The 40,943-nt window shown below is 32.0% G+C and carries 33 protein-coding genes and 1 other annotated feature; of the genes, 9 read left to right on the top strand and 24 right to left on the bottom strand.

Annotated elements, in window-relative coordinates:
• The 6 genes from N4A40_16370 to N4A40_16345 form a co-directional block, all read right to left on the bottom strand.
• Positions 1–804 (bottom strand): class I tRNA ligase family protein (locus tag N4A40_16370; GenBank protein ID MCT4663429.1); only part of this gene is annotated, 804 nt, incomplete at its 3' end.
• A gap of 80 nt (positions 805–884) precedes the next feature.
• Positions 885–1,104: a binding site (T-box leader), on the bottom strand.
• 91 nt (positions 1,105–1,195) lie between these two features.
• Positions 1,196–2,527, bottom strand: a complete 1,332-nt coding sequence (locus N4A40_16365) for a serine protease (GenBank protein ID MCT4663428.1) — start codon at positions 2,525–2,527, stop codon at positions 1,196–1,198.
• Between the two features lie 14 nt (positions 2,528–2,541).
• Complete coding sequence (locus N4A40_16360) at positions 2,542–3,819, bottom strand: SpoIIE family protein phosphatase (protein MCT4663427.1); 1,278 nt, start codon at positions 3,817–3,819, stop codon at positions 2,542–2,544.
• 50 nt (positions 3,820–3,869) lie between these two features.
• The gene (locus tag N4A40_16355) at positions 3,870–5,030 is read right to left on the bottom strand and encodes an NADP-dependent malic enzyme (protein ID MCT4663426.1); all 1,161 of its coding nucleotides are present in this window, start codon (positions 5,028–5,030) and stop codon (positions 3,870–3,872) included.
• A 71-nt stretch (positions 5,031–5,101) separates the two neighbouring features.
• Positions 5,102–6,298 carry an FprA family A-type flavoprotein gene (locus N4A40_16350; GenBank protein MCT4663425.1) on the bottom strand — a complete coding sequence of 399 codons (1,197 nt, stop codon included), beginning with the start codon at positions 6,296–6,298 and terminating at the stop codon, positions 5,102–5,104.
• A 114-nt stretch (positions 6,299–6,412) separates the two neighbouring features.
• Positions 6,413–7,651 carry a 6-phosphofructokinase gene (locus N4A40_16345; protein ID MCT4663424.1) on the bottom strand — a complete coding sequence of 413 codons (1,239 nt, stop codon included), beginning with the start codon at positions 7,649–7,651 and terminating at the stop codon, positions 6,413–6,415.
• Positions 7,652–8,131: 480 nt separating this feature from the next.
• On the opposite strand from N4A40_16345, the gene N4A40_16340 reads away from it, so the two are divergent.
• A complete protein-coding gene (locus N4A40_16340; protein MCT4663423.1) occupies positions 8,132–8,407 on the top strand; it encodes a hypothetical protein in 276 nt (91 codons plus the stop codon).
• On the opposite strand, the gene N4A40_16335 is transcribed toward N4A40_16340, so the two are convergent.
• The 7 genes from N4A40_16335 to N4A40_16305 all read right to left on the bottom strand — a co-directional run bounded on the left by N4A40_16335 (position 8,396) and on the right by N4A40_16305 (position 18,367).
• Positions 8,396–9,496: an AI-2E family transporter gene (locus N4A40_16335; GenBank protein MCT4663422.1), complete on the bottom strand. Its 1,101-nt coding sequence runs from the start codon at positions 9,494–9,496 to the stop codon at positions 8,396–8,398. The two genes, N4A40_16340 and N4A40_16335, sit on opposite strands and share 12 nt — an antisense overlap.
• A 52-nt stretch (positions 9,497–9,548) precedes the next feature.
• A complete protein-coding gene (locus tag N4A40_16330) occupies positions 9,549–10,610 on the bottom strand; it encodes a DNA polymerase IV (GenBank protein ID MCT4663421.1) in 1,062 nt (353 codons plus the stop codon).
• Between the two features lie 121 nt (positions 10,611–10,731).
• Complete coding sequence (locus N4A40_16325; GenBank protein MCT4663420.1) at positions 10,732–12,066, bottom strand: FAD-dependent oxidoreductase; 1,335 nt, start codon at positions 12,064–12,066, stop codon at positions 10,732–10,734.
• 167 nt (positions 12,067–12,233) lie between these two features.
• Positions 12,234–12,875 carry a tRNA (guanosine(46)-N7)-methyltransferase TrmB gene (gene trmB / locus N4A40_16320; GenBank protein MCT4663419.1) on the bottom strand — a complete coding sequence of 214 codons (642 nt, stop codon included), beginning with the start codon at positions 12,873–12,875 and terminating at the stop codon, positions 12,234–12,236.
• Positions 12,876–12,908: 33 nt separating this feature from the next.
• Positions 12,909–13,340, bottom strand: a complete 432-nt coding sequence (locus N4A40_16315) for a hypothetical protein (GenBank protein ID MCT4663418.1) — start codon at positions 13,338–13,340, stop codon at positions 12,909–12,911.
• Between the two features lie 136 nt (positions 13,341–13,476).
• The gene (locus N4A40_16310) at positions 13,477–14,115 is read right to left on the bottom strand and encodes a class I SAM-dependent methyltransferase (GenBank protein MCT4663417.1); all 639 of its coding nucleotides are present in this window, start codon (positions 14,113–14,115) and stop codon (positions 13,477–13,479) included.
• The gene (locus N4A40_16305; GenBank protein ID MCT4663416.1) at positions 14,051–18,367 is read right to left on the bottom strand and encodes a 2-hydroxyacyl-CoA dehydratase; all 4,317 of its coding nucleotides are present in this window, start codon (positions 18,365–18,367) and stop codon (positions 14,051–14,053) included. Before N4A40_16305 ends, N4A40_16310 begins: the two co-directional genes overlap by 65 nt.
• Positions 18,368–18,663: 296 nt before the next feature.
• Between N4A40_16305 and deoD the strand changes: the two genes are divergently transcribed.
• The 4 genes from deoD to N4A40_16285 all read left to right on the top strand — a co-directional run bounded on the left by deoD (position 18,664) and on the right by N4A40_16285 (position 23,904).
• Positions 18,664–19,362, top strand: a complete 699-nt coding sequence (gene deoD, locus N4A40_16300; protein ID MCT4663415.1) for a purine-nucleoside phosphorylase — start codon at positions 18,664–18,666, stop codon at positions 19,360–19,362.
• A 287-nt stretch (positions 19,363–19,649) separates the two neighbouring features.
• Positions 19,650–21,881 carry a formate C-acetyltransferase gene (gene pflB / locus N4A40_16295; protein ID MCT4663414.1) on the top strand — a complete coding sequence of 744 codons (2,232 nt, stop codon included), beginning with the start codon at positions 19,650–19,652 and terminating at the stop codon, positions 21,879–21,881.
• 20 nt (positions 21,882–21,901) lie between these two features.
• A complete protein-coding gene (gene pflA, locus N4A40_16290; GenBank protein ID MCT4663413.1) occupies positions 21,902–22,633 on the top strand; it encodes a pyruvate formate-lyase-activating protein in 732 nt (243 codons plus the stop codon).
• A gap of 155 nt (positions 22,634–22,788) precedes the next feature.
• On the top strand, positions 22,789–23,904 hold the full coding sequence (locus N4A40_16285; GenBank protein MCT4663412.1) for a DEAD/DEAH box helicase: 1,116 nt from the start codon (positions 22,789–22,791) through the stop codon (positions 23,902–23,904).
• Between the two features lie 58 nt (positions 23,905–23,962).
• Here N4A40_16285 and N4A40_16280 read toward each other — a convergent pair whose 3' ends face one another.
• On the bottom strand, positions 23,963–24,997 hold the full coding sequence (locus N4A40_16280) for a M42 family metallopeptidase (protein MCT4663411.1): 1,035 nt from the start codon (positions 24,995–24,997) through the stop codon (positions 23,963–23,965).
• Positions 24,998–25,026: 29 nt separating this feature from the next.
• On the bottom strand, positions 25,027–25,722 hold the full coding sequence (locus tag N4A40_16275) for a Crp/Fnr family transcriptional regulator (GenBank protein MCT4663410.1): 696 nt from the start codon (positions 25,720–25,722) through the stop codon (positions 25,027–25,029).
• Positions 25,723–25,917: 195 nt separating this feature from the next.
• Between N4A40_16275 and N4A40_16270 the strand changes: the two genes are divergently transcribed.
• Positions 25,918–26,727 (top strand): CPBP family intramembrane metalloprotease, encoded by an 810-nt coding sequence (locus N4A40_16270; GenBank protein MCT4663409.1) that lies wholly within the window; start codon positions 25,918–25,920, stop codon positions 26,725–26,727.
• Between the two features lie 28 nt (positions 26,728–26,755).
• On the opposite strand, the gene N4A40_16265 is transcribed toward N4A40_16270, so the two are convergent.
• The 7 genes from N4A40_16265 to N4A40_16235 form a co-directional block, all read right to left on the bottom strand.
• On the bottom strand, positions 26,756–27,232 hold the full coding sequence (locus tag N4A40_16265) for a VanZ family protein (GenBank protein MCT4663408.1): 477 nt from the start codon (positions 27,230–27,232) through the stop codon (positions 26,756–26,758).
• Between the two features lie 19 nt (positions 27,233–27,251).
• Complete coding sequence (locus N4A40_16260; GenBank protein ID MCT4663407.1) at positions 27,252–27,518, bottom strand: DUF3343 domain-containing protein; 267 nt, start codon at positions 27,516–27,518, stop codon at positions 27,252–27,254.
• 10 nt (positions 27,519–27,528) lie between these two features.
• Positions 27,529–28,776: a hypothetical protein gene (locus tag N4A40_16255; protein MCT4663406.1), complete on the bottom strand. Its 1,248-nt coding sequence runs from the start codon at positions 28,774–28,776 to the stop codon at positions 27,529–27,531.
• A gap of 38 nt (positions 28,777–28,814) precedes the next feature.
• Complete coding sequence (locus N4A40_16250; GenBank protein MCT4663405.1) at positions 28,815–30,200, bottom strand: HAMP domain-containing histidine kinase; 1,386 nt, start codon at positions 30,198–30,200, stop codon at positions 28,815–28,817.
• A gap of 1 nt (position 30,201) precedes the next feature.
• Entirely contained in the window at positions 30,202–30,891 is a 690-nt protein-coding gene (locus N4A40_16245) for a response regulator transcription factor (protein MCT4663404.1), read from the bottom strand.
• A gap of 13 nt (positions 30,892–30,904) precedes the next feature.
• Positions 30,905–32,290 (bottom strand): hypothetical protein, encoded by a 1,386-nt coding sequence (locus tag N4A40_16240; protein MCT4663403.1) that lies wholly within the window; start codon positions 32,288–32,290, stop codon positions 30,905–30,907.
• A gap of 185 nt (positions 32,291–32,475) precedes the next feature.
• A complete protein-coding gene (locus tag N4A40_16235) occupies positions 32,476–33,750 on the bottom strand; it encodes a dicarboxylate/amino acid:cation symporter (GenBank protein ID MCT4663402.1) in 1,275 nt (424 codons plus the stop codon).
• Between the two features lie 304 nt (positions 33,751–34,054).
• Between N4A40_16235 and pepT the strand changes: the two genes are divergently transcribed.
• Complete coding sequence (gene pepT / locus N4A40_16230) at positions 34,055–35,275, top strand: peptidase T (GenBank protein MCT4663401.1); 1,221 nt, start codon at positions 34,055–34,057, stop codon at positions 35,273–35,275.
• Between the two features lie 918 nt (positions 35,276–36,193).
• Here pepT and N4A40_16225 read toward each other — a convergent pair.
• Both N4A40_16225 and N4A40_16220 read right to left on the bottom strand, forming a co-directional pair.
• Positions 36,194–36,994, bottom strand: coding sequence for an aminotransferase class IV (locus tag N4A40_16225; protein ID MCT4663400.1), 801 nt, complete (start codon positions 36,992–36,994; stop codon positions 36,194–36,196).
• An 8-nt stretch (positions 36,995–37,002) separates the two neighbouring features.
• Entirely contained in the window at positions 37,003–38,601 is a 1,599-nt protein-coding gene (locus N4A40_16220; protein MCT4663399.1) for a methyl-accepting chemotaxis protein, read from the bottom strand.
• A gap of 228 nt (positions 38,602–38,829) precedes the next feature.
• Between N4A40_16220 and N4A40_16215 the strand changes: the two genes are divergently transcribed.
• Both N4A40_16215 and N4A40_16210 read left to right on the top strand, forming a co-directional pair.
• Positions 38,830–40,434, top strand: coding sequence for a peptide chain release factor 3 (locus tag N4A40_16215; GenBank protein MCT4663398.1), 1,605 nt, complete (start codon positions 38,830–38,832; stop codon positions 40,432–40,434).
• Between the two features lie 173 nt (positions 40,435–40,607).
• Positions 40,608–40,943 (top strand): alanine:cation symporter family protein (locus tag N4A40_16210; GenBank protein ID MCT4663397.1); only part of this gene is annotated, 336 nt, incomplete at its 3' end.

Below are 40,943 nucleotides of genomic sequence, written 5' to 3'. Positions count from 1 at the left end.
GCCTTCTAAAACCTTATCAGCTAATGTTTTTGCTACATAATAAATATTCTCATCTGAAGCCTTAACTTTTACATAGTCTTCTTCTGGATGAACTGCTAATGCAACATTTGCCGCAAGTGTCCATGGAGTCGTTGTCCATACTAAGAAAAACTCTTCTGTATCTTTTTTCTTGAATTTAGCTGTAACTGTATTTGACTTTATTTCCTTATATCCCTGTGCAACTTCGTGTGATGCAAGACCTGTACCACATCGTGGGCAGTAAGGTAATATTTTGTGACCTTCATAAATGTATCCTTCTTCAAAAAATTTATTTAGAATCCACCACTCTGTTTCAATATAGTCATTGTTTAATGTGATATATGGGTTATCTAAATCTACTTCATAAGCCATACGCTTAGTCATATCTCTCCACATACCTTCATAAGTGAATACTGACTCTTTACACTTTTCGTTAAATGCTCCGATTCCATAATTTTCAATTTCTTGTTTGTCGCTAAGACCCAATTGTTTTTCAACTTCGATTTCAACAGGTAAACCGTGAGTATCCCATCCAGCCTTACGTCTTACATGGTATCCTTGCATAGTTTTATAGCGAACAACCGAATCCTTAAGTGTTCTTGAAATAACATGGTGAATACCTGGACGACCATTTGCAGTAGGTGGTCCATCATAAAATACATAATCATCATTATCTTTTCTTGTTTCCATCATTTTATCCAAAATCTTCATATCTTCCCACTTTGAAGATATTGCTTTTTCTGTTTCTTTAACTGTCTTTTGAGACAATTGCTCAAACTTTGCCAAATGACTCACCCTTTCTCTTACTACTTCTACTCATTTTCTATAAAGTTCCTATATGAAATAAAAAAGTCCTAAGTCAAAAGACTTAGGACGATATATTCGCGGTACCACCTAAATTACAGATATAAACTACAATCTGTCACTTAAAAAGCTTAACGCGCTTCGACGAAATCACTTACTAAAATACTTCAGCGATTCTGCTCCGAGATGATCTTCCTAAAACGATTGATTGCAATCTCTCACCAATAAATTGCTTCTCTGTAAATGCCTCAATTTTAGTACTCTTCTCTTCATAGCATTTAATACGATACTCTTTTAAGCACCATTTAAATTTTGTATACTCCTAAAGAATATATCAAAAGCTTATGTTTTGTCAAGATGTTTTTGTTATTATTTATTCTTCTTTTTCTTCATTCGAATAAAGCTCTCCGTATACACTTTGATAATCCTCTTCTGCCTTTTCAACTTCATATGGATTATTGAGCGTACTATTTATAGGCGGCTTTTTCGGCTTAGTAGAATTATCCTCTGAACCTGTTTTCTTCTTCAATTGTTCTGCTTTTTGCTCAGCTACATCATAGGTTTTTGAAAATAAATCTTTTGTATATTCTTTGACTGAAAGCTGGTTTTTTATAGCATATTTATCTATAAACGCTCTTATCTCAATAGTATCTATGGCAAAATTCATTTCTTTTTCTCTGTATTCATCCACCCATCTAAACATATTCATTCCTATAAAATGACCTGAAAAATCAATTATCAAACTACCACTGCCAGAACCATATATTTCTTCTTCAGTATAAAAATACTTTGCTCCATTTATAGTCACTTTGTCGCCAATTCTTCCATCATCAACATCAAAAACTACATCCCTTAGTCTTTCTCTATTTCTTATACTAGCAACTCTATCTCCAACACCAAAAGATTCTCCCATGGCAACAAATGGATACCCCTGACTTGGAGGTAATTTCATAAGAGCTAGATTTAAATCCTTATCATACGTAACTAAACTTAGTGGATAACTTTCTGTCATAGTTTCATTCTGACCATCATAAATATAAAGTTTTCCAGTCGTTCTATCTTCATACCTGCTTATATTCTCATAAGCCGTAATAACATATCCATAGTGATTTATTATAACTCCACTAAATACACCTTTTCTATTTTCTAATAATACAAGCGCTCTTCTAGCCATAGACAATTCTTGTAAACTCATAGAATCGCCCTTATCCTTTACTACATACAAATTATTAGGCTCAGGCTTTCCAACAAAACTTCTATCCCCTAACTGTACTAACGGTTGCTCTATCTTCAAATATCCTTTGAAAAATAAATCTTGTCCAATAACATATTCTAAAATTTCACTCTTGTACTCAGATGAAACATTTAAAAATATAGTTTCATTTTCAGGTGTTATAAGTGTCAATTTAAAATCACCACTTTCTGCATTTTGAACAACATCTTTTATACTTCCTTCTGCCGTTACTTTTACATAAGTGTCTTTCAAATTTTCTTTTTTTAATGAGTTAAAATTTTCTTCGTAATCACTGACAAACGATTCATAAACTTTACTCTCAGAAGGGTCTTCGCCTGTAACGTCTAAGATACTCTCAGCTTTTAGCTCTGGATCGCTCAATCCTTTAATTGTTGAAAATATTACTGTTGTCCAAAATCCAAGAATTCCTAAAATCGCTAATATCAGCAATATCCACTTCATTTTTTTCATAAAAACACCTCAATTTACTTTATTTCAAATCCCAAGCAAGTACAATCATCTTTTCTCTTGTCTCTAGATATGGGTAATGTTCTTTGTAAATAATTCATCCTATTTTCGAGACCATTTTGCCTAAATACTTGAGTAATTAATTCTGTATTTGCAAAAACATTCTCAAGTCCATCTGTGTAAAAGAAATACTGATCTTTAGGTTCTATTTCAGATATAAATACTTCAAAATTGGTATCATCAAACATTCCTAAAAATGCGCCTCTATTAATTTTCTTTGAAATTTGTCCGTCATTTTTAGCTATAACAAATTCGTTTATTCCTGCGCTACTAATCGATACTATATTGTTTTCAAAATTAAATTTGAAGCAAAGTGCTGCGACATAATTATCATCTAGGTACTTTCCTATTTCGCCATTTATATAATTCAATATCTCAGCTGGTTCTTTACTACTTTCTAGACTCTCTTCAAACAAAATCTTCATAGCAGAATTAAATAGTGCAGCTGAAATACCTTTACCCATAACGTCTCCAAGAATTCCGACTACTTGATTCTCTGCAATTTTTTTCAAATAATAAAAATCTCCGCTAACAACATAATATGGAACATAAATTGCTTTTGTCTCCAAATACTTTTTCAATCCAAAAGGTTTTTTTATTTGATTTGTCTGAAACTGGGCCGCTCTTCTAAGTTCTTTTAGCTCTTGAGTTGTCTCTTTTATAAGTATATAATCACAAATATTTTGCTTCCAAAGTATTTTTGAAAGATATGCACTGACTTCAATGACCTCTCCTCTTTGAGTACTAAGCTTCATCTCAAAGTGTGATTTATTTAGCTTATTGTCTTCTTTAGCCCATTTATCAATATATGCTCTAATTTGACCTCTAAAAAATTCTATGCTCGATTCAGCCTCTTCTGAACTATTTGTAATTTTGATTATTATATCTTCAAATGCTTTATTCAAAAAAACAATCTCTTGGTGATTTATTATCATAACAGGCTCTTGCATACGACTAAGTACATCCCTAAATCTGATCTCTTGAGCCTCTATATAGCTTAACTTCTCTTCTAACTCATTTTCTAATAAGTTTTTTTCTCTATTATGCATCGTATAAATTAAAATTATATTTCCAATAAGCAACGGTAGCGCTATAAAACACATTATACCAGATACGATTGCATGATTTTTAGTAGACATTACCCCACTAATAACGCTATATATCAAGAAAATTAACAAACTAATTTGAATACCATAAGACAATCCCATCATCCGTTTCATTTTTTTATCTTTCATTGGTTTTATCAACTCCATTTGCTAATTATATAATATTTCTAATATAAATTTTATTCTTTGTCCAATATAGCTTGATTGTAAACCGCTTCCGAAACTGCTTTTACTACTCTTTCATCAAGCGCATTTGGAAGTATGTGATTTTCATCTAAACAATCTTCTTGTAAATCAGCAATGGCTTTTGCTGCCACCAATTTCATTTTATCGCTTATCTCAGAAGCTCTAGCATCTAGTGCGCCTCTAAATATACCTGGAAATGCAAGGACATTATTTACTTGATTTTCATAATCTGATCGTCCAGTTCCAACAATCTTAGCACCGCCTTTTTTTGCTAATTCTGGCATGATTTCTGGTGTTGGATTGGCCATTGCTAACACAATCGAATCTTTGGCCATATTTTCTATCATTTCCTTAGTCAATAAATTCGGTGCGCTCACCCCTACAAATATATCGGCATTATTAAGTGCTTTCTCTAGACTTCCTTCCAAATTTTCTCTATTTGTAAACGACGTTAATTTTTTTTGATGCTCTGAACCGTCAGTATTTGATGCATTTAATATCCCCTGTAAATCGCAAACTAATATGTTTTCAAACCCATATTTGTATAGCATATTAGTAATAGCTGATCCTGCCGCCCCTGCTCCATTTACAACCACTTTAACATCTTCTTTTTTCTTATTTACCACTCTAAGTGCATTAATCAAAGCTGCCAATACAACAATAGCTGTTCCGTGCTGATCATCGTGAAATACTGGAATACTCAACTCTTTTTTTAAACGTTCTTCAACTTCTACACATCTAGGCGCACTTATATCTTCTAAGTTTATTCCTCCAAATACAGGTTCTATACGTTTAACCGTCTCAACTATTTCATCAACATCTTGCGTATTCAAGCAAATAGGAAACGCATCTACATCAGCAAACTTTTTAAACAATGCAGCCTTTCCCTCCATTACAGGAATCGAAGCTTCTGCTCCTATATTTCCAAGACCTAGTACTGCCGAACCATCAGTTATTACTGCTACCGTATTTTTCTTTAATGTATAATTGTATACCTCTTCTTTATTATCTGCAATTACTCTGCACGGAGCAGCTACTCCTGGCGTGTATACTACACTTAAATCATCTCTAGTTTCAATTGGCATTTTGCTCTCTACACTCAACTTACCACCATATTGCTTATGTCTTTTCAAACTTTCTTCATTAAAATTCATTTTATATCGTCCTTTCTAAATGCGAAAAAATCAAATTATTTAGGATTTCTAAACAATTTGATTTTCTCATTCTAAGCTCTTAACGACTTCAATTTATCGGCCATAGCTCTAGCTATTTCTTTTGCTTCATTTCCGTCTTCTTCTTTCAAAGCACCTTTAAATTCATTAGGCTCATGAACCATTTCCCATTTTATATTTTCTGCAAATTTCTGTAGATTTTTAACTCCTCCACCACTCCAAGCATAAGAGCCAAATATCCCTAATAAATGTTTCTTCACTCCAAACAATTCTATTTCTTTCAATAAGTGTTCTACAGTAGGAAACATTGCAGTATTATACGCACAGCTACCAACTATAAAACCTTTATACTTAAATAAATCACTTATAATATATGACATATGTGTTTTTGACGCATCATAAACCTTGACGTTTTTGATGCCTTGTTCTACCAATTCTCTAGCTATTATATCTGCCATTTTTTCTGTATTGCCATACATAGTTCCATATACTATTACGACACCTTCTTCTGTATCGTATCGACTCCACTTATTATATTTTTCTAATAAGTATCCTAAATTAGATCTCCAAACTGGCCCGTGAGCTGGTGCTACCATTTTTATTTCCACATCACTTAATTTTTTTAGTGCTTTTTGAACCATCGCTCCATATTTTCCAACTATATTAGAATAATATCTTCTCATTTCATTCTCATAATAACTCAAATCTATCTCATCATCGAACAATGCTCCATTAATAGCTCCAAAGCTACCGAATGCATCTGATGAAAACAGTATTTTTTCAGTTTCATCATAAGTCAGCATTGTCTCTGGCCAGTGAACCATAGGTGCTGTATAAAATCTTAATTTGTGATAACCTAAATCTAATAACTCTCCATCCTTCACTTCATGTAGGTTAGACTCTAAAAAATAAAATTGCTTTAACATTTCAAACGTTTTAGCATTTCCTACAATTTTCATGTCAGGGTATTCTCTAACCAATGCAGCTATACCACCTGAATGATCTGGTTCCATATGGTTTACTATTAGGTAATCTACAACTCTATCACCAATAACGCTCTTTATATTTTCTATAAATTCTTCAATCTTGCTACGTTCAACCGTATCTATCAATACAACTTTATCGTCATCTATCATATATGAATTATATGAAACCCCTTTAGGTAGTGGCCACATATTTTCAAATAAAGCCAATCGTCTGTCATTAACTCCTATATAATTGACACGCTCTGACATTTTTATTCTTTGCATGATTTTTCCTCCTTTGGATTCAAATAAATACTCTATTCAATTCCACTTTATTATAACGGTTTTGGATACAAAAATCAATTGATAGAATTTATTTTTGTATTCATTACAAAAAACTTACATATCTAATTTGTCCATCTTCAATTTAGCATATTGAGGTAATCCATTTTTATGTGGTATGTCATTTTCGCCACAAATAAGTGGTCTCATGTACTCTATGCATTCATCAGTTACAAAATTTCCCTCTTCATTAATCCAATGAGTTGGTATCATCTTCTCTTTGTTTGCAACCTTGCTCACATCTACTAAATTCATCTCGCACTTATACTCTGGTTCTCTGCTGCATTTATAAGCAACCATTTTTCCGCTATAACCCTCTAGCGCAAATTTAACACCAGCTCGCCCTGCGTTTTCTGCTTCTTCTATATCCGTTTTTGACGTACAATGAGCTGCCGCTCTTTGAAGAACATCAAATTTTATAACTTTTACTCGCTTCTCTATATTAGTTTGGACAAATTCTTTAAGTATTTCTCCTACTCCTCCTAATTGAACGTGACCAAATTGATCATGTCCTCCAATACCATTTCCTACTGCAGAAATATAGTCGCCATCAGAATTTTTAATTCCCTCTGATGCAACTATTACCACCTTACCTCTTTTTTCTAGCTTAGCTTTAACATCGCTTTTAAATTTATCAAAATCGAAAACGGCTTCTGGTAAATATATTAAATCAGGACAATTATCATAATCTTCACTAGCTAATGCTGCTGATGCAGCAAGCCATCCTGCATTTCTTCCCATAGTTTCAATTATTGTAACAATATTTTTATCATAAATCTCGCCATCATAAAAAGCTTCTATAGTGCTTGTTGCTATATACTTCGCTGCACTACCAAATCCTGGGCAATGATCAGTTTCTGGTAAATCATTGTCTATAGTTTTAGGAATACCTAAAATTCTAATATTCGAATTAATTTCTTTTGCATACTTACTCAATTGATCAACTGTGTCCATTGAATCATTTCCACCAACATAAAAGAAATATCCTATATCTAGTGCTTCAAAAACTTCAAATATTTTATTATAATCACAATCAGTTTCCTCATAGTGATTCAATTTATATCGACATGAGCCCAATGCCGATGCAGGAGAAGTTCTTAATTTCTCTATTTCACAATCCTCTTCGTTTGCAAAGTCAAATATATGATCGTCCAATACCCCTTTTATACCATTTTTCGCACCCATAACTCTATCTATAGAGTCTGCTTTCTGAGCTTCTCTAACCAATCCATATACCGATGCGTTAATTACACTTGTCGGGCCTCCCGATTGAGCTATCAAACAATTTTTTTTCATGATTTCATCTCGTCCTCTCTATTTCTAACTTTGAACCTTTTATATTTTACCACATTCTTGTGACTCAGAGCACATTTTTATCGTTTTTTTAGTTTTCATTTATAAATTTACATAAAAAAACTGCAGATGTCTTCAATCACAAACCCACCCACAGTAAATTCTTATTATATTCAGCCTAAAAAGAGAATAAACCAGATGGGCTAGATCTGGTTTATCATGACGGGAAATATCATGTGTAAGATAGTATTTGCAATTAGCAATTATCTCACAATTAAATTATATAGGTTTTGGTGTCAAATTTCAACTTATTTTAAGATTTTTTTATTTTTTATCATTTTGATCAAATTTAAACATGATTTTTCATCAAATATCAATTTAAAATTATTTACAATTACATTTAATAAAATTTTAGGGTATAATTATATTATATAATTTTCGTAATCTTATCGTATTTACAATGTTTGTTTGAGGTGGGTTGTTATGGACGACATTATTTATTATATTTCAATCGACTATGATCTAGGTTCTGATTTAAGCAAAAAGTTGCTATTATTTAACTTTGAGCATAGCCGTGACTTAGTTCTCGAAAAGATAGATTTATTTTTTACACTCGATGATGATTCAAAGAGGTCAATTCAAAATGTATACAATGATTCAACTGGTGCAAGAATATATCTTAGAAATATAAAATCAGTTATAAAAATAGGAACTCTTTCCTATACTTCAAAAGAAGAATTTAGTGAATTACTCAGCTAGATTCTTCTTTTCTATTTTTTCTTCTAATTCTGCATAATCCGATACTAAATCTATTATCACCGCTGCAATAGGAACCGCAATTAGCATTCCCCATACACCCATAATATTTCCTCCAACTAAAACAGAAACTATAATCCAAAATGGTCCTACCCCTACTTTATCTCCTAATATCTTTGGTCCTATTATTAAACCATCAACCTGCTGTAATATCAATATATATATAGCAACCATGAAAGCTTTCATCGGACTATAAAATAGCGTTACAATTACAACCGGAATAGCACCAATAACAGGTCCAAAATAAGGTATCATATTTGTTATTCCAAGAAGAATCGCAAATAGAATAGCATATGGTACTTTCATAATCCACATTCCTATAAATGCTATAAATGCTATTATACTTGAATCTAAAACTTTACCACCTAAATAACTTAGAAAAACTCTATTTGATTTGCTAAGAAGCGAGGTCACTTTTTTATATTGTTCCTTTTTCATAATTTTTGAAAGTATTTTACCACTATTTTTCAAAAAATCATCCTTTTGCACTAAAAAGTAATATGCTATTATAAGTCCCATAAAAAAGTTCATACTTCCCTTAGAAATCCCTGCTGAATTTTCAACTATACCTTTCAGTACTGCATTTAATAGCTCTAAACTTTTCCCATTACTATCAGTTAAAAATTCCATTATTTTTGACTGTATGTCAAACTCATTTAAAATACTATAGTTTTTACTTAATTTTGTAATAACTTCAATAACTTGATTCTTGAAAGCTGGAGCATCTGATATCAAATTACTTATGCTAGTTGCTAGTGCTGGTAACAATGTAATTATTGACATCACTACAATTAGTACTATTATCAAAAAAACTAAAGCAACTACTTTTTTTCTCTTCCACTTTGTCTTTGATATCATCGATTTTATAATAGGCTCTATAAGATATGCCAGTATCAATCCTATTACTATAGGTGATACAACTTGTAATACGTAGCTAAAGCCCATCTGAATCTGTCCAAAATTAACTATGAAATGATAGCAAATAATTAGCAATATCCCTGTAAGCAACGCTTTTTTATTTATCTTTTCCATCTAAAAAACAATCCTTTCTCTTGCTTAACTTTATTTGATTATATAACAATAACTATTCGAAATCTACAAAAGATAATTGCCTAATACCTAAATCTTCTAAATTTGATACCGAAACACCCAATAAACGCACTCTTTTCTCAAAATTTATTTGCTCAAATATTCTTTTGACCGCATTCAAAATTTCCTTTTCCTCAGCTAACCCGCAAGGAAGTGTTCTACTTCTCGTTTGATTTTCAAAATCTTCATACTTATATTTTATAGTAATTGTTTTTGCAGATAAATTTTTCTTTTTTAAAATTTCTTCCACTTCTATTGTACATTCTTCTAGTTTTGACCATATTTTATTTCTATCCGATAAATTTTCTCTGAGTGTACGCTCTACACCAATTGACTTTCTCTCATACTTTGTTTTTATTTTCCTACAATCAATTCCTCTAATTTTATTATAAATTTCCAAACCATAATTTTCTCCTAATATAAATATTATTTCCCTTTTAGACAACTTATACAAGTCTTCAACTACCCCAATGTTCATTTTATATAATTTCTCAGCAGTCTTTTTTCCTAAGCCATGTATTTTAGATATTTTCATTGGAAATAGTAATTCAGGAATCATATCAGGTGTTATCATAAATGTTCCATTTGGTTTATTCCATTCTGATGCCAATTTAGCTAAAAATTTATTGTATGAAATCCCTATCGAGAGTGTCAAACCGGTATTCTCAAACACATCTTCTTTTATCTTTTTAGCAATTAGTATTGATGACTCAGCATTTTCATCTAATTCTAGGTAAGCTTCATCTATAGACACTTTTTCCATTGATTTTGCATATCTGCTTAATATTTTAAATACCCTTCTCGAATAATCGCTATATAATTTGTGATTTCCGTTCAAGCATATTGCATCTTTGCACAATTCTTTAGCCTTATACATTGGCATCGCTGAATGTACACCGAATAATCTAGCTTCATAGCTACATGTAGCTACGACGCCTCTGTCAGACTGACCACCAATTATAACAGGTTTCCCCTTCAATAGTGGATTTTCATTCTGTTCAACAGATGCAAAAAAAGCATCTAAATCAACATGCAATATCCTTCTGTATCTTCCCATAATCACATCTCCCCAAAATCACTTAATTCAATTATACTATAAAAACAGTAATCGAACAAGCGTTCTGTTCGGTTTCAAAAAAGATACAAGGATTAGATATCCTTGTACCCTAAAATAAAAATTATCCTTGTAATGTCTTAAGACCTGCTACATTTAATAAATTCCATGGCTTACTATAATGTGGCTGGAAGAAGAAATCTACAAAAGCAAGTTCTTGCATTGTCATTTCATTCTGGATACAAACTGAAACAGTATTCATCATTTGAGTCAAATCCGCATGTGATACAATCTGCGCTCCCTTTATTTTACCTGAACCTTTTTCATAAACCATTTTAAGTCTAGCCATTTCATGTGTAGGCATAAATTCTGGTCTGTAGTGATCTTCCACTACAACTGTTTCATATGCTACATTAGCTTCTTTAGCCGCATCTTCAGTAAGTCCTGTCGATGAAATATTCAAATTGTATATCTTTATTCCCGAAGTTCCTTGTGTGCCTAAATACCTCACCTTATTATCAACCAAATTATATGCTGCTAGTGTACCCATCCTTATAGCATTAGTCGCAAGAGGTATATATCTATTTTCCCCAGTAGGATTGTATATTACAGAACAAGCATCTCCGGCTGCAACTACGTCTGGATGACTGGTTTTCATGTACTCATCTATTATTATTGCACCATTTGGCAATTGATTTAATTGACCCTTGAATAAATCAGTATTTGGTCTAAAACCTATGCAAAGTACTACCAATTCAGCTTCATGAGTTTCTTTATTTGTAACTACATGTGTAACTTTTCCCTCTTTGCCTTCAAACCTCTGCACAAGTTCTCCAAGTGCAAGTTTCACACCATGTTCTCTAAATGTTCCTTCAGCCATATCAGTATACATTTCATCTAGATACCTACTTAATATTCTTTCTTGAGCATCTATCAACGTAACGTTTTTCCCATTTTGTTCAAACGCCTCTGCTAATTCAACACCAATATATCCCCCTCCAACAACTACTACATTATCTATCCCCTTTGATTTCTCTATAATCGCCTTCGCATGATTATAATTTTTGCACAATTGGATATTTTCTAGATTAATATTTTCAATTGGAGGAACTACTGGCCAAGACCCAGTAGTTATTATCAATTTATCAAAAACCTCCTTGCTTACTTTTCCATTATCTAAATTTTTAACTTCAAGATATTTTTCATCTAAATTCGCTTCCACTACATCGTGTTTCATCTTTGTTTCAACACCTAATTTTGCAAGTTCTTCTGGTGAACTGTAAAACAAACCCTTTGAATCTTTTATAACGCCTCCTACGTAAAGTGCTATTCCACACGACAAAAATGATATATTATCATTTCTTTCATACACTGTAATTTTTGCATCTGGATAAAGCTCTGCCGCATTTAATATAGCTGCCGTTCCTGCATGAGTACAACCTATAACTGCTATTTTCATAGAATCCACCTCTTCTTTTTTGTAATGGTTTTATTTTTGATATCATTATATACTTATCATCTTTTCTTTTCAAGCCTATTTTACCCCAAACTATTGTTTTTAAAACAAAAAAAGCAGAGCATTTAAGCTCTACTTTTAAATTACATATTCATAAATTTTCCAATTTTCTATTTTGTCGCAATTAGTTTGTTTATATTTTTCCCTCTTTCAGAAAACTTCTTTTCATATTCAGTCATGATATTATCTTTGCTAAACTCACTAGAATGTAAATCGCGAGTAACAAGTTTCATATTCCAGCCATTATATTGCAACTCTTCTAGTGAAAATTGAAACAAATCATCATTATCCGTTTTAAAATGAAGTTCTCCTCCTTCTTTTAAAAGTTTCTCATATTTTCGCAAAAAAGTATGATAAGTAAGCCTTCGCTTTGCATGTTTTTTCTTTGGCCATGGATCAGAAAAATTCAAATAAATTCTGTCTAAACTATGCTGCTCAAATAAATCTATTGCCTTTCCTGCATCTGAATGCACAAATCTAAAATTATCTAGCTCTTCAATCTCGTCATCTAATAATTTCATACCTCTAACTATAACTTTAGAATTCCACTCAAATGCCAAATAATTATTTTCTTTATGCTTCTTAGCCATTGAAGAAAAATATCCACCGTAACCTGAACCAAATTCTACATGTACTGGCTTATCATTTCCAAATATTCTTGTAATATCTTTTTCATACTCTGCTAATTCCTTTATAACTAAAGGATGTTCCCTCATCATATCATGAGATGAACCCACATGTCTAAGTCTCATACATTGCCTCCCTACTTCTGTTACAAACAAAAATCATAAATCTATCGAATTTTCTATTGCCTGTCTAATACTCCAAATATGCGCCTCGTAATTCAATTGTATCATAGCTTCTGACGGTGACAACCACATCAGATCACTTTCTTTAATATCCTCATCTGATACCTCACTCATGTAGAAATAACTTTTGAGTTTTAAACTTTCTGGCTCATTAAAAAACGTAACAGCCTTTTCTATATATTCTAAATCACTTATCTTAATCTTATAGTCCCTAATAAACTGCTCTTGACATTTTCCAACCTGACTATCTAAATCTGATGAATCTATCGGATAACTAGGTAATATACAGTCTCCATCTTCACTATTTCTAAGAACCGCAATACAACCTCTTCTATTAAACAATACTAAACTTAATTCTTTTTCGACTTCATAAATCTGATTTTCTATTTTGATGCCAAAAGTTCTCATAATTTACTCCTCCCAAATATATAAGTCACTACTGTATATTTATCCTAAATTCTACAAATTATTCGCTTTTGTTTAATTAGTACTAATTTATTAATCGTAAATACTCAATATTAAAATCTAAAATGAATAGTTTATATTAATTTTTCTTTTGATTTACTATCACCACTTCTCGGACTCCATTTTTAGAAATTGTAAAATGAATTATATTATAATCACTCAGCAAAATACGTATTTCCTCATTGGTATAAAATCTCCATATCATACCAGATCTATTTCCCTCATTGTATTTCAAACTGCCATCATCTAAAACATCATGTTCTATCGACAAATTCTGATTATTTATTCCATCAAAACTGATATAGATAAGTCCGCCCATTTCAACAGTTCTAGATATTTCATCCAATGCTCTTTTTGCCTCTGCTACTTTTAGATAATTCAAAACCGATCTTACAATCATTCCCTCAAACATATTTTCTTCAAAACTCAAATTACATATATCCTCTTCGACATATTCTTTATGTGTTAAACCCATTTTCCCCAAAATATTTTCTGTCAATTCTATTGCACTATTTGATATATCAAATCCAGATATTTCAAAACCATTCAATGCTAAAATAATACTATATTGTCCAAATCCACACCCTGCATCACATACTCTTTTTATGTTGTACTTTTTGAAATAATCAATAAAAATGCACTCGATGTCTAATCTAATAATTGAATCTAGCTCTTTGCTTTCCATCCTCTGCCACATTTTTTCCCAAAACTTCTTCATTTTGCGCCCCCATTGCAATTTGATTTCTTTTATTCATTTTATGAGCTGTTGACATCATCAATTTCAGTCTATTTAGCTGATTAACCTCACTTGCTCCCGGATCATAGTCAATAGGAGCAATATTAGAATTTGGATATGCTTTCTTTAAACACTTTATCATACCTTTTCCTGTCACATGATTTGGTAAACACGCAAACGGCTGAATACAAGCTATATTTTCTACCCCCGACTCAATCAGCTCTATCATTTCCGCTGTTAAAAACCATCCCTCTCCCATTTTGTTACCTGTTGACAAATATTTAGTGGCTTTTTGAGCCATATATTTTATATAATGTGGCATTTCAAATCTCTTACTGTTTTTAAGAGCACTTCTAAGAGGCTTTCTATACCTTTCAATAAATCTAATTAACAGCTCTGCCGTCATCATTCCCTTAAAGCTTCCCCCTAAAAGTTCATAGTTAACATGACTGCTATAGGCTGTGTATAATACAAAATCTATTAAATCCGGTACCACTACTTCTGCTCCTTCTGATTCTAAAACATCTACTATGTCATTATTAGCTGTTGGATGATATTTAACCAAAATCTCTCCAACTACTCCAACTTTAGGTTTACTTTCAAACTCAGTTACTTCTAATTTGTCAAAGTCTGCGACCATATCATAAACATTTTTAACATACTCACTCCATTTACCTCCACGCTCTAAATGATCTAGGCACTTATCTACCCAGTACTGATAAAGCTCATTTGTGCTGTCTTTTACCTTCTCATAAGGTCTGACTTTATACAATAATCTCATAAGCAAATCACCATATAATGTTCCCATAAGCATATTTCTAATCATTTTGTACGTAAGATTAAATCCTGGATTTGGTTCTAGTCCAATTGCATTTATAGATATTACTGGTATATGTTCTAACCCTGCATCTTTCAATGCTTTCCTTATAAATGCTATATAATTTGTAGCACGGCATCCACCACCAGTCTGACTTATAACTAGTGACGTATTTTCCAAATCATACTTACCCGATTGAAGAGCCTGCATCATTTGACCTGCAACTATTATCGATGGATAACAAGCATCGTTGTTTACATACTTTAAGCCAGTTTCTATAGCCTCTTTATCAACCGCTGGAAGTATTTCTACTTTATATCCTCCAATATCAAAGCCTGGTTTTAAAAATTGAAAATGTATCGGAGACATTTGAGGTACCAATATAGTGTGTCTTTGTTTCATATCAGCTGTAAATAATTTTCTTTCAGTGTTTTCATATATTTTTTTGGGTTCAAAACCTTTTTCATCTCTTTCATTCATGGCTGCAAGAAGTGACCTAAGTCTTATCTTGACCGCTCCTAAATTACTAATTTCATCTATCTTTACTACTGTATAAATCTTATCATACTTCTCCAATAAATCTTGTACTTGATCTATTGTAACTGCATCTAATCCACATCCAAAAGAATTTAGCTGAATAAGTTCTATTTCTTTTTGCCTTGAAACATACTCAGCTGCCGAATACAATCTAGTATGATACGTCCATTGATCAACCACTCTAATCGGCCTTTCTATACTTCCTAAGTGTGCTATTGAATCTTCAGAGAGAACTGCTACATCAAAAGAAGTTATTAGTTCTGAAATACCATGATTTATCTCCGGGTCAACGTGGTATGGTCTACCAGCTAGAACTATTCCCTTCATTTTATTATTTTTTATAAACTCTAACGCTTTTTCCCCTTCATGCTTTATATCTTGTTTATACCTATCGTATTCGTCATATGCACTTTCCAATGCAGCATCCATTTCTTTTGAGCCAATATTATACTCTGATAATACGTCCATCAATCTTTTTTTAAGTATTTTTTTATCAAATATCGGTAAAAAATCTTTATAAAATTTAATGCTTTCATCTAGGTTTTCCATATTTGCTTTTAGTGTCTCTGGATATGACGATACTATAGGACAATTGTAGTGGTTACCTGCATTACTATCCTCTATATGATTGTATGGTATACAAGGATACCATATAGTATTAATTCCTCTTTCTATAAGATTTTCCAAATGCCCATGTGCTAGTTTTGCTGGATAGCATACTGATTCTGATGGTATGGATTCCATGCCATTCTCATAAATTTTCTTACTAGATCTAGACGATAAAATCACTCTAAATCCAAGTTCTGTAAAGAAAGAAAACCAGAAAGGATAATCCTCATACATATTTAGTACCCTAGGCATCCCAATTTCGCCTCTTCGAGCAGCATCCTTAGATAGTGGTTTATAGTAGTTAAACAATCTATCATTCTTGTATTTGTATAAATTTGGAATTTCTTTACTTTTTATCTTTTCTATTCCAAGTCCTCTCTCACAGCGATTTCCTGTTATATAATTACTCCCATCAGAGAAATTATTTATAGTCAACAGACAATTGTTTCCACAAAGTCCACAGCGTTTCATCTCTGTGTTAACCGTGAAACTTTCTAACTGTCTCGAATCAAGCAAACTAGATTTTGATAATTTAGCCCTCTCTTTTGCAATAATTGCAGCTCCAAAAGCACCCATAAGCCCAGCAATATCCGGTCTTACAACTTCTCTACGAGTAATTTTCTCAAAACTTCTAAGTACAGCATCATTGTAAAATGTCCCGCCTTGTACTACTATATGCTTGCCAAGTTCTTTTGGGTCTCTTATCCTTATTACTTTATAGAGCGCATTCTTAATAACCGACATAGCTATCCCCGCCGATATATCATTTACATTAGCTCCTTCTTTTTGCGCCTGCTTCACTCTAGAATTCATAAATACAGTGCATCGTGATCCTAAATCTACCGGTGATTTAGCTTTTACACCCATTGATGCAAACTTTTCTATATCTATTTTGAGTGATTTTGCAAATGTCTCTATAAAAGATCCACAGCCCGAAGAACAAGCTTCATTTAACATTATAGAATCTATTATTCCACTTCTTATTTTCAAACTCTTCATGTCTTGCCCACCTATGTCAATAATAAAATCAACATTTGGCTCAAAATACTTAGCAGCTTTGTAGTGAGATACTGTCTCTACTTCTCCAAAATCTACTTTGAGCGCTGCTTTTATGAGATGTTCTCCATATCCAGTTACAGCTGAAGCAACTATTTGTGTTTTAGAATCTATTTTTCTATATAAATCCTTAAGTGCTGATACTATGGTTTTCAGTGGATTTCCTTCATTACTTCCATAGTAATCATACAGTAGCTCATTATCTTCATTTATGAGAGCTAATTTGGTAGTAGTACTTCCAGCATCAATTCCCAAAAACGCCTTACCTTCATAGTTTTCCAAACTACCCCTTTTTATTTTAGCTTTTCTATGTCTATGAGAAAATTCATTATATTCCTCATCATTCTTGAATAATGCTTCAAGGTTTTTTGCCTCTCTATTCGTCTTCTTAAATAAATTTGGCAGTTTGTCATAAAATAATTTAGACTCTAAATTTGAGCCCTCTTCTCTAGCTATATTCGCAGCCCCTAATGCCACAAAATACTGTGCATGCTCTGGGAAAATAATTTCATCATCACTTAATTCCAATGTATCTATAAATCTATATCTTAATTCACTTAGAAAATGAAGTGGTCCTCCTAAAAATGCCACTCTGCCTCTTATTGGTTTTCCACAAGCAAGACCACTAATCGTCTGATTTACTACAGCTTGGAATATAGATGCTGCTAAATCCTCTTTCTTCGCTCCATCATTTAATAATGGCTGTATATCTGTCTTTGCAAAAACTCCACATCTTGAAGCTATCGAATATATCGTTGTACTTTTTTTAGCAAGTTCATTAAGTCCCATGGCATCAGTTTTAAGTAAACTAGCCATTTGATCTATAAATGCCCCTGTACCACCCGCACAGGTTCCATTCATTCTCTGCTCTAAACTAGTCTCGAAATAAGTAATCTTAGCATCTTCTCCTCCTAGCTCTATAGCAACATCTGTTTCTGGTATCAAGATTTCTACTGCTCTAGTACTTGCAACTACTTCCTGAACAAACTCTGCATTCAACCTCTCTGCTACACCAATTCCAGCCGATCCCGTTATCATTATTTTCATATTAGAGTCTTCTAGTAGCTCTCTAACATCTGAAAACAAATCCGCAACCGCTTTTTGTATGTCTGAATAATGCCTTTCATATTTTTGAAAAACAACTTTACCATAATCATCAAGCACAACTATTTTTACAGTTGTAGAACCTATATCCATTCCTATATTGTAGTTCATACTTTCACCTCATTCAATCTCGTTGAATAAAATTTCCATACTGCCACTTGTTAGATTTATTCAGCGTCTTAATACTTCTATTCTAGTTAAGCAAATTTCCTATGTCAATCAAAATATTATATACATAATATATGCTTTTCATATATTATATATTATACTATTTCCATTATCAAAATTCATTTGTTTCTTCTAATTATATTTTGGGTATGATATAATGTAATGATATTCATATAAGTTCATTATTTATAAAGTTTCAACTTTTATGATATCTAATATTTTTAAGGAGGTGCTCTTTTATGAGTACACATATTAACGCTAAAATGGGTGATATCGCCGAAACAGTACTGCTTCCTGGAGATCCTTTGCGTGCAAAATATATTGCAGAAACATTTTTAGATAACCCTGTATGTTACAATGAGGTAAGGGGTATGTATGGATTTACAGGTACTTACAATGGAATAAAAGTTTCAATACAAGGTACTGGTATGGGTATACCATCTATGTCTATTTACGTAGAAGAATTAATTCAATTCTATGGAGTTAAAAATGTAATTAGAATAGGTTCTTGTGGTTCAATACAAAAAGATATAAAAATAAGAGATGTCATAGTAGCTATGAGTGCATCTACTGATTCTAGTATAAATAAATTAAGATTTGATGGAAGAGACTTTGCTCCAACTGCTAATTCAGATTTATTTATGAAAGCAATGAACAATGCTATCAATAAAAATCTAGCTGTAAAAGCTGGAAACGTTTTAACTCATGACTTATTCTACCAAGATGATCCTAACGAATGGAAACGCTGGGCTGATTTTGGTGTATTAGCTGTAGAAATGGAAACAGCTGGTCTTTATACTTTAGGTGCTAAGCATGGTGTCAATGCACTTTCAATATTAACTGTAAGTGATAGTTTAATAACTCATGAAGAGACTAGTTCCGAAGAAAGAGAAAAAACATTTAACGATATGGTTGAGTTAGCTCTAAGTCTTGCATAATTTAATGTTTTTTTGATAAATAATTTAAAATATTAAAGCATCCGTGATTTTACAAATAAGTTACGGATGTTTTTTTACGAACTTTTCAGATAGAAAAGGTTTTCCCATACGTAATCATACGAATCCCATCGCGTTTTTGTTTATTTTAATACGTTTTTTGTTGACTTAATTTGGTTTATTGTATACAATGTTGTCAAGATAAATCAATTGAGATTGTTTATCACTCTATTTCAACCACTGATACTCATATATACTATTGAGTTTCGCCAAAATAAAGGAGGCTATTTATGTATAAAGAATGGACTGGTTTTGCAAATGGTAAATGGCAAAATGAAATTAATGTAAGAGATTTTATTCAGAAAAATTATTCACCATATGAAGGTGATACTTCTTTCCTAGCTGACGCTACTGATGCTACTAAAGCTCTTTGGAAAGAAATTTCAAACTTAAAAGTAGAAGAATTAAAAAATGGTATATTAGATGCTGATACAAAAATCATATCTTCTATTATTTCACATGAACCAGGTTATATCTCTAAAAATGAAGAAAAAATTGTTGGTTTACAAACTGATAAACCATTAAAACGTGCTATAATGCCATTTGGCGGTATAAGAGTCGTGAAAAATGCACTTGATGCTTATGGTTATAAATTAAATCCTGAAACTGCTTCTATTTTCGATAATAAATATAGAAAAACTCATAATGATGGCGTATTTGATGCTTATACTGCTGATATGAGAGCAGCTAGATCTGCTGGAATAATCACAGGTCTTCCTGATGCTTACGGACGTGGTAGAATAATAGGTGACTATCGTAGAGTTGCACTATATGGTATTGATTATTTGGTAGAACAAAAGCAATCTGAAAAAGATCAACTTCAATTAAACTATTTCAATTCTCAAATAGTTCGTGCTAGAGAAGAAATTTCTGAGCAAATTTACGCATTAAGAGAATTAAAAGAAATGGCTGAAACTTATGGATTTGATATTAGCAAACCTGCTCAAAATGCCAAAGAAGCAATACAATGGACTTATTTCGCTTATTTAGGAGCAGTAAAAGAACAAAATGGTGCAGCTATGTCTCTTGGACGTACTTCTACATTTATAGATATTTACATCGAAAGAGATTTAAAAAATGGTGTTTTGACTGAAGTGGAAGCTCAAGAATTAGTAGACCATTTCATAATGAAACTTAGAATAGTTCGTTTTCTTAGAACACCAGAATACAATGCTCTATTCTCTGGAGACCCAACATGGGTTACCGAAGTTATTGGTGGTATGGGAATCGATGGTAGATCGCTTGTAACAAGAACAAGCTATCGTTATTTACACACTTTAAAGAATCTTGGTCCTGCTCCTGAGCCAAACTTAACTGTTTTATGGTCTAAAAATCTTCCAAGTAATTTTAAGAAATATTGTACTAGAGTGTCAATAGATACAAGTTCTATTCAATATGAAAATGACGACATGATGAGAGAGTGGTATGGCGATGATTACGGTATCGCTTGCTGTGTATCCGCTATGAAGATTGGTAAACAAATGCAATTCTTTGGAGCTCGTGCTAACTTAGCAAAAGCATTACTATATGCAATTAATGGCGGTAAAGATGAGAAATCTGGAAAGCAAATTGCTCCTGAATTTGCACCAGTAACATCTGAATATTTAGAGTTTGATGAGATAAATCGCAGATTTGACCAAATCATGGATTGGTTAGCTGCCCTTTACATCAACACGCTAAATATCATCCACTATATGCACGATAAATACGCTTATGAAAGAATACAAATGGCTCTTCACGACAAAGATGTTATGAGAACTTCTGCTTGCGGTATAGCTGGATTATCTGTAGTTGCAGATGCCCTTTCTGCTATAAAATACTCTAAAGTAAAAGTTATAAGAAACGATGAAGGTTTGGCTGTTGACTACGAAGTTGAAGGTGAGTACCCAGCATTTGGTAACAATGATGATAGAGTAGATTCTATAGCTTCTGATTTAGTTCATAGATTCATGGAAAAACTTAGAAAACATAAGACGTATAGAGATTCAATACCTACACTATCAATTTTGACGATTACATCAAATGTAGTTTATGGTAAAAAAACCGGTAGCACTCCTGATGGTCGTAAAGCTGGAGAACCTTTTGCACCAGGAGCTAATCCTATGCATGGTCGTGATCACAATGGCGCTATAGCTTCTATGGCTTCTGTTGCCAAATTACCTTACAAAGATTCGGAAGACGGTATTTCTTACACATTCTCAATAGTACCTAAAGCATTAGGTAAAGATGAAAATGATCGTGAAAACAATTTAGTTGGTCTTCTAGATGGTTATTTCAATGATGGTGGCCACCATATAAATGTAAATATTTTCGACCGAGAAACATTATTAGATGCTATGGATCATCCTGAAAAATATCCACAGCTTACAATACGTGTATCTGGTTATGCTGTTAACTTTGTAAAATTGACTAGAGAACAACAATTAGATGTCATAAATAGAACATTCCACGAAAGATTTTAATGTAAAGGTTAGGTGATTCTATGATCGGTAAAATTCATTCTATAGAAACGTGTGGAACTGTCGATGGTCCTGGTATTCGATTTATCATTTTCACTCAAGGTTGTCCATTGAGATGTAAGTATTGTCATAATCCAGATACTTGGAAATTATCTGATGGTAAAGATTCCGACAGCGAATCTTTAATAAGTGAAATTAAAAAATACCGATCTTACATGGAATTTTCTGGCGGTGGTGTTACTATTACAGGTGGTGAACCCCTTATGCAATCTGAATTTGTTTCTGAAATTTTTAAAAGATGCAAAGAAGAGGGAATTCATACTGCATTAGATACATCGGGACAGGCTTCTATCGATATAGCAAAAAAAGTTTTAGATTACACCGATTTGGTTCTTCTAGATTTAAAGTCTATAAATCCAAATATTTTTAAAGATCTTACAAAGGCTGATTTAGAGCCAAGTATAGAGTTTTTAAACTATCTTCGTGAACAAAATATTAAAACTTGGATTAGGCATGTAGTAGTTCCTGGTATCACTGATAATCTAATCGATTTAGAAAATCTGGCAAAATTTATAGCTCCATATGAAAATATTGAGCAAATAGAGCTTCTTCCATTCCACAAAATGGGAGAATTCAAATGGGAATCATTAGGTTATAACTACGAGTTAAACGATGTGGTAGAACCATCGAATGATCTCATGGAAAAATCTATTGAAATCTTTAAAAAATATAATCCGAATAAAATTGTAAAATAGCAAAAATAGTTGTCAGAAATATTTCTGACAACTATTTTTGTTTAAATGAATAATTCAAAGTATTTAATATTTTATTTGGGTGCATTTTTGTATTTCCTATGATATACTTGTCAAAGTTACTGATAAAAATTTAAGATATAAAGGAATTGATTATAATGTCATTTAATAATTTAGGATTAAATTCACATCTCATAGATGTATTAAAATCTCAAAGAATTACGGAGCCTACACCAATTCAAAGCTCTAGTATTTCACAAATTTTAAACGGATGCGACGTAATTGCAGAAGCTCCAACTGGTTCTGGAAAAACACTTGCATTTTTGCTACCAATCTTTCAAAATATTGATTCAAAAAACAACCATATACAAGCTTTAATAATTTCTCCCACTAGAGAATTGGCTCTTCAAATAGCCTCTGAAGCTGACAAGTTGAATTCTGATTCTAAACTAAATATACTTTGTTTATTTGGTGGACAGAATCTCGGTTCTCAATTAAAAAAATTAAATAGATCAATTCACTTAGTGATAGCTACCCCTGGTAGACTTTTAGATCACATTTATAGAGAAAATATTGATCTTTCAAATGTAAATACATTTGTTCTCGATGAAGCCGATCAAATGCTGTACATTGGATTTAAAAATGAAATTGAAAAGCTAATTTCCATACTTCCTAAGAAAAAACAATTTCTTTGTTTTTCTGCAACTTTGGATTCTAAAGTAAAAAAACTCGCTTATAGATATATGAACTCGCCAGTTGAAATTAGTGCTAAACTTGATAAAAATCCTATAGATTTAATCGAGCAACAAATCATACTCACTTCTGATCGTTGGAAACAAGAAGCTCTTTTTAAAGTATTAGATGAAGAAAATCCTTTTTTAGCTATAATTTTCTGTAGAACCAAAAGAAGAGTAGACGACTTAGATCGCGCTATGGCAGCCTTAAAATACAATTGCCTCAAATTACACGGTGATATGCCTCAAAATGCGAGACAACGAGTTATGAAAGCTTTTAGAGATGTTAAAATTCAATATTTAATTGCTACTGATGTAGCTGCACGTGGATTGGATATAACAGGAGTAACTCACATATTTAATTATGACTTCCCTGAAAGTAGCGAAAATTACATCCACAGAATAGGTCGTACTGGCCGTATGGGGAAAGATGGCGTAGCTATTAGTTTTGTAGTTCCGAGAAATGAAGCGTTATTGAAAGAGGTTGAGATGGCAATAAATAAGACTCTTTCCAAAAAAACACATGACCATAATGCTTAAATTTAGATAAAAAAATCGATTGGTGAGAATAATCATTCTCACCAATCGATTTTTTTATCTATAAATCTTTATCTAAAATATACGCTATCCCTAATCTTATAGTTGCTTCAAGTCCTTTTTTATGTGTTCTTTCAAAAGCATGAGATGCATCTACTCCAGGTCCTATAAGTCCGTGTTTAAATTCCCATCCTGCTCTCATAGCTGCACTCGCATCTGAACCATAGCTAGGATATATATCTATCTTATAATCTATATTTTCATTTTTTGCAAGCCCTACTAATTTACGTTTAAGCTCTAAATCGTATGGTCCGCTAGAATCTTTTGCACAAATTGTTACAGCCTGTTCTTTAGATGTTTGTCCCGTACCTGGTGCAGCCATATCTATAGCAACAAACTCCATCGTGTTTTCTGGTATCCCAGCAGCTGCTCCATGACCAACTTCTTCATAATTTGATATATAGAAATTTACAGTGTATGGAAGCTCTGCTTTTTTCTCCTTTATAGATTCAATCATTCCAAGAATAGTAGCTACACACGCTTTATCATCTAAATGTCTCGACTTCACAAATCCACTTTCAGTTACAACTGTTCTAGGATTCAAATAAATAAAGTCCCCAACTTCGATACCCAAAGCCTTAACTTGTTCTTCATTTTCAACTTCTTCATCTAACCTGATTTCCATGTTTTTTTCATCTCTATCAGTAGTTCTAGCCTCTGCCCCATACACATGCACTGATGTTTTATTTAACAAGATCGTTCCGTCTACCAACTTCCCATCTGCTGTAGACACTTGAACATATTCCCCTTCAACACTATTCCAAGCATATCCACCAATTTGTGTCATCTTTAGTCTTCCGTTACTCTTAATTTCTTTTACCATCCCACCTAAAGTGTCTACATGAGCAGATAATGTCTTTTGTTTAGTATCATCTTTTCCCCTCATAGTTCCTATTAAAGCGCCTTTTTTAGTTATTCTAGTCTCCAAACCTAATTTTTCAAACTCTAATCTAACAAAATCTATAGCATTTTTTGTATCCCCCGAAGGACTAGCTATATTTAGAAGTTTTTCTAGATTTTCTACTACATAAGTCATATTAATTGTCAACGTTCTTCCCCCTTGTATTAATTATCCATAGCTTCTACTAAATTTTCAAAAGCCTCTTCATCTAGTATCACTATTTTTTTATTTTTTATATCTACTAAACCTTTGCCTTTCAATTCATTTAAGTACCTACTAACAGTCTCTCTACTTATCCCTACCATATTTCCAAGTTCTCTTTGAGAAATATTTACCTCTAAATAGATTTTTCCATCTTTATAAACTCCATACTTTTCTTTCATATTTTTAAGTATGTAGTTCAATTTCTGTTTAGCATTTCCATAAATCAAAAGTTTTATCTGACTATTTTGTTCAGTAATTCTAGTACTCAAAGATTCTATAATTTTAAAAGCAGTTTCTGTTTTAGATAAAAATTCAATTGCGTTATGATATGTCATTTGATATGTTTTGACATCAGTAAGCGCTTGTGCCGATGCTGCCCTCTCAATATTTTTACCTATTATGTCCATCTCACCTAAAAAATCTCCCTTTGTAAATATTGTAATCAACTTATCTACTCCGTCTTCAGATGAATGGAATATCTTTATTTTCCCGTCTACAACAAAATGTAACGTTCTGTCGGTATCACCTTGCATAAATATATAATTCCCTTTTTTATACTTTCTAAGTATAAGCTGTTCGGCAATCGAAGAAAGTGACTGTTCATCATAATCATTAAATAAGTAATGCTTTTTCAAAAAATCTATTTTCTCTTTCATAGACCCGCTCCTTTACTCTATACTATTTCATTATACTCAATATTACATACCATATTCAATGTTTTAAATTTAAAACTTGAATCTAAATTGTATTTGTTTCGTGTAATTTATTCCAATACTATTGCTCTTTTATTTCATTGGGGGTATCCTATTAATAGTTATTGAATTAATTTAAATCATTTTAAGGAGTTATTTATGTTAATAAAAAAACTTAATAATAAAAAAATATCTATAAATTCATTTTCCATATTAAGTATTTTAGGTATTTTTATTTTAGCCAATTTACTTGAAATATCGATAGCAATAGTTCCATCTTCATTTGTTAAAATATATCTAAGCAAATCATCAATAATTTGGGTACTGTTTATAATAGGCCTTTTTACAAAATACATAGTCATAAGATGCCTTATTTCATGGTTTTGCTCTTTTCAAAAACCACCTATAATCAATCGCTACAAACCAGGCAGAACATTGATTGTTTGCCTTTTAATACTAATATCTTATAGATTGATTTACAATTTTGGAATAAGCCATATATTTGATTTTTCAAGAAATTCCTCAGTAGTTACTTCTACATTCAATGAACTCTTTAATTTCAAAATACTTGCACTTATAACAGTATTACTTGTAAGTCCAATTTATGAAGAAATCATATTCAGAGGATTAATTTTAAACGCTTTGAGAGAAAGACATTCTGAAACCTTATCCATTGTGATATCTGCTATTTTATTTTCTATCGTTCATCTCAACTTAGTTCAATGTGTAAACACTTTTTTGATAGGTTTGATCTTGGGACTGATATATGTAAAAACTGAATCTTTATATATCGTTATATTCGCTCATATATTTCACAATATGTTAGCTTTGAAATTACCTACCTTTATAAATGGCCCCAATTGGCTACAAATTACAGGTTCTGTCTTTATAATAATTATTAGCTTGCTTGTATTTTTAAAGTCTATTGCTTACATTTTTAATCACAAAACAGAAATAGAAAATGACTAAGCTCAAAAATTATAGCTTAGTCATTTTTTTATATTAATAATTTCTTCTTTAAACTCTCGTTTTTATGAACGATTTGAACTAAAATCTGATAAATAACTACTCCCATAAAAACTCCTATAGTATTGAGCATCAAATCATCAACATCAAAAGTACCAAGACGAGTTATGTATTGCCCACATTCAATTGCTAAACTAAGCAAGAAACCCAATAGAACATTCCACCAACATTTCAATTTTGGAAATATCATTGGAAGCAGTAGTCCCGCTGGAATAAATGCTAATATATTTCCATAAATATTGTAAAAGTAAACCTCAAAACTATAATTGTTATACGCTCTAGTAAAACGCTCTATTGATTTAAATAACTCCAAATTATAATCTGGTGTATCTGTAGCAACTCTATAATAATTCCCATACGCTTTTATAAATACTTTATAGATTAAAAAACTCAAATAACTAGCAAATGCAAATGAGACACCCGCATATGCCTTCTTATTTAATCTCATTCTATCAACTCCGTATAAATCATTTCGTAAATCCAATTAAATTACTCAAAAATGAAGTCTTTTTCCATTCATGAATACCTGATGTTTTTATCTCACAATGGCATTTTAATAATTTTTCCACCATCATTTTTTGGCTTTCCCCAATTTTTATAGACTTCGTACAATTTGAAGACAATCCCCTTGGAGTTGGGCTTATCTCAAATTCAACTTCATAACTTTCTAATACCTTTTTAAGTGCATATAATTGAGTTGTTGCTTTAAATAACACATAATATGATTTCTCCAATTAGCTTCTCCTATTCTTTTCCTTTAAACTCAATCTTATTGTAGTATCCTAATCTCTGAAACACTCTATCCGGAATAACTGAGTTATCCATTCCCAAAAACTCAACATAATTTCTATAATATTTTTTGGATTCTTCAAATTTTCTCTCTGATTGCTCAATTTTCTTTTGGTCTTTCAATACTTCTGCCTGTTTCCAAAGTACATCACCTATATTAATCTGTGCGACTAATCTATCTGGATCATATTCTAAAACCTTCCTCATCAATGTTTCCGCATTATCATAATGACCAAGTTCATAATCAAAGTAGGCTATATCATTCAATACTCCAGCAAATTCTGGTTTCTTTAAACTATACTGACTTCTGTATCCTGATACGTCAAATAATCTATCATATACATCCACAGATTCAACATTTGAATCTATTCCAATTTGTGCCATAAGATATTTATCAAGTCCCCAATCAAGAGCTTCTTTCGATAATTTAAGTTTTTCTTTTTCAGTCAAATCCTCTCTTCGATATGTCAAAAATGCGTAATCATGAGCAACTCTAACAGCCATAGTCGCAACTTTAAAATAGTAATCTTGATAATTATGTGTATACTCTGGAACAAAACTATCATCAAGAGATTTAGCTGACTCTACATCCCCTTGTCTAAGTAAACTTACCATGCTCTCGTAATATTCTCTTGTAGGATCTTTTTCACTACTTGAAATTAACTTAAATCCATTTTTTTTAAGCTCAACTACTACATCTAACTCAACCGCTTCCTCCGAATATTGACTCCATATCAAAAATCTATTATCGCTCAGTCTTTTGACCTCTAACTTATCAAAATTAGCTACAAAATTTCCAACAACAAATTGTGTCTTCAACTCATCTTCTGCTTCATCAATTTTGGCAATCAGACTCTCAACATAAGGCCTTTTATCTTGCTTACTAAGCGGTGCTAATAACAAATATTCATTTTTATTCAAATTATAAACTTTAAATTGCTTAATCAATTCTTCTGAATAAGACTGCTTTTTTTCCTCAAGAATTTTCTTTAATAATTTTTCCATCTTCTCATGCTCAGCTTCATTGTACTTTTCTTCTAAAATATGTTCTTCTTTTGAATTTTGCGAATATACTTCTTCTTCATAGTCAACAGTCTCATCTGAATTCAATTCTTTTTTTTCAACTACAATTTTCTTACTACAACTAGTAAGAAAAAACACAATAACTAGAAAAAATATAAAGCTATAACGCTTTCTTAGCATTTCACTCACTCCTAAAACCTTTTTCTCATAAACAGTGATTAACCGAACGGCAGATAAATTTTTACAACAGTTCCTTTTTCATACTCACTTTCTATTTCTAGCCTTCCTCCATGAAGCTCAACTATACCATTACAAATAGAAAGTCCCAATCCGCTTCCAGATACTCTACTTCTACCTTTATAAAACTTTTCTTTTACTTTAGGCAAATCTTCTTTTTTTATTCCAATTCCATAATCTTTGAAACTTATTAAAAGCATAGCTTGAATCTGTCGGACCTCTACTTCAATTTTACTACCCATACCAGAAAACTTAAGTGCATTGTCTAGTATGTTTATAAAAACTTGTTTCAGCCTATTCCTATCTCCCTGTATCTCTGGTAAATCATCATCTATGTCTACTATAATTTTTACTTCTTTTTCTCGAGCTCTATGCTTATACTGATTAGCTACTTCTCTCAGTATATTCTGCAACTTAAATTCTTCTTCATATAGTGTCAATTTATTACTTTCTAGTTTTGAAAAATCTAATAGTTCTTCTGTGAGACCAATTAATCTATTTGTTTCACTCGAAATTATCTGCAAACCAATTTGCAATTCTTCTGAAATCTCATCTTCTGTCGACAATAAAGTTTCATTCCATCCTTTTATTGCCGTAAGAGGTGTTCTAAGCTCATGAGAAATAGATGAAATAAACTCATTTTTTATTTTATTTGTTTTTTCTATTTCATCTGCCATATAATTTAAAGTATCTGACAATTTTCCCATTTCATTTTTTTCCTCAATACTTCCTCTTATTGAAAAATCGCCTTTTGCCATTTTTTCTGAAACTAAAATCAGTTCTTTAACTGGTCTTATTATGGAACGAGCTAGTATAAAACTAACTATCAATGCCAATATTAAAACTAGCAATCCTATAATCCATATTTTAAAAATCAAATTATCACTTACTCTGTCTACTTCTTCTATAGACGTAATATACCTTATAACAGCTGTTTGTCCATATCCATAACTAAGAGGTAATGAAATACTGAGTATCTTTTCCCCAGTCTCTGAATCTCTACCTATATATCTATCAACTTGTCCATTTATTGCTGAAATAAAATCACTTGTCTGTATAGTCTTATTACTATTGAATCGGCTTGATGACTCTATTATCCTCCCATCTTTGTTTAAAATCTGTAAAGTACAATACTCATCATCACCATAATTTTCAATTATATATCGTCCCTTGTATTGAAGCGAACTATCAGGCAAGTATTTATCATAAAACTCTGCTGATATATTTGCTCTATCAATTAATAGTCTGTGTATACTTCCGTAATAGTATTCTCTAATTCCTATCATAAATATTATCTCAAATATTAAAATAATGAGTACTATTGTAATCATAGAACTAAATATAATACGTGACTTTAAACTTTTCACCCTACTCTTCCTTTCGCCATCTATATCCACTACCCCAAATAGTTTCTATATATTTTGGACTTGAAGAATCTTCTTCTACTTTTTTTCGCAATCTACGTATGTTAACATCAACTATTTTCACATCACCTATATAGTTTTCTCCCCAAACTTCATCCAAGAGCTCATCTCTTGTAAGTGCCCTATCTGGATTTTTCATAAACATTTTCATAAGCGAAAATTCAGTTGGTGTAAGCTCAATCTCAATTTTAGATTTATAAAATTTTCTAGCATTTAAATCTATTTCAAATACTCCCGATACCAAATGATCATTTTCTTCACTTTTTTTCTCAACTCTTCTTAGCAAAGCATTTACCCTTGCAACTAGTTCCATAGGACTAAATGGCTTAGTCAAGTAGTCATCTGCACCTAAATCTAATGCCATGACCTTGTCCAATTCTTGACTTCTAGCAGTCAACATAATAATCCCCATATTGTCATTGCTATTTCTAAGCTCTTTACAAACTTCTAGTCCATCAATTCCAGGAAGCATTACATCTAATATCGCCAAATCTATATCCTTGTGCTTTTTGTATAACTCTAGTGCTTTTTCCCCAGTGTCTGCTTCTACAACCTCAAAACCATTTCTTGCAAGATTGATCTTTACAAAAGCACGAATCGATGCCTCATCCTCTAATATTAATATTTTATTCATACTAATCCCCCTCTTACTCCTTTAAAAAGTCAAATCCCTCTAAAAGTTCTTCTTTTGAAAGTTTCATGGATTTAAATGACGATTCATATTTGTCTATAGACAATTCATATTCATCATCTATAATAATATACCTCATTGTAGCATTCTGAGCTACAACATCGTATTTTTTACCATCTTTCTTCAATTTCGCTTCAAGCTCACCCCACTGCTTGTTCTCTACTACAATCAGCGTATATAGTGAAAGTAAGCTCTGACCATCTTCAGTTACATAAACTAATTGTTTAGAATCCTCTACATTTCTATTATCATTTGACACTATAGTGATTTGATCATTCCATTTTTTAGGAAATAAAAATCTATATCTATAATCATAATTTATATAACTTTGTCTATCAAATACAAGGGAGTCTTTTCCATCCCAAGTTCTCCATCGTTCAATATATGGAATATTCCGATTCATTATAGTTTCATAACCTATAGGTTTGATGAATTCTCCAACTTCAATTATCCCATCTCCATCTATATCCTGACTTTTAATAAAATAATTACCATCTGATAATTTATTTATTATATCAATACGTTTATTTGTTTCAACAATATTTACTAATTTATTTTTTTCAACCTTTAGCATTATGCTGTCTGCCGTGTGTACTCCAACTCTAAAATCTACAACAATTCCAATATCATCTTTGTACAAATTCCCCACCGCAATATTATCATAATTACTTACAAAATCCTGTATCTCATATTCGTTTAAAAAATATATAGTACCTTTATTTGCTTTATACAATTCCGCTTTTGCTAACACATTCCTATCTAATTGAAAAAGTACTATTTCTATTTTGTCATCATAATCGAAGTCAGCCAAAGCCAATTCATTATAAGATTTTTCAAAAATTCTTGATACGCCTTCTCTCTCTTGAACAGAGTAAATCACCAGATAATTATCAAAATTCTGCTCACCTACATATCCTACAATAATTTCTTTTACTCCATTATTTGTAACATCTTTAAAATAAACCTCTTCAACATCATTAGCTATCTCATTTTTTATATCATAAATTTCCCAGCCACTTTCTGTATGCATTAAAATCATAACTCCAGCAAAATACTCTTGATTCTGTGATTTGTAAAACACTATTGCTTCATCTCCGCCATCATTATCCAAATCTATATAGTTTATGGCAGCTACACTCTTATCACCCATTCCAGAAGTCAATTGAGTTTTTTCCGGAAGCATTTGATCAACAACCTCCCTAAGCTCTTCTTGATCAACTGCAAGTTTAGGCGGATGAATAAGTTCTGTAGGGCTTTTCACTACTAATTTTTCACATCCAGTTAAAATCAGCACGCTCAGAATACCAAGTATCAATATTTTTTTTAATCGCTTCTTAGACATTAAATCACAACCTATTATATAGTCTTTAATCAGTTTATAAATTATCTCTAAATTATGGGTTACAAAATTATTACATTCATCCCACCTATTGATTATACCATAGCCTTTATTTCAAAACAAAACACATAATTCAAGCTCAAAAGTCGCCTTGAATTATGTGTTTTAAACAAATCAAATTTAATTATTTACTCTGCTACAAACTCAACATTTTTCTCGTAGAATGTATCTTCCTCAAATAGATTTTCAGACTTCGCAATGAGTAATGTACATACTGCATCACCAGTTATATTTACTGCAGTTCTAGTCATATCCAACAATCTATCTATTCCCATAATCAATCCTATACCCTCTATTGGTAAGTTAACTGACTGTAAAACCATAGATAATGTAATCAGACCAACACCTGGTACTCCAGCTGTACCAACAGAAGCCAGAGTAGCTGTCAATATTACTGTAATTATTTGTGGTAATGTAAGCGTAACTCCGTACACCTGAGCTATAAATATTACAGCAACACCTTGCATTATAGCCGTACCATCCATATTTATAGTCGCTCCAAGTGGCAATGTAAATGATGCTATTTCCGGAGACACTCCGCATCTCTTTTCTACCATTTCTGTCGTAACTGGTAGAGTTCCTGAACTAGTAGCAGTTGAAAACGCAACACTCATTGCTGGCGAAAAGTTTTTCAAAAATTGAATTGGACTCAATCTTCCCAAGAATTTAAGTGCACCTAAGTACGTCAATATTCCATGTAAAAACAATGCTATCAAAACAGTCCCCATGTATTTTCCAAGATTCCACATTGCATCAAATCCCAATTGTGAAAATGTTTTTACTAACAATCCAAAAACTCCTATAGGAGCAAGGTACATAACCATTCCTACCATTTTAAGCATCATCTCATTTAATGACTCAAACACATCTTTTGCAGCTTTTGCCTTTTCTCCCAATAATGATATTGAAATTCCAGTCAAAATAGCAAATACTATTATTTGTAGCATCTCTCCATCAGCCAATGCTTTTATTGGATTTTTCGGTATCATGTTTAACAACACTTGTGTAATTGGAACACTCTCTTTTATCGTTGGTTGTTCTCTAACTATGTTAGATAGGTCAAGACCAATTCCAGGGTTTAAAACAGATGCCAAACCAATTGCAAGTGTTATAGCAATTGCCGTCGTTGTCAAATAAAAACCTAATGTTTTTCCCCCTACTCTACCTAATTTTCTCATATCTCCAATACTTGAACTTCCACAAACTATAGAGAAAAATACAAGTGGTGCAACAAGCATTTTAATAGATCTTATGAATAAATCTCCTATAAATGCCATACCGTATCCAACAAATATTTCGTCTAACCACTTAGATTCTGGCATCTTATTAATTATAATACCCACTATAATTCCTGCAATTAGTGCTATAAAGATATTTCTCGTTAATTTTTTTGTTCCTTTGATAATAATCACTCCCTCGCCATGTATCTTTATACAGTTAATATATATATTATACACAAATCAAGCCGCTTTTGCAAGACAAAGTATTTTTTCTTGCAATCAAATATTCATTTAGCTTTTTTTAAAAGCAGTAATTGAATAATGAAAATCAAATTATTCTTTTTTCTCTATATTGATTTAATCCAGTGTGTATCTTTCTTATTCATTGCCAAATCTTAAGCATTTATTTCCACTTAATTCATTGTCTTATAGCAACAATATAGTATAATTAAGATAGTCATATTAAAAATTTAAAGAGGTGATTTTCATGTCAAAAGCATTAGAATATTTATTGAAATACGTTGCAGTAGATACACAATCTGATCCTGAATCGACAACTAATCCAACTACAGAAAAGCAATTTAACCTGGCAAATATTTTAGTTGATGATTTGAAAGAACTCGGTTTAAACGATGCTAGAGTTGATGAAAAGGGTTACGTATATGCTTCACTCAAAGGTAATACTCCTGGCCCTAAACTCGGTTTTATAGCTCATATGGACACTGCTCCAGATGCTAGTGGTGCCAATGTAAAACCAAGAATAATAAAGAACTATGATGGTTCCGATATTTTGTTACATGATGACTTGAAAAAAATCATGAAAACTTGTGATTTTCCAGTTCTAAAAGAATATGTAGGTCAAGATTTAGTTGTTACAGATGGAACAACTTTATTAGGTGCTGATGATAAAGCCGGTATATCTGAAATACTAGCAATGTTAAGCCATATAAAAGAAAATCCAAGTATTTCCCATCCTGATTTAAAAATAGCTTTTACTCCTGATGAAGAAGTCGGTCAAGGAGCTGATTATTTTGATGTAAATACATTTGGTGCTGATTTTGCCTACACTGTAGATGGTGGAAAGATCGGTGAATTAGAATATGAAAACTTCAATGCTGCTGGAGCTAAAATTAAAATCAATGGTAGAAATGTTCATCCTGGTGGAGCAAAAAATAAAATGATAAATTCTATGCAAATCGCCATGGAATTAAATCAAATGCTACCTCCTCAACAAAGACCTGAGTTTACAGAAAACTACGAAGGATTTTTCTTACTTACTCAAATCGAAGGCTGTGTAGAAGAATCAAAAATGCAGTATATAATAAGAGATCATAATCGTGAATTATTTGAAACTAAAAAAGAATTACTAAAATCAATAGTTACTTTATTAAATCAAAAATATGGTGAAAACACTATCGAATTAGAATTAAAAGATCAGTATTATAATATGAGAGAAAAAGTAGAACCACATATGCATATCATTGATCTTGCAAAAAAATCAATGATTGATAGTGGTGTTACACCATTAATCCAACCTATAAGAGGTGGTACTGATGGTGCTAGATTGTCTTTCATGGGACTTCCTTGCCCTAATCTTTTTACTGGTGGACATAATTTCCATGGAATATACGAATTCATTCCAGTTCAATCTATGGATGCATCAGTTTCTGTTTTAATTAAAATACTTGAAAATAGTGTTTTAAAATAATAATCAAAAAAAGCAACCACAAATAGTTTTTTGAGCTATCTGTGGTTGCTTTTCTATTTAAAATTAAATTATTGATTGGTTCTGTCAAGTAAGGTTTTTAGATTTGCCTTTTCTGTTCTTTTCTTTTCTAATTATTTTCATCTACTTTCCCTCCTTTCGGTCTTTACTTACGTCTAATTCTTTTCAATTCTATTGACTCTAGTATATTTAAAGCTCTTCTTTTCTCTGACTTCATTTCAAATGCTCTATTTTCAATAATCATTTTCATAACAAATCCCTCCTTTTTAATATTATCTAAATTCAACAATTTCTACAAATGTGTTCTTTTTGTTCTCTTGTACTCAATTTGTCTGTAGCTAGATAAATCTCTTTTTCTATCTTTTTTCAAATCAAAAACTCTGTTTTCTAAAATCATCATCATATTATCACCTCCTATACTCTAGTTTACGATACTGCTCATAACTACTTCCTTTCATTTTTCTCTGTCTTCTTGTTTGAATTAGTAACATTGCATCGTCTAACATTCTCATATAAATCTCTCCTTTTTTACTATAATAGGCATAAAAAGAGCAGGGCCATCGGCTCTTCTTGTTTGTAAAAAATTTCTTAACATCAATTTCTACAAATTTTTCACAAACAAAAAGAGCAGGGGTTGCCTGCTCTAAAATCTCTATATGTCAAGCTATCAAAAGCCCTTCACATTAAAATTTAAATTTCTCATTACAAAGCAGACTACAATTCTTATTCAATTTTCCAAGCAATGATTGTTCTCGCACTTCTGTGCCAATATTAACGTTATACATCATGTAGCCTCCTTTCATTTGTTTTATCTTTACACTTATAGTAACACCTAAAATCTAATAGTTCAATAGGTTATTTAAAGCGTAATTCATCTGTAACATTTCCGTAATAATTGTTTTATTCATGTAATATTTGTTCATATGCCTTTTTTAATTTTTCCATCAATCGCTTTGTTTGAACGCTATATTCAAACATTTTATCACCAATCCTACTTATCGGCAATATATTTAGAGATGTTCCTGTCAAAAAGGCAGCATCGATATCTTTTATATCTTTAACCCCAACATCAATTTCCTCAATAACTATATTCGCATTCTTAATCGCCTCTATAACCTTTTGACGTGTAATCCCATTTAAAACTTTTTTAGTAGAAGCAGTGTATACTACATCTCCTTTTATAAAAAATACATTAGATTTGCTACCTTCAGTTATTGTTCCATCATCATCCACCAATAAAACCTCGAAGAGCTCTTTTTCTTTAACTACTTTGTTTACTATATTTTTATAATTTTGATTCCAAAGCTTTATCTCTGGATTGTCCCTTTTAATATTTAAGCAGTCTACAGCTACTCCCATTTCATACAATTCCTTTTCAGGATACTTGCTTTCTATAGCGTAAATGCTTATTCTCTTTGCATTTTCAATTTCTACCACTATCTTTATATTTTGATTTAATATTGACAAGCTCTGCTTTAATCGATTTACCAATTCTAGTAAGTACTCTTTATCAAAAGGACACTCATAACCAGCTCCTATAATAGATTTTTCCAATCTTTCTATATGCTCATTCAAAAATAAAAACTTTCCATCATAAATTCTTATTACCTCATAAAAACTCCCGTCTAGCATAATCTCGGCATTTTCTGCTAGAATTATATTTCCATCTTGAATTATATACTTGCCTCTGATTTCTCTCATGCCTATCACTACTCCTCTAGACCAATATTACCCACTAAAACTCCACATATTCGTCCGTTATTTTCAATTGGCATTGATATAGATAAGTTATATTGATTACTAACTATCGATATATACGGCGCTGAAACAAAGGTTTCTCCAGACATTGCTGGTGCAAAAAATGGTCTTGATTTAATATTTCTGATTTCTTTTGGCACATCTTTTGAAGCCATAATTATCATTCCATCTTCATTTGCAATAGCATATAAGCCTGCCGCACCCACCTTGTTCGATTCTTTCCTTAAATAATTTTCCATCGACGAAACATCATTACTTTCAATATCAATATTAATTACCATATTTGCCATATGTTTTTTGGCTAATTCTACTTTTTTCTTATTATTTTCGCTTAAAACAAAACCATTTACAAATTCACTTATTACTTTTTTTGTAGTTTCAACTTCTTCACTCAACTCATGTACTAAACTATCTATAGCTTCTACTGATGCTAATTGTTCTTGCGTAGTTGCGCTTATTTCTTCAGAAACAGCAGCGTTTTTCTGAGTATTTTCATTAACTAAATCGGAAGCCTCTTTTATTTGATTTACATAATTTTTTTGTTCATTTGCCTGACTCTTTATATTTGATACAGCCTCTATATTCATGTTCATAGCTTCTTCTATTACATCAAATTTGCTCAATGCTTCTTGAGAACCATTCACATTTTTACTTATAGTTTCAGTTTGGTGTTCTATTCTACCTGTCAAACCATCAACATTTCCAGTAATATTGCTAAGTATAGTTCTAATTTGATTTGCTGATTGAGAAGATTCATCTGCTAATTTAGAAACCTCTCCCGCCACTACAGCAAAACCTTTCCCTGCTTCACCTGCCCTTGCAGCTTCTATCGAGGCATTCAACGCTAATAATTGAGTTTGATCAGCTATTCCATTTACTGTCTTTATTATTAAATCCACTTCACCAATATAGTCTCTAAGTTTTGTTATTTCTTCCATTACCAAATTATTTTCTTCTTGTAGTTTCTTTATTTGATTTATTATCTCTTTAAAGCTTTCAAAGCTTTCCTTTATAACTCTTCCTGAATCCTGTGCTACCAAATAACTTGTCTCTGCATTTTCTTGTATATTTCCAGCTATCTTTGTCAACGATGTAATTTTTTCATCAACTTCCGATACTGCTTCTGCATTGCTCATTCCCGCTTCTGTGAGTTCCTGCACAGTAGCTGCTATATCTGACTGTGACTCTCTCAAGTGAGTAGATATTCTCGTCAGTTGATATACTTCTCCAGCCATTCTCTGACTTGTATTCTCATATTCTGATAATACATGTTTTGTTTTATTCATCAAGTGTGAAAATTTTTCAATTAATTGATCAATCATTGGAATATTGGTCTTCTTCAATTTTATGTTCATTTGACCAGTTAAAACCTTATCGATCATTCCATGCAAATGCTTTGTTCCTGATCCCAATTTTATAATTAGTATATTCTTAAGTAAAAGAAGTATACCTATAGCAATACATGCTATCCACCAATGATTTTTTAAAGACAATAGTATTGCCAATAAAATAGCATCTACTATCGCTGACCACAATTGTAATTTTTTCATAATTACCACCCCTCATGTGTAATACGATTAAAATTTGAATAATTTGACATTAATGCCATTATATCATATTTCAAAATAAAAATAACGCGTTTAATCGCATTTTTCATTTCAATTATCCCCCGTTTACTTGACATGTTTCTTCTTTCACGCTATAATTTTAGAATTGTAGTTATATTTCTTCATAAAATGTATATTATAAAAATAGAATTTAAAAAAGGAAGATGTGTTGTGTCAATAAATAATCCAAAATTAACTCAAGAAGTACAACGCCGTAGAACATTTGCTATAATTTCTCACCCTGATGCTGGTAAGACTACTCTAACCGAGAAATTATTATTGTTCGGAGGTGCTATCCGTTCTGCCGGTTCAGTTAAATCGAGAAAATCTCAAAAACATGCTGTTTCCGATTGGATGGAAATAGAAAAACAAAGGGGTATATCAGTTACATCAAGTGTTCTTCAATTTGAATACAACAATTTTTGTGTAAATATTTTAGATACTCCTGGTCACCAAGACTTTAGTGAAGATACTTATAGAACTTTAATGGCTGCGGATTGCGCTGTTATGGTTGTAGACTGTGCTAAAGGTGTCGAAGATCAAACGAAGAAACTTTTTAAAGTTTGTAAACGTAGAGGTATTCCAATTTTTACTTTTGTAAATAAGTTAGACCGTATGGGAAAAGATCCATTTGAATTACTTGAAGAAATAGAAAATGTCCTTGAAATAAAATCTTATCCTATAAACTGGCCAATTGGAAATGGAAAAGACTTTAAAGGTGTTTTTAGTAGAAAATTAGAACAAATAGAACTTTTTGAAGATGGACAACATGGTAGCAGTAAAACTAACACGCTAAGAGGTTCTGTAGATGATCCTTCTTTTGAACCATTACTTGGAAGTCATCTTCACGAAAAATTATTAGAGGATATAGAACTTCTAGACATCGCTGGTGATGACTATGATTTAGATGCAATTCTAAAAGGCGAACTCACTCCTGTTTATTTTGGTAGTGCACTTACTAATTTTGGAGTTCAACCATTTTTAGAATCATTTTTAGAACTTACTACTCCACCACTACCAAGACCTAGTAACAAAGGACTTATCGATCCTACTGATGATAATTTCACTGGCTTCATATTTAAAATACAGGCAAATATGAACAAAGCTCACAGAGATAGAATTGCCTTTTTGAAAATTTGTTCGGGTACTTTTGAAAAAGGCATGGGCGTAAATCATGTTCAAACTGGTAGAAAAATAAAATTAGCACAGCCTCAACAATTCTTAGCCCAGGACAGAGTTATTGTAGATACCGCTTATCCAGGCGACATTATCGGTTTACATGACCCTGGTATATTCAGAATTGGCGACACCCTCTGTGCAAATCAATCTAAAGTTGAATATGAAGGTATTCCTGTATTTTCTCCAGAACATTTTGCGAAAGTATCAGCAAAAGATTCTATGAAGAGAAAACAATTCATGAAGGGTATTGACCAATTAGCAGAGGAAGGTTCTATACAAGTATTTAGAAGACCTAATACCGGAAACGAAACCCTAATAATTGGTGTTGTAGGTGTCCTTCAATTTGAAGTCTTAGAATATAGATTAAAAAATGAATACGGCGTAGATTTGATTATAGATCGATTGCAATATAGATTAGTTCGTTGGATAAAGCAAGACAATTTTGATTATAGACGTTTTTCACTTGCCATGGATACTATGCTTGTAACAGATTCTGACGATCATCCAGCTGTTTTATTACAAAGTGAGTGGACTATACGACATATATTAGATAGAAACGAAGGCGTTGAGCTCGAAGAAATTTCGCTCAGAAAATAATGTTTATACAAAACAACCTATTTTTATGGGTTGTTTTTTTGTCTAAAATCTAATCAACTCCCTAAGTGATTTGTTAATTTTTTGACATATATTCTTTTTCTGCAGGATTTCCTTCACTAATCGCGAATTGATATAATTGTGTCACAAATTATTTATCAGAAAGGGGAGTTTTCATGTCAACATTATTTCACTATATCACTAGCCTATCAGATTTCATTTGGGGTTATCCACTGCTAATACTTTTAATTGGTGGAGGAATACTTATGAGTTTTACATTAGGCTTTTTCCAAATACGTTATTTGCCATTTATATTAAAAGAAACTTTCGGTAAAATTTTTTCTAAACCCGAAGGTGAAGGGACTATTACTCCTTTTCAAGCCGCGTGTAGTGCTCTTGCATCAACAGTTGGAGCTGCAAATATCGTAGGTGTTCCTGTTGCCATAGCAACAGGCGGCCCTGGAGCAGTTTTTTGGATGTGGTCTGTTGCTCTAATTGGTCAAGCTACTAAG

The sequence above is a fragment of the Tissierellales bacterium genome (genome assembly GCA_025210965.1).
Lineage (GTDB): Bacteria > Bacillota > Clostridia > Tissierellales > JAOAQY01 > JAOAQY01.
This window is presented reverse-complemented; position numbering and strand designations above follow the sequence as displayed.

Coding starts and splice junctions, on each gene's coding strand:
- N4A40_16280 (MCT4663411.1), bottom strand. CDS start 24,997: ATGACTTATGTAGTAGAAAATCTAGAAAAACTTCTAAATATAGCTAGT.
- pflB (MCT4663414.1), top strand. CDS start 19,650: ATGTATAAAGAATGGACTGGTTTTGCAAATGGTAAATGGCAAAATGAA.
- deoD (MCT4663415.1), top strand. CDS start 18,664: ATGAGTACACATATTAACGCTAAAATGGGTGATATCGCCGAAACAGTA.
- N4A40_16360 (MCT4663427.1), bottom strand. CDS start 3,819: ATGAAAGATAAAAAAATGAAACGGATGATGGGATTGTCTTATGGTATT.
- N4A40_16240 (MCT4663403.1), bottom strand. CDS start 32,290: ATGTCTAAGAAGCGATTAAAAAAAATATTGATACTTGGTATTCTGAGC.
- N4A40_16245 (MCT4663404.1), bottom strand. CDS start 30,891: ATGAATAAAATATTAATATTAGAGGATGAGGCATCGATTCGTGCTTTT.
- N4A40_16270 (MCT4663409.1), top strand. CDS start 25,918: ATGTTAATAAAAAAACTTAATAATAAAAAAATATCTATAAATTCATTT.
- N4A40_16305 (MCT4663416.1), bottom strand. CDS start 18,367: ATGAACTACAATATAGGAATGGATATAGGTTCTACAACTGTAAAAATA.
- N4A40_16225 (MCT4663400.1), bottom strand. CDS start 36,994: ATGAGAGAAATCAGAGGCAAGTATATAATTCAAGATGGAAATATAATT.
- N4A40_16265 (MCT4663408.1), bottom strand. CDS start 27,232: ATGAGATTAAATAAGAAGGCATATGCGGGTGTCTCATTTGCATTTGCT.
- N4A40_16315 (MCT4663418.1), bottom strand. CDS start 13,340: ATGAGAACTTTTGGCATCAAAATAGAAAATCAGATTTATGAAGTCGAA.
- pflA (MCT4663413.1), top strand. CDS start 21,902: ATGATCGGTAAAATTCATTCTATAGAAACGTGTGGAACTGTCGATGGT.
- trmB (MCT4663419.1), bottom strand. CDS start 12,875: ATGAGACTTAGACATGTGGGTTCATCTCATGATATGATGAGGGAACAT.
- N4A40_16255 (MCT4663406.1), bottom strand. CDS start 28,776: ATGCTAAGAAAGCGTTATAGCTTTATATTTTTTCTAGTTATTGTGTTT.
- N4A40_16310 (MCT4663417.1), bottom strand. CDS start 14,115: ATGAAGAAGTTTTGGGAAAAAATGTGGCAGAGGATGGAAAGCAAAGAG.
- N4A40_16285 (MCT4663412.1), top strand. CDS start 22,789: ATGTCATTTAATAATTTAGGATTAAATTCACATCTCATAGATGTATTA.
- N4A40_16350 (MCT4663425.1), bottom strand. CDS start 6,298: ATGCAAAGAATAAAAATGTCAGAGCGTGTCAATTATATAGGAGTTAAT.
- N4A40_16325 (MCT4663420.1), bottom strand. CDS start 12,066: ATGAAAATAGCAGTTATAGGTTGTACTCATGCAGGAACGGCAGCTATA.
- N4A40_16345 (MCT4663424.1), bottom strand. CDS start 7,651: ATGAAAAAAAATTGTTTGATAGCTCAATCGGGAGGCCCGACAAGTGTA.
- N4A40_16355 (MCT4663426.1), bottom strand. CDS start 5,030: ATGAATTTTAATGAAGAAAGTTTGAAAAGACATAAGCAATATGGTGGT.
- N4A40_16365 (MCT4663428.1), bottom strand. CDS start 2,527: ATGAAAAAAATGAAGTGGATATTGCTGATATTAGCGATTTTAGGAATT.
- N4A40_16335 (MCT4663422.1), bottom strand. CDS start 9,496: ATGGAAAAGATAAATAAAAAAGCGTTGCTTACAGGGATATTGCTAATT.
- pepT (MCT4663401.1), top strand. CDS start 34,055: ATGTCAAAAGCATTAGAATATTTATTGAAATACGTTGCAGTAGATACA.
- N4A40_16220 (MCT4663399.1), bottom strand. CDS start 38,601: ATGAAAAAATTACAATTGTGGTCAGCGATAGTAGATGCTATTTTATTG.
- N4A40_16275 (MCT4663410.1), bottom strand. CDS start 25,722: ATGAAAGAGAAAATAGATTTTTTGAAAAAGCATTACTTATTTAATGAT.
- N4A40_16330 (MCT4663421.1), bottom strand. CDS start 10,610: ATGGGAAGATACAGAAGGATATTGCATGTTGATTTAGATGCTTTTTTT.
- N4A40_16340 (MCT4663423.1), top strand. CDS start 8,132: ATGGACGACATTATTTATTATATTTCAATCGACTATGATCTAGGTTCT.